Origin of the sequence: Nonomuraea deserti, from assembly GCF_004348685.1 — a bacterium.
In the GTDB taxonomy this organism is placed as follows: Bacteria; Actinomycetota; Actinomycetes; order Streptosporangiales; family Streptosporangiaceae; genus Nonomuraea; species Nonomuraea deserti.
Genome location: NZ_SMKO01000004.1, coordinates 1 through 54,561, shown reverse-complemented (window position 1 = coordinate 54,561; position 54,561 = coordinate 1). Strand labels below are relative to the sequence as shown.

The window sequence follows — 54,561 nt, the reverse complement described above, 5'->3', positions numbered from 1 at the left end:
GAGGCCGCCCGTGCGGTGGTGTGTCTCCATGCCACCGATCCGCCGAGCGTGCACCTGTCCTGCTGGGCGCGGGTCGACGCGCTTGACATCGACGACGTCGAACGGGCGCTCTACGACACACGCCCCCTCATGCGGCAGCAGTCGATGCGCGAGACCCTGTTCGTGTTCCCCGCGATCTTGTGCCGGCGGTGAGGGGAAGTGCCTCGGCCCGGGTGGCTGCGGTCCATCGCCATCGGCTGGTCAAGGATCTCCAACGCTGGGGGCCGGCCGCTGAGGGGCAGGGAGCCGCATGGCTCGCGGCTGCGGAGGAGGCGGTGCTGGGATGCCTGGCCGACGGCGTGCCGCGGCCGTCGAAGCGGATACGCGAGGAAGTGCCCGAGGCCGCCGGTGTCATCGAGCAGGCTCCTAGCAAGTCGTGGGGAGGACGGGTCTCGATCGCTCCGCGAGTTGGTGGCTGGGCGCCACCAAGTCCGCAGTTCGCACCGCGCTGGACGACATCGGCGCGCAGCGGGTGTCCCTGGAGGACGGCTCGGTCGGGTGGCTGCGCAAGGACGATCTCGACCCGGTGGTCTCCGCCGAGCCGTGGGTCGCGCTCCTGCCGTTGCTCGATCCGACCGTGATGGGCTGGAAGGCGCGCGCCTTCTACCTCGGTGCGCACGCACCCCGGTTGTTCGACAGTGCGGGCAACGCCGGGACCACCGCCTGGGTCGATGGACGCGTCGTCGGTGCATGGGTGCAGGATCCCGGCGGTGTGGTCGAGCTGCGCCTGCTTGATGACGATGTCTCCCCGCAGGCCAGCGAGGCGTTGGCGGCCGAAGCGCGGCGGCTCAGCGGGTGGCTCGACGGCCAGCGGGTGTTCACCGTCTACCCCTCACCGGCCATGCAGCCCGGCTCTTGGGTGCCGGCGGTGAGGCGTCGTCCCCAGGCGCGCATGTAGGCGATGGCTTCCGGTGGGCCGTGGACCACAACGGGGACGTCGAGCGCTCCGATGCAGAAGGTGGCCCAGTCCAGGGAGTCGGTGGCGATCTCCACCCGGCACGAGGTGTCGTCGATGGGTTCCACCGTCCCGTAGTGCGCGATCTCCTCCCGTACCCGTTCGGCGGGGGCCGCGACCGTGGCGCGGACGGGATACCTGGCGGGCATCGCCCTGATCCGGGCGCGCACGTACTCGATGGGATCGTCGGCGGGGAGGGGGCGGGGGGCGAACGTCGTGCCGGTGCGGCTCGCGTCACCGATGCGGTCGACGCGGAAGGTGCGCCAGTCGGCCCGGTCGAGGTCCCAGGCGATGAGGTACAGGCGGTTCTCGACGCGGACGATGTGGTGCGGGTGGACTGTCCTGGCCGCGGTCTGACCGGTGCGGGTGCGGTAGGCGAACTGCACCGTCTCGGTGTCGCGGCAGGCCAGGGCGAGGGTCGTCAACGAGGCGACATCGGTGACGCCCGCGCGTGCCTCGGGGGTGGGCGCCGGGACGGCGACGGCGCGGAGGCTGTCGATGCGGCGTCGGATCCGCACGGGAAGCACCTGGACGATCTTGGCCATGGCGCTCAGCGCGGCGTCGGCTGACGTCGGGTAGGGGCCGGAGGTGATCTCTTGGAGCCCCATGACGATGGCGGCGGCCTCGTCCTCGCTGAGTACCAGGGGCGGGAGCGAGGCGCCGGGGCTGAGTTGGTAGCCGCCACCGGTGCCCCGTGTGGCGGTGATCGGATATCCGAGCTCCTGGAGGCTGTCGATGTCGCGGCGGAGCGTGCGCTGGCTGACGCTGAGGCGGCGCGCGAGCTCGTGGCTGGGCCAATGTCGCCGGTTCTGCAGCAGTCCGAGGAGTTCGAGGACGCGGGTGCCGGTCGACATGAACCCACTCTAGGCCGCACTTGTGGACATATACCGGCCACAAGCCCAGTGATGATGGGGACCGCCACCGAAGCGGAACGGAGCGTACGCCGACACATGGTCAGCACAGCCAATCTGTCCCGGAGTTCTCGGGCTCCCGACGGCGACGAGGTCCGCGCCGTCCGGGGCATCGACCCCTCCGGCGCGAGCGCATCGGGTACGTCGGCCAGGGCAACGGCGCCGGGCACACCCAACGGGCCCTGGACGAGGTCGCCACCCAGGGCCGCATCTACGGCCTCGACCGGGCCGCGGCCCGCGCCCGAGCCGTGGATCTGTTCTCGGCGCTCGGTTTGGAACAGTTGGCGCGCCGCAAGACGCAGGCGATGAGCGGCGGCCAGCGGCGGCGCCCCGACCTGGGATCAGGCTGGTGCACCTCCCGCGCCGCCGGCACGACCGCCGTCCTCGGCTTCGCGCCCTGCGCGCCGGCACCGCCTGACAACACCCGCACGAAAGGACCACGAACATGCGCATCCTCGTCACCGGAGCGACCGGCCAGGTCGGGCGGCACCTCGTCGCGCAACTCCACGAAGCCGGACACGACGTCCGCGCACTCTCCCGCACCCCCGCCAAAGCCGACCTCCCGACCGGGGTCGAGGTGGTGGCGGGCGACCTCACCGATGCCGCCACGCTCGGAGCAGCCTTCCAAGGGGTCGACGCGATCCACCTGATCACCTTCGGCGGCGACGACGACCTGACCAACGGCCCCGAGATCATCGACCTCGCCGCACGCCACGGCATCACTCGGGCCACGGTCCTCGGCGGCTGGTCGCCCACCAGTATCGAAAGCGCCCTGGAGTCCAGTGCGATCCGCTGGACCCTGCTGCAGCCGGCGGAGTTCATGTGCAACGCTCTCGAATGGGCCGATGAGATCAGCTCCCAGGGCACTGTGTCCATGCTCGCCACCTTCCCCAGCGCGATGGTGCATGAGGCCGACATCGCCGCCGTGGCCGCCACCGCGCTCACCCGCGGGGGCCACGAGGGTCGGAGCTACCCGATCACCGGGCCCGAAGCCCTTACCCCGGCGGAGCGCACCCGGATCATCGCCGAGGCCACCGGGCAGGAGATAGCCTTCGTGCAGCTCCTGAGCGAGGACGCGGAGCGCGCCCGGCTGCGCGGCTACGGATACGACGAGGACTACGTGGAGTTCGGAATCCAACTGGCCACGAACCCGTCCGAGGCCAGCGGTGTGGTCCTGTCCACCGTCGAGGACGTCACCGGCACGCCCGCGCGAACCTTCGCCCAGTGGGCGCGGGAACACGCTGAACGGTTCCGCACCGCGCCCTGACCCGCACGGGCCGAACCCGGGGGCGCCGCACAGCGGAGATATGAGCAGCATGCGAAGGAAAAGTCGCGTCAGCGGGCCGGGTGGAAGCGGCTTGGCGTGACAATCCGTTCCGGACTCATCTGGACGATGCGTTCTTCGAGGGTGCAGGCAAGAACGACACCGTACCCACGAGTTGGGCGGATCTTGTTCTCAGAGATGAGGGGATCGTGGTGCGGCGGCGCCATTCCTTGGAGCCGACGACGAACACGCCTGTCGGGCCGATCACCCGGAGGTCGAGGTGTGGCACAGTCCCCCGCCCTCCATTGCCGTCCCTGATCACGTGGCTTGTCGTGTGGATGGTCCGTCCGGAAGGGCGACATTGGGCTCCTGGAGCCGTACCGGGCCGGGGCCCCGGCCCTCGAGGGCGTCGTCGGGGTTGAGGAGCAGGCATGCTTTCAACGACAGACAGCCACAACCGATGCAGCCGGTGAGCTCCTGTTCGAGGGTCTCGATGGCCCGGCGGCGTTCCTCAAGTTGCCTTTTCCAGATACGGGAGACCCGCTGCCAGTCCTTATGGGTGGGTGCCCGATCGGTGGGCAGGGTGGTGAAAACCTCGGCCACGTGTGACAGCGGGATGTTGAGGCGCTTGGCCACGATGATCAAAGAGATTCGGCGAATCATGTGCCGGGAGAAGATCCGCTGGTTGCCGCTGCCGCGTTCGCTGAAGATCAGGCCCTTGCGTTCGTAGAAGTGCAGGGCGGAGGCGGGCACGCCGGTCCGGCGGATGATCTCACCGATCGTGAGGTGGTCGTCCGGACTGGCGCGCACGGCATCTCTCCTTCGTCGTGATCGGGACGGCTGCGTGGTCAGGCAGTGCCTCGGGACGTCGCGGCGCGGCCACGGATCAGGGTGACCACCACGACCGACAGCACGAGGCAGAGTAGCCCGACACCGAGTTGGGTCAGGTGCCAGGACCAGGTGAACGCGTCGAGTTCCTCGGCCTCGACCCCGCTGGTGAGGCGTCCGGCACCGACCGCGGCGGCACGACCCGTGTCGCCGAGCTTCGCGGCGAGGAGACCGACGAGGGAGGCGCTGAACGCGGCGATCACGAGGGCCTCGGCCGCGCCCCGCAGGGTGTTGAGGAATCCGGCCGCCATGCCTACGGCGTCTGGCGGGACCAGAGCCATGGCTTGGCCGTCGGTGATGCCGAAGGAGGCGCCCATGCCGACGCCGATCATCACCAGCGGGGCCGCGACGGCCGTGACCGCTTGGTCGGCGTTCAGCGCCGTCAGCCACAGGTTCCCGGCCACGACCAGCGCCAGCGCGATCACGATCAGCAGGCGAGCCGACACGCCCTTGTTCACCAGAGTCACGGCGACCATGGGTGCGACCAGTACAGGCGCGGTCAGCAGCAGCATCGCCACCCCTGCGGCCGAGGGGGACAGCCCTGCCGCCTGCAGGTAGGTGGGCAGGAAGACCAGAACGCCGAGAAATCCGATCGACGTGGTCAGGGTCGCGAGACTCCAGCCCACGAAGCCCCGGTTGGCGACCAAGTCAGGGGCCAGCACCGGAGCGGGGCTGCGCCGCTGCACGACGCCGAACAGCACCAGGGCGATCAGGCCGACGATCCCGGTGACCAGGATGCCCGGGTGGAGCCAGCCGAGCGCGGACGCCTCCAGGAGCGCGAACATGAGCAGGGACAGTGCGGCGACGAACAAGGCGCTGCCCGCCCAGTCGATCGGGTGGCTGACGCTCGCTCGGGACTCGCGGGCCCGGGTGGCGCCCAGGGCCACCAGCAAGCTGACGACGGTGAAGACCGCGAAACCGCCCCGCCATCCCGTGGCGTCGATCAGCAGTCCCGACAGGGTGGGGCCGATGGCGATGCCGATTCCGGCCATGGTGCCCATCAGGGCGAAGGCCCGGTTGCGGGCCGCGCCGTCGTAGCTGGAGGCGAGCATGGCGCCGCCGGCCGCCATGATCCCAGCACCGCCGGCGCCGGAGATGAGGCGGGCGATGTCGATGACGATGATCGACGGGCTAAGCGCCGTCGCGAGAAATCCGGCCGCGAAGACCAGCGCCGCAGCGATGAACACCCGCCGACGGCCGATCCGGTCGGCGGCCGATCCCGCGATGAGAGTCATGGCCGCGAAGGCCAGGTTGTATCCGGCGACGACCCAGCTCAGCGGGCTTCCCGAGGTATCCAGATCGCGGCCGATGCTCGGCAGCGCGACCGCGGTCCCGGAGATGGACATCGCCACGAGGACGACGCCGACCAGGACCACCGGGAGCGTCAGCGGAGGCGGCCGGTCGGCGGTGGGCGGGGACTGGGACGTACTTGTGGTGATGTCCATCCTGATCGCTTTCTCTGGCCCTCGAACTCTGGCGAGCAGCCCATCAGCTCAACTGTGGTTGAGGTCAAATGCGCTGGTCAGCATGGAGGCAGAGGGGTTGTGACGGCCTGCCCCGGCGTCGTCGATCTGGGTGGAGCGGATACGTTCATCGGGCCTGCTCATCCATCTCCAGATCTTCGATGTCGTGTTCGTCGTGTTGTCGGGCATCGCCGACGAACAGAAAGCCGCCGAGCAGGCCAAGGTTGGCGCCGACGCCGACGCCGAGCATGCTCGCGCCGAGCTGGTCCGAGCCCGCGAGCAACGCGCTGGCGAGGCCGACCGGCTGCGCCAGGACCTCGCCGCCGCCGGGCAGCAGCTCGGCGACGTGCGTGCTCAGCTCACGGTTGCCCAGGCGGCATCGCCGACCGCCGAAGAGCAGGCGCAGGCCGCCGAGACCCAGGCAGCCGACCTGCTGCGGACGCTCCGAAACCAGCGCACCTGACCAGGGTGGCCTCCCGCTGGCCCGGCTTCTCCGCGACGGCAACGGCAAAGCCCTCCCCGAGGTCGTCATCAGGCTGGACCTCGGCGACGACGCCATCACGCCCGAGGCCACGATGCAGGTGATCGAGCCGGCGGCCGTCCTCCTGCCACGTGGTGGGGGCCTGCCTGGTTGCCTGACGTGACTGCACGACCTTCAGCGGCTGACCGGCTCGTTCGTTTGAGCACCCAGCTAACGACGGCATAGAAGAAGCGGCCGGCCCCACAGCCCCCTCCAGACCTGCGAAGCTGGCCGCTTCTCTCCCACTACCGTTGCCGACAGCGCGCTGAGCTGGAAGATCTAGTTGTTCCCCGGAACGTGATTCCCAGGAAGTTTGACCAGCTGGATGCCATCATTGGCCGACATGGACAGCCCGGGTAGCCCGTCTCTCGCTTCATCGAAAGGAGTGCTGGCCGAATTCCTGACCGCCCGGCGCGCCGCCGTCACCGCAGCCGAGCACGGCCTGCCCGAACCGGCCTACCCTCGCCGGGTCCCCGGCCTGCGCCGCGAAGAGGTCGCCCAGCTCGCCGGAATCAGCACCGACTACTACACCCGGCTGGAGCAAGGCCGCGCCCGCACCGCCTCCCGCTCGGTGCTGGCCGCCATCGGCCGGGCCCTGCTGCTCAATGATGACCAGCAGCAGCACCTGTTCCACCTCGCCGACCCCGCCATGCCGGAGCCGCCGGACGAAGCCGAACAGCAGGTCAGCGCGCAAACGCTGCGGCTGCTGGCGAACCTCGTCGACACCGCAGCCCTGGTCCTCGGGCGCTACCTGGACATCCTGGCCTGGAACCAGCTCGGCGCCGCCCTGCTCGGCGACCTCTCCGCCCTGCCACCGAAGCACCGCAACTACGTCCGCATGATCTTCATCGACCCGCACGTCCGTGCCATGCAAGCCGACTGGCCGGCCCGCGCCCGCGAAGCCGTCTCCAGCCTGCGCATGGCCGCCGACGCCTACCCCAACCAGTCCCGCCTGCAAGAACTCGTCGGCGAACTGTCCCTCCACGACCACGACTTCCGCACCTGGTGGAGCCAGCACCTCGTCACAGTGCACCCCTTCGGCCACAGCCAGGTCGACCACCCCATCGTCGGACCGTTCAACCTCGACTGGCAGGCGCTGACCAGCGTCGACGACCGGGAACAGGTCATCGTGCTCATCACCGCACCCCCGGGCAGCCCTGACCACGCCGCCATCCGCAGACTCGCCTCATGGGCTCGCAGGCGATGCCTACAACCGAGCCATCCAGCCAGCTGTTGAGAAGATCGCCGCCATCCTGCTGATCCCAGCCATCAAGATGGCCCGCCACAACTGACATCAGCGGCGCGCTACCGCGGCTGCCTACTCGCCTGACAGGCCGTCAAGGGGGGCAGACCAAGTACGGGAGAAAGGGATAGTGGGGTGCTGAGCTGCTGGACAGAGTGGGTGTTCCTCGGGTGATGTGACCCTCCGCCGGGGTTTGATCGCGGCTTGGTGAACCGGTCATCCGGTGGAGTTGATCGTCGTTACGGTTGCGGTGTCTGGACGCCGGGATCGAGGCGAGGGACGGCCTGGGATGATGTGGATCGAGCGGACCGCCTATCCGCAGTTCGAGCGGCTGACGTCGGCGCGGGTGCTGCGCGTGTTCTCCACGCCGTCGCCGGAAGAGGTGGACCGGGCCGAAGAACGACGAGTCGCCGGCGAGCGCGCCCCCTTCACCGCGGTCGGTTCGCCGGCCCCAAGCCTGCCAACGCGGCGTCGACAGTAAAGCTCAGGGAGCAAGTCCATTGGCTGACCTCGTGTCGTATTACGTGGAAACCACGTCCGCACCGGGGCCTGGTTCGCTGTACCGGCGCTCGCTGACGGAAGGATATGGCGGCCGGGTCGATGCGTGTTTCGTCCCTGGCAAGGGGACCTGGCGCATCCATGGCGGCCCGGTGAAGGACGAGGACGGGCGAGCGGACAACGACTTCTACGGTGTCCACCCGGACGAGGCCGAACGGGTGATCGCCTGGCTGCGGCGCGCTTCCGAGGTCGGCAGGCGGCACGCGGGCCCGCCGCCCGTGCTCGGTGAGTGGAGCGTCGGTCGCGCGTGGGTGGTCGAATTGAAAGGTTCGCTGTCCGAGCAGGCCGTGGCCACGATTCTCAGCCGTCTTGGCATGACCCGGCGGGCCCACGCCGACCCACGCGAACGAGATTTCGGCCTGCGTGTGCTGCACAGCGACATGGAATACCGCTGGAACTTCGACCTTTACCACGCCCACAACGAACGCTGGTTCCTCCGGTTGCTGTACCTGCGCCGCACACCGGACGAGCGCGTGATCCAGAGGCTGCGCGACCAGGTGCACCCACTGGCCGTCGAGCTCGGGCTGGAGATTGTCCAGGAACAGGTGGCGACCCAGAAGTCCTGGCCGTTGTCGGATCGGGCCCGAAGGGAGATACGCGGCGACGAGGAATGGCTGCTCGTCATGTGGTTCCACGGTCAGATGACCGAGGTCATGCTCCGTACGTTGCACAGGCGGTTGAACCTCGAGGCGGAGTGGGGTGCTGATCTCGACGAGATCTGGAAGCTGGAATGGGGCATCGGGTATCTGCCCAACGACACCCGCTTCCGGGCGCAACTGCGGCTGCGCCGCGGGTTCAACGACGAGAACGCATGGCGCTTCGAGATCGGGCTTGAGGGGGTCCGCCCGCCAGACAGCGACATCGATCGATGGCGGGACGAGATCATGGCGGCATCGAGGGAGGTTGGCCTGGTCTACGAACGCGACTGGCTGGCGCCCAGGCCGATGCCGAATCGCCGGACACCACCCGCTACCCGGCCGGTACGCACGTCGGCCCAGGTGTACGTGCTGTACCAGGCATATCTGGACGGTCAGTTCACCGCCGCGACGCTGGACGAGTTCCGGGACGCGCTGGGGATCCACAGGCGCGGGCGGATCGACAACGACGCTGAACAGTTCTACGGCGACCGTGTCCTGCGCGACGAGGACCATCGCCTGGTCCGGCTGATGCTGGCGCGGACGTTCGACGGGGATTGGTACCTGAGTCTGTCCTACCAGGACATGCCGCCCGACCAGGACACCGTAGATCAGATGGCACGGGACATCCACGCGGCGGCGGCGCGCGGCGGGCTGACCGTAGGGCGGGAACAACACTTCCCACCGGGGAGGTGACTCGGCATCGGCGGCACGGCCCCGCTGCTGTGCCGTTCAGAGCCGCAGACGTCAGGAGAGGGTCACCGAGGTCCGTGGGATCGAGGTCTTCTTATACCTAGCCGAAGAGCTGCACTTCGGTCGTACGGCTACGCGCCTGTATCTGTCCCCATCCAGAGTCAGCCAGCTGATCCAAGGGCTGGAGCGGCGGCTCGGCGCGAAGGTTGTCGAGCGGGCGAGCCGGGCCGTACGGCCGACGCCGATCGGCGAACGGTTTCTTCGGGACGCCGGTTCCGCATACCGAGGGCTGGAGAAGGCCATCGCGGATGCGCAGATCGCCGCCAGACGACAGTCGATGTGCTGCGGCTGGGCGTGCTCCAGCCGATCCGAAGTGGTCTGGCAAGCGACTTGTGCACGGCCTTCGAGACCGCCCGTCCAGATGCTCACGTGCAGATGGTCGCTCAGGCAACCGCCGATCTTCACGAACCGCTGCGCCGTGGCGAGGTCCGCGGTTCAAGCAGCGCTTCCCCGACGTCGAGGTGATGTCGACGACGCTGGTACGGCCATCCGGTGCGCACCGATGGCCCGCTGTCGACCTGGGACCCCCGCCACTGGAACGACGTCGCGGGCGACGGATCGCTGTTCTTTCCCGGCCGCGAAGGACCGCTGCCGTCGATCAGGATCGAGAACTCCCGCGACGGCATGGGGGACCACAACGTGCTCGCGGCGCTCAGCCAGGCGCCCGCCGCCCCTCCTCGCATCAACCGATCGGTTGATGCCGGAATCCACCATCCCGCTCCCCGCGCGGACGATCCGCCACCCCCGCCTCCGCGCGATTCTCAAGGCATGCCAACACACCGGGAGCCCGCCCTCCGCACCACCGGACTCCGCAAAGCCTTCGGCGACCACTTGGCCGTCGACGACATCCACCTCACCGTCCCCGCCGGCTCCTTCTACGGCCTGGTCGGCCCCAACGGCGCCGGCAAGACCACCACCCTGGCCATGGCCGTCGGCCTGCTCAGCCCCGACGCCGGCAGCGCCGAGATCTTCGGGGTGGACGTCTGGCGCGACACCGTCCAGGCCAAGGGAATGATCGGCGTGCTGCCCGACGGCAACGCCATGCCGGAACGGCTCACTGGTCGCGAGGTCCTCACCTACCTCGGCCTGCTGCGCGGCCTGCCCCCCGTCGTCGTCGCCGAGCGCACCGACGAACTCCTCCGGATCCTGGAACTCGACTCTGCTGAGCGGACGCTGGTCATCGAATACTCCACTGGCATGCGCAAGAAGATCGGCCTGGCCGTCGCCCTCCTGCACGCGCCCCGCCTGCTTGTTCTGGACGAGCCCTTCGAGGCCGTCGACCCCGTCTCCGCTGCCACGATCAGGACCATCCTGCGCAGATTCGTTGGCAACGGCGGCTCCGTGATCATCTCCAGCCACGTCATGACCCTCGTCGAGCAGCTCTGCGACCACGTGGGCGTCATCTCCGACGGCCGTGTCGTAGCCGCCGGGCCCCTGGACGACGTACGCGGCGCCGGAACCCTTGAGGACGCCTTCGTCAACCTCGTCGGCGCCCGCACCGGAGCAACGGAGGGGCTGGCATGGCTCACCTTCTGACCCCCGGCCCGGCCGTCTTGGCACAGCACATGATCCGCATGCGGCTGGCACTTATGCGCAACTCCCTGCGCGGCGACAACGCCTCCTCCTTCTACACCGGCGTCTCGTTCGGGCTGATCCTGGCCTTCGGAACAATCGCTGTCGCCGTCATGTGGCCCGCCCACCTGCCCCTCTGCCTGGCCGTGTGGCTCTCCGGCTGGATCTTCGGCCCCATCTTCATCGGGGGTGGCAACGAGGCCCTCCGCCCCGAATACTTCTCCATGCTCCCGGCCACGCCAGGCCGGATCGCGGCGGCACTGCTCGCCGGAGCTTTCGCGGGCCCCGCACCTGCGATCAACCTCATCGCCTTGCTCTCCCTGCCCGTGTACGGCTGGCGCTTCGGCCCCGCCGGGGTGCTCATCGGCCTGGCAGCAGCCGTCACCACGCTCATCACCATGGTGATGATCTCCCGCGTCATCGTGGCGATCATCGGGCTGCTGGTCAGATCCCGCGCCACCGCGGCGACCGTCGGCATCGTGACCGGTACCGCCATCGCCCTGTGCAGCAACGGCTGGGCGCCCGTCGCAGCTCTCGGCGGCACCGACAGCGCCGCCTGGACCCATGGCCTCGTTCGCGTCCTGCCCTCCGGATGGGGCGTGGCAGCCGTCGAAGCCCCCTGGTTCCTCGCCCTGGCCATCCTCGTCGCCAACGCCGGCGTGATCACTCTGCTCCTGGCCGCCTGGGCCGGCCTGCTGTCGCGGCGCGTCGTCTCGACCGCACGCGGCGGTGTGCCGCCCCGCCGCGGCACGCCCCGCCCCTTCCCCATCACCAGCGGCGCCCGCATCGCCGCAGCCAAGGAACTGCGCGCCTGGTGGCGCGACCTCGTCCGCATCCAGCTCCTCGCCACCGCCTTCTCTTATGCCATCGTCACCCCCCTCCTGCTCGTCACCATCGACGCCTGGATCATGGTCCCCTTTGCGGGACTCATCGCGATCGTGATGGCCGCCGCGTCCTCGGCCAACCTCTACGGCGCCGACGGGACCGCCCTATGGCTCACTCTCATGACCCCCGGCGCGGAACGCGCCGACGTACGCGGCCGCCAACTGGCCTGGCTCCTCATCGTCGGCCCAGCCGCCGTCGTTCTCTCCGTTGCCGGCACGCTGGTCAGCGGCCAGGCCTGGGCCTGGCCGTGGGTACTCGGCCTGCTGCCCGCCCTCCTGGGCGGCGGCGCCGGGGTCATCGTCCTGCTCGCCGTCACCTCGCTCGTCCCCGGCACCGACCCCCACAAGCGCGGCGGCAACCCGCTCAGCACCGGTGCCGACGAAACCGCCGAGACCAGCCTCGCCTGGCTCGTGCTCGTCACGGTCCCCGCAACCGCCCTTCCCACGGCCGGCGCCATCCTCCTTCACCCCTGGGCCGGCATCGCCACCGGTGTGCTGACCGGCACCCTCAGCGCCTGGGGACTCGGCAAGATCGCCTACCGCAGGCTCGAGAATCACGGGATCGACCTCCTCAACCTCATGAAGCACGGCACGGCACCCCGGGCCGACAAACCCACCAGCGCCGATCTCCCCATCCGCCACCGCATCGGCGTCACGATCTGCCACACCATCGCCTGGCTTCCCCTGTTCCCTCAGGGACTCGTGCCCATGGCCATGAAGATCTTCGGGATCGAGGGCTCCCTATGGTTCCTCGCCCTTCATCTTCCGCCCATCTGGCAATGGCCGACCATTATCTTCATGATCGCCCTAGGGCTCCTCATGTACGGATACGCGTTCCTGATCCCCATGCGCCTAAGCTCGTCTTCGTCGGCCACCACCAGGTGAAACCCATCCGTACCCGAGAGGAGGGGAACCCCCGGATGAAGGACCCCTTCCCGCCCTCCACCTGGGAACGACGATTCTTAGGCGTCGTCGAGATCGTCCCCTACATCACCCTCACCGCTTCGCTCGCCATCAGCCTCGCCTCACCCGACCAGCCCGAAGGCGGGATCCTCCGCACCCTCGCGCTCACCGGCCTGGCCCTCGCCTGGAATCTCGGCGCCCGTACCCTCCTCCCCGCCGCCGTGCGCAGACGGAGGGCCGCCGTCACCGTTCACTTCGCCGGCCTGCTGGCCACCGCCGCGCTGCTGACCTTCCACGACCCCATCTTCATCATCTACTCCATCTCCGGCTTCTTTCTCGCCGCCAACTTCGCTCCCTCCAAGTGGACCTTCGTCGCCGTCGCCGCCACCTCCGTCGTCGTGTACCAATCGACGATCGACTGGGCCCACGCCACCATCCAGCTCATCGCCTTCCACCTGGCGATCATCGCCGTGCAGACCATCGCCATCGGTGGCGGCCACATCGCCGGCATCAGGATCGAGGACCGGCAGCGTAAATACCGGAAGGCAGTCAGTGACCTTCAGACCGCCCTGGAGGAGAACGCCGACCTCCACGCCCAGCTTCTCACCCAAGCCCATCAGGCCGGCACCCTCGACGAACGCCAGCGCATGGCCCGCGAAATCCACGACACCCTCGCCCAAGGCCTCACCGGCATCATCACCCAGCTACGTGCCGCCCAACGCGTCGAGGACTCCGACACCCACCTCCGACTCGCGCTCAACCTCGCTCAGGACAGCCTCACCGAAGCCCGCCGCTCCGTCGCCGCCCTCCAGCCACACCAGCTCGAGGACGCCCACCTCCCCGAAGCCATGACCGTCCTGGCCCGCAACTGGGCCCACACCACCGGTGTCGACCTCCACGTCGAAGTGACCGGCGACCGCGTCCCTCTCAGCCCCGCCATCGAGGTCACCCTCTTCCGTGTCGCGCAGGAAGCCCTCGCCAACGTCGCCAAACACGCGGACGCCACCCGCGCCGGCCTCACCCTGTCCTACACCGGCGCCGTCGTTCTCCTCGACATCCGCGACAACGGCACCGGTTTCCACAACCCCGACAGCAAAGGATTCGGCCTCAGCAGCATGAGACAACGCCTACGCGGCGTTGGCGGCTCCTTCGAGATCGAGAGCACGCCCGGCGAGGGCACCGCCGTCAGCGCCACCGTCCCCGCGCTCCAAGGAAACCCCCGGTGATCCGCCTCCTCATCGTCGACGACCATCCCATCGTCCGCGACGGCCTGCGCGCCGCGTTCGAAGCCGAACCCGACATCCACGTCGCCGGCGAAGCCGCCAACGGCCGCGAAGCCATCGACCGCGCCGCCGCACTCGAGGTCGACATCGTCCTCATGGACCTACGCATGCCCGAGATGGACGGTGTCACTGCCATCACCGCCCTGCGCCACTCCCACCCCCACATCAGGATCCTCGTACTGACCACCTTCGACGGCGACTCCGACGTCCTGCCCGCGATCGAAGCCGGCGCCACCGGCTACCTCCTCAAAGACGCCCCCACCGACGAGCTCCTGCGCGCCGTCCGCGCCGCGGCCGCCGGCGAGCCGGTCCTGTCCCCCTCCGTCGCCGGCCGCCTGATGGGCCAGGTTCGCAAACCGGTCAAAGCTGCCCTCACCGACCGCGAACTCCAAGTCCTCGCCCTCGTCGCCGACGGCGCTTCCAATCGCCAGGCGGCCACCAAGCTCTTCATCAGCGAGGCCAGCATCAAGACCCACCTGCTGCACATCTACGACAAACTCGGCGTCCGCGACCGCGCCGCCGCCGTCGGCGAGGGTTATCGACGAGGTTTACTCAGTTAGCCGACCAACGGGCCGCCTATGCCGCGCCCGCCACCTTCGTCGACGGGCCACTGCCGCACCTCACGCCCGGCACCGCCGGCCCGCCCGGCATGGTCGCACCGGCTCGGCGCTCATTCTCCGTCCTGATCATCTCGGCCGGGGCCCGGACGTCCGCGGCGATCGCCAGCACCGGCGCCGGGGCGTGTCAACGTTGTCTAGACAGGCCCCCGGCCGACAGTGGAGGGGATTTCCGGGGGATGAGCGATGGAGCGTGCTGGTGATGGCCGGTGGCGTGGCGCGGGTGTTGTTGATCGGGGACGATTCCGCGGCACCTGTGCATGTGCAGACGGTGCAGGGGTTCGGGTATCGGTTCGGGCCGGTGTGAGCCGCCGGTGGTGTCTGGGCCGAGTGTCGGGTTGCGGACCCGGTTGTCGTTTGCCTTTGCGTTGTTGTGCGTGGTGACCGCGGCGGCGGTGGCCGGGGGGACGTACGTGCAGGCGCGCACCGACAGACCCGGCCCGGCCGCCGGGCGTCGCAAGGTGAAGGGCAGAGCATCGGCCGCCGGCGCTGCCGGGGGCCACCTGACCTCTGCTTGAGAGATGGCCCTGTGAGGTAGACCGGGGCGTGCGGCGCGCTGTCAGAGGCCCAGCGTCGCGAGGCGGCGGGACGGGCTGCTCCAGCACGGTGACATCGGCGAGCGTGGCCGTGCCCTGGCCTTGCGGGCCGTTCACGGTGAAGGTGAAGCTCCACGGCCCGGCCGTGGGCAGGGCGTGGAGCGGGACAGCGGGCTCGTCCTGCGCATCCCCTGCTTCATGCCGGGGCCGGTCATGCTGAGGGTGCCGGACTTGCCGGTCAGCCCTCCGTCGGGGACGAGGGTGAAGTCCAGCGACTGCATGGCGCGCAGCGGCCAGGTGGAGAAGCCAACGATCAGGTGGTAGGGGCCGGCCTGCACCCGCTCGGTGTGGACGACCTCGACCGGCGCGTACGCCTGCTCCGGCTCGGGCTCGGCTTGAGCGGCCGGGGAGGCGAGGAGCACGACCGCGCCGATGACGCAGGGCGCGAGGAGCGTTCTGGGACGCATCGGTTCAGCGTCCTTCCTGGTCGGCGGCGGGGGCGTTGAGGCGCAGCAGGACCGCGAAGCGGGCGGCGAGGAACCCGGCCAGCGCGCCGGGTGCCAGCCCGAGGAGCACGTTGGCCACCACCGAGGTCACGGAGGTGGCGGGCCGGCCCATCGGCCCTCCCGCGCGCAGCAGCGACGTCTGCACGAGCATCGACAGGCTCACCACCAGGCCGCCGGCCGCGCCGGTGAGCTGGGGCAGCCAGCGGGCCGGCCGGCCGCGCGCGCGTCCGAGCCGGAGCAGCCCTTCGATCACCAGGGCCGCGGCGAGCAGGAACATCGGGATGCCCGAGGGCAACTGCGGCGGCACGTCCAGGAGATTGTCGTGCCGTCGCCGGGTCGCACGACCGTGGTGCGTCGAGCTGGCCGGCCGGCAGGTACTGCTTCATGGGCTCACTCATGGAAGGGTCAGGCGGGCAGGCGGCGGGCGATGACCGGGACAACGATCGCGGCGGCGACCACGTGCGTCAACATCAGCAGCGCCTTCGTGGCCGGGGACGCGTCCACGAGCACATCGGGCAGCAGGGACAACGCGGTGAGCACCATCGTGGTACGTACGAACGCCACGCGCGGACGGCGGGTCGTGCGGGCCAGTATCAGGGCCAGCACCAGACCCAGTGCGGAGAAGACGGCGGTCAGCGTGGCGAACCCGGACACCGGGATCGGCGCACCGCCGACAGCGAGGCTGATCCCGGCGAGTTCACCCGCGGCGGCGACGCCCGCGGTCGCGGCGGCGGCGACGGCCGTGGCGGTCAGGCCGCCGATGATCAGGTTCTTCGTGGAAGCAGTGGTGGCGGTGGTGGTGGTGACGGACATTGCTGACCTCCGGTACGGGGGCCGGCTCTTGGCCGGCCTCTCACTTTGGCTACGAACCGGCTCGACGCCATTCGACATCGGCCGCGGAAAGGATGGGGCAGTTGTCGGGATCGTTGTCACTGACCGGCCCTGGCGGGGACAAGCTCGGCCAGGTGGTGCAGCGAGTTGGCCAGATGATCAGGGCCGAAGGGCGGGAACTGGAGATACTCCCGGATGCTCTGCGGCACCGCCGACCAGTCGTAGGTGAGCGTGACCGCGGTCTCGGACGGGCCGAGCGGCGCCAGGTCGTAACGCCAGATCCAGCCGCCGAACTCCAGCCGACCGTCGTCCTTCTCGTATCCCGTCAGCCAGCCGATGGCGCGCTGCGGGTCGAGCACCTCGACCTGATTGACCGTCTCGTAGTCCCCGTCCGGATGGCCGGCGTGATGCATGGCCATCCGGAAGATCTGCCCCACCTCGGTCAGCGGCGCCTGGTCGGCGGCCTCCTGAACCCAGCCCGTGCCGTCGATGGCGGCATGGGTCGTCGGGTCGGCCAGCACCGCGAACACCCTCGCGGCGGGGGCGGCGAATGTCAGGGTGGCGCTCACGTTCTCCTGGCCGGTGGCCGGTGGCTTCGCCGGGACGGTGGTGGTGACGGACATGGTGGGCCTCCGGTGCGTGGCGACCGGCCGTTGCCGGTCTCTCACCTTGGCTACGAACGGGCTCAAGCCGAATCGACACGTCTGCCATCGATGTGCAGGTCGTGCGCTGCCGGAATTCAGGTGCTTGCCGCGAACCCGACCCCTATGGTGACGTCTCATGACACTCACTCATGATGTGGCCGGAAAGGGCCCGGCGGTGGTCCTGGTGCACGCCACCGCGTGCGACCGGCGGATGTGGGATCCACAGGTGCCGGCCCTGGTCGACGCCGGTTACCGGGTGCTGCGCTGCGACCTGCGCGGCTTCGGCCGGACTCCGATGCCGGACCGGCCCTACAACAACGCCCAGGACGTCGCCGACCTGATGGATGAGCTCGGGGCCGAGCAGGCGGCGCTGGTCGCCGCGTCCGGCGGTGGCCGGGTCGCGCTGGAGTTCGCCGCCCGCTGGCCGCGGCGGGTGACAGCGCTGGTACTGCTGTCCACCGCGTGGGCGGGACACGAGGCCGGCGCCGAGCTGAGGGAGTTCGGCCGGCGTGAGGACGAGCTGATCGAGGCTGGTGACCTCGCCGGAGCCACTGAACTCAACGTGCGGACCTGTCTGGGGCCGCAGGCCGACGACGCGGCCAGGGAGAAGGTACGGGTGATGCAGCGCAACGCGTTCGAGGTCCAGGTCGCCGCCTCCGAGGAGGTCGAGCCGATCAGGGTGGAGACCGAGGTCACCGAGATCACGGCCCCCTGCCTGCTCGTCTCCGGCCACCACGACCTGGCGGACTTCCGGCAGATCGCCGCCCGGCTGGCGGACCGGCTCGCCCACGCCCGTCATCTCGAGCTTGACTGGGCAGGTCACCTGCCGAGCCTGGAGCGTCCCGACCTGGTGAATCCGCTGTTGATCGGTTTCCTGCACGGGGCACACGCCACCATCTGAGCCAGGGCGGAGAGCGCCGTAGGCGGCCGAGCACCGCCGACGGCGCCCGGCCCGCCGCGAAGCGCCCACGTCGCGGCACCGGCTGAGATCAACGCACGGCTGGCATGGACTCATGACCCTCACTCCTTCTTCCCTCATCGGGGGCGGACCCTTTCGCCGTGTTGGGGGACCGCTCGGACCTGGCGCCGCTCGGCGACCGCGACGACGTGCTGCGTTTTCCCGGACCCGCCGCGGTCAGGACACGGACCTGACGGGCGCGCGTACCTCATCGCCCGCGGCCAGGGCCCAGCTCGGCCAGGCCGCCCGTGATCAGTAGGTCCTCGAGGTGCCAGTCGCCGGTGCGCGGGCAGGATGCGCCGGCCCCGCCCAGGGTGATCTGTCCGGTGGACGGCTCGCCGGACAGGGCGTGCCTGCCACGGCGGGCGCTTCGGGCACGTGGTGGGGAAAGTCGCTGCTCATGATGTCGAGCGCGACTGCCGGGCCCGCGTTCCGGAAGAAATGCGTGCCGGGATCACCGGTAGCTCCGGCGAATCCGCGCCGTCGATGGTCTCGTCGCAGCTTCCCCGCCCATCGGTTGCCGCGTCCGCACTGGTCGCTGGCCCGGCCACGAGGGGCCGGCAGTCAGTGCCGCGAGTCGTCCCTGTCTACTTCGGGTGATGGAATCTCGGCATTGGAGTAGTACGCGTTGGTGAACGGGAACGAGATGGCGATCCAGTGGCGGAGCGCCTGGTACAGCTTGATGTAGTGGCCGCCTGCGTAGGCGTCCGGGGTCACCCACCAGCTCACGTCCACGTCGTAGGCGAGCAGTCCCTCGGTCAGCGGGGTGCGTCGGCCCACGGGGTACAGGTAGCAGCAGCCGAGGTACCGGCCGGCGGTGTCGTACACGGCGTAGGTGAACGAGTCGCCCTCGCGGAACTCGCATTCGTGCCAGACGAGGTCGACGTAGTTGAAGTCCTCGGTGACCGGCTCGGTGGGCCAGCGTCCGCCGCGGGTTCGGCGGATGAGCTCGATGCTGGCGTTGATGCCCCGGACGTCGTCGTGGAGGTGGTCCCGGGTGAGCGCGCGGGCCTGGATGTCGTCGTAGACCAGTTCGGTCGGCGCCGTCCACCCGGCGGGTACCTTCAGTCGTTTGACGAGGTTCTGGTAGTTCAAGATCTGCCTCCTGTCAGCCTGCCGTGGCCGGTATGCGGCATGTCGCCGGCCTGCTGTTTGAGGTCGCGGATGGGGTGGGTCGGGTCGTGGTCGCTGACGGTCGGGTTGTGCCGCTTCAGCTCGGTAGGAGTGGCCGGCGCGACGTATTTGTGATCGTGTTCATGCGGTCGCCGGGCGGATCCCGGAGCCCGGGAAAGCACGTGGTTGGCGTTTGGGGTCCTGCGCATGGCGGATCTCCTGCCGGTTGGGCCTCTTACGGTTGGGCAGGGATGCCGGCCCGGCGATACGTCCTGAGGCTGAGGAGGAACAACCAGGTCCAGGCGAGCACGACCGCGGCCGTGAAGGCCAGAACGACGCCTCTGGTGGGCGAGCCGCCGGACGCGATGCCGACGAAGGCGGCGAGGAAGAGCACGCCGGTCAGGAGGGAGAACACGGCCCAGCCGCGGGCCTTGTCCTTCTGGAACTGGTGTGCGCGGACCAGACAGCCGATCACCAACCCGAGGAAGCCGAGGCCGCCGATGGCAAGGTGGAGCAGGCCGTGGACAGTCGGCGTCATGGTGGGACCGTCGGGCGTGCCGAGCGGGAAACCGTCGGCGGGGTCGGCGGTGAAGACCCCCGCACCGACCATGCCGACGCCGTACACGGCCAGGAACCAGCCGGCGGCGCCGGAGCGTCTCTCGCGGCGCAGCTGCCGGACGAAGCCGGCCGCAGCCGCCACGACCATCAGACCGGTCAGCGTGAGCACGATCGTGTGGATCCAGCCGACGCTGCCGTTGGCCAGCAGGCTCCAGCTGTGGCGAGTGAAATCGAAGCCGGGCCTGACTATGCCTTCGGTAACGGAGATCACTACGTATAAGGGGCCCACGAGCATGCCGTAACCCAGTAACGACTTGGTGATGCGAGTCTCGGGCGCGCAGTCGACGGGAGCGTTCGACCGTGATGGGGTATTCGTTCGCATGATGTCTCTTCCTTGGTGCCGGGAAGATGCGGATCTGCCGGCCGACCGCGGCGAGGCGGTCGCGGTCGGCCGGGCATCAGATGGTGCCCTGCTGGATCCCTGCCGCGATGAGGTCGAGCATGTCGTCGACGCCGCGCCGGGACGCGCTCTGGTCGATGGGTCCGGGCCAGGAGACGAACTCGTAGGTGAGGTCGACCCCGTCAGGGGCGTCGGACAGTGTCACGGTGACCAACTCTTGCGGCTCCTGGAACCGGAGCACCACCCGGCGCGGCGGGTCCACTTCGGCGTAGGTGAAGCCGAAGGGGATCTCCGAGCCGTTCGCGTCCGAGATCATGACTGCGTCGAGCCGCCCGCCCGGCCGGGCGTCGACGCGCATCCGGTCGGCGGGTGTGTGGTAGCCCGGCGCGACGAACCATTGTTCGAGCCTGCTGGGCTCGACGAAGGCCGCGAAGACCCGATCGGCGCCGGCGTGCAGGCGGCGATGCACGGTGAATCCGCCGCCCGCGTCCCGTGGGGGCCTTTCAGACATGTGGTGGTGCTCCTTTCGGCCGGGCTTTTCCCGGGATGGTCAGGCGTCGGGGTTGCGAAGGGTGAGGACGACGATCCCGGAGCTCAGCGTCCGGGTCGCGGTCAGTTCGAGCTTCTTGGTGAGGCCGGGGTGGAGGATCAGGTCGTCCGCGTCGCCGACTCCGGCCAGGTGCGGGTGTACCCACAGGTGGAGCTCGTCGAGGAGGTCCGCCTGCAGAAGGGCTTTGGCCACCGGGCCGTAGCCGTGCATCAGGATCGACGTGCCGTCCGTGGCGCGCAGCGCCCGGACCGCCTCGATCAGGTCGCCGTCGAGCACGCTGGTGTTGTGCCAGGCCGGCTCGCTGAGGGTGGTGGAGGCGACGTACTTGGGGAGGGCGTTGATCGCGTCCGCGTACTTGCCGTCCCGTTCCGGCCAGGCGCCGGCGTACACCTCGTAGGTCTTGCGGCCCATCAGCATCGCGTCCGCGGCCTGGAGCTGCTCCAGCGCCAGTTCACTGGCCTCGTCGTCGACGTAGTCGAAGTGCCACTTGTCCATGTGATTGACCACGCCGTCCAGGCTGACGAACGTGGAGTTGCTGATCGTTCCCATGTGAGTTCCTGTCTCGACACCGCGCCGAACAGACGCGGTTTCTTACGGCATCGTTCATCGGCGGGCCGGCCCGATCCGTGGCCAAGGCATCAGCCCGTCCGAAGGTGAATCTGAGACGCCCGATCGTCGTCCACGGGGTGGACGGAATGGGGGCGCGAATCTATACCACCGAGATGGGGCCCAGCCGGGCTGTCCACCGGCCATTCTCAGGCCACCGGCGGCAACCTGGGGGATGGCGTTGTGCGCGTTGAGCGGGCCGGCCGGTGGAAGCGGTGGTCAGCGGCTCTTTGCGGTGAACGTCAGGTGGGTGACGCCGCTGGGCGTGGAGACCGCCTCGATGTGGTACGCCTCCTCCAGCGACTCCAGGCCGTCCCAGAGCCGGACGCCGCGGCCGAGCAGGATCGGGACCTGGACGACGTGCATCTGATCGACCAGCCCCTCGGCGACGAAGTCGCGGATGACGGACGGCCCGCCGCCGAGGCGCACGTCCTGGCCGCCGGCCGCCTCCAAGGCGATCTTGAGCGCCTCGGCGGGTGCGGCGTCGAGGAAGTGGAACGTGGTGCCGCCCTTCATCTCGATCGATGGCCGCGGCCGGTGGGTGAGCACGAAGACCGGCGTGTGGAAGGGCGGGTTGGGCCCCCACGCGCCCTTGTAGTCGGGGTCGTCCTGCCAGCCGGGTGGGCCGAACTTGCCGGCGCCCATGATCTCGGCGCCGATGCCGGAGCCGTGCATCGTGGCGAACGCGTTGTCGGCGCCGACGCTCCCGCGCCGGCCGCCGCCCATTTCATGCCAGTACCGGGTGGCGAACATCCAGTCGTGGATGCGCTCGCCGGCGTGGCCGAACGGGGCGTCGGCGGCCTGGCCCTCGCCGGTGCCGAAGCCGTCCAGCGAGACGGCGAAGTTGTGGACGCGGAGCTTACCCATGATCGTTTCCTTCTTCAGTAGTTCAGGACGTTTCGGCTCGGCCGTGAATCCGTCCAGAGGCATCGCGACATCCGGCACAAATGTGCTGAGTTGTGACCCGGGGGAAACTGTATCCCTCAGACACTGTGTATAGTAGAGACAGTTCTGTGGGAATGGCAAGAGGGAGTGCGGCGATGCCAGTCAACGAGGATCCGAAAGCGGTGGCCGAGCTGCTGTGGGGTCTGCGGAAACCGTCCAGCAGAGGCCCCAGGCCTGCGTTCGACCTGGACCAGGTGGCCGACACCGCGGTGAAGGTGGCCGACACCGAGGGCCTGGAGGCGGTTTCCATGCAGCGCATCGCCGCCGAGCTCGGCTTCACCAAGATGGCTCTGTACCGCTACGTCAAGGACAAGGCCGAACTCATCGCCGTCATGATCGAGGCGGCGGTCGGCGAGGCCCCCGACCTGGGCAGGGTGGCCGGGTGGCGGGCCAAGCTGGAAGAGTACGCCCGCGAGCTCTCCGCGGCCTGGCGGCTACATCCCTGGCTGCCGTCCATCACCGCAGGCGACCGCGTGATGGGCCCACGCGAGACCGCATGGCCGGAAAGCGCCCTCAGCGCCCTGGCCGACACCCCCCTGACCGAACGCGAACGCCTGGACGCGATCATGCTGGTGTCCAACCACATCCGCGCCACCCACGCGGCCGCCACTCCCGGCACCCAGACCTGGACGGCCGGCAACGCCGCCCCGATCATGCGCGATCTGCTGCTCCTCAACGCCGATCGGTTCCCGCTGCTGGCCACCACTCATGCCATCCCCTCGGCCACCACGACCCAGGAGTTCGGCCTGCACGCCATCCTCGACGGACTCGAACACGCCATCACGCAACGCACCCCGAAGCGCTGACCTTCGAGCTTGCGGAGATGGAGCCGGGCGAGAACACCGACACCGGTTCACCGACATGAGGCTGTAGATCGTTAGGGGTCGTCGTGCGCTCGTCCGTCAGTACGTCTACTTCGTCATGAGAAGCGACATCCTCTCGGCCGTGGAGATGCCGGCGCGGATCGGCATGTGCACGTCTCCCTGATGGTTAGTGCAGGCCCCGCTTGCCCGGGGTCCAGAACGGCTTGGTCTTGATCGAGGCCCGTGGCCAGTTGCGCTCGCGTACCAGGAAGTCGCGTACCAGCTGGCAGGTTCTGGCCTCGCCTGCCACGTAGGCGGCGCCGGCGTTGCCCGGCATGTCGAGTTCCGCCACGGCCGCGAGCAGCACCCGGGAGGCGATGGCGGGGGCGCCGTGGCGGTGGACGCGGCGCAGCGGCGGTGCCCCGGGCATGGGCAGGTCGTGCTCGGGAGTCTCGCCCTCCAGGACGCCGAACACCTCGGCTGAGGCTCCCAGCGCCCTGATCATCGGGCCGAAGGCGGCGCTGGCGGTCTCCTCTCCGATGAACACGTGATAGGCCGCCTCGCGGGTGAAGAAGTCGCCTTGCGGCCACCAGAAGGTCACCCGTTCCCCGGGCCGGACCGCACGCGCCCACCTCAGGCCGATGCCGTCGCCCGCATACAGATGGACGCGCAGTTCGATCGCCGTCCTGCCGGGGTCGAGGCCCCAGATCGTGTAGGTGCGCAGCGTCTCGGACGGGCGCAGGATGCCCGACACCGACAGCGGGTCCTTCAGCTCGATCCTGATGTGCTGGCCGGGGGCGTAGGGGAAGGCGACGGGCTGGTCGGTTTCCAGCCGGATCCGGCGCATGGCGGGGGTGACCTGCTCAGCGACGGTGACGGTCGCCTCCACGGCGTACTTGCCGAACAAGCGGTCGCGCAGCGTGCGGGCCATGTCAGGACTCCTTGCTCCGCCGGACGTGGGCGGATCTGGACATCCGCCACCACACGGCCGCCACCAGCGCCACCACCGAGAGAAGGGTCCACAGAATCTCCACAGGCACCCCTTATGGGCTCTAGGTTTCTTAGAGCCATTAAGAAAACATAGATGCCTTAAGATGTCAACGGTGGCCGAGGGAACGCAGCGAGGGGTGACGATGTCCGCACACACCAGCAGACGGCAGAGCCTGCGCCAGGCCGATTCGGAGGAGATCCACACGGCCGCGCGCAAGCTGCTGGTCGAGCAGGGATCGGCTGCGGTGACCACCAACGCGGTCGCCCGGCAGGTCGGCATGAGCGGCGCGGCGCTCTACCACTACTACGCCAGCCACGACGAGCTGGTCGGCGCGGTGACCGCCGGCTTCTTCCGCGACCTGGCCGCCGCGATGGAACGGGCCCGCGACGCCCACGCCGGCGCGCCACGCGGCGGCATGACGCCCGTACCCCGGCCGCGTCGTACACCACCAGTTCCCGGGCGCCCCCAGGACGGCGGACTAACGCCACGGGCAGCGTGATCACGGCGAACACCCGGTCTCGGGGCTGGATTGGGATGGTATGTGGTTCCTCCATGACAAACACGAGCAGCACCGGATGTCCCCGCGTCGCCCGCCGCATGTCACCGTTCGTCGACGGCGGGCCACCGCCGCCGCGGCCGTGACACGACGATGACACGGCGCGAACGAGGCGGGGACACGGCCGGTCGACAGTGGATGGGGTTGACCGGCGGGCGGGTTACGGAGCGTGCTGTCGATACTCGGCGGCGCGCCGCGCGTGTTGTTGACCGAGGCTGACCCGGCCGTGCGGAAGGGCCTTGAGCCGGTCCCGGCCCGCATCGTCCGTCGTGGTGTGCGGCCGGGTGGCCCCGGCACCTGCGGTGTCGTCCTCATCAGGCAGGGCGGGACGAGCCGGCCTGAGCTGCTGTGACCGTCCGTTGTACAGAGGCCACGGCGAAGATGATCAGGAAAAAGAAGGAGAAGGTCTTGGTTCATGACGGAGAGTGGGACCGGCGTTCGGTGTTGCGCGGCGCCGCCGTGCTGGCCGGTGCCGCCGCCACCGCGCCGCTGCTGGGCGGGGCGGCCACGGCGCGAGTCCGCGGCGCTGACGCGGACGCGCTGTTCAAGGCCGGGGAGTTCGACCAGGCCGCCCGCGCGTACGAGGAGATCCTCAAGACAGACCCCTCGAATCTGAACGCGGCCCGCCGGCGCGGCTTTGTCGCGCTGCTGTCCAACCGGTTCGCGGCCGCCGAGAAATACCTCACGATGGCGCTCAAGCTGGCGCCCGACGACAAGCAGGCCAACCAGTACCTGGCCGACTGCTACATCCGGCAGGACAGATTCGCCTTCTCGGTACCGCACTGGAAGGCGGCCGGCAACGAACTGAACGCCGCCTGGTTCGGCGCGGTCCACGGCGAGCCGTATCAGGTCCACGGCGACACCACGCAGGTGCCCTGGCTGCAGATGGACCCGTTTCCGCTGGTCGAGGCCTCGGTCAACGGCGGATCGACGAAGCGCTTCCAGTTCTACACCGGCGCGCCGGCGCTGAGCTTGTCGGCATCGGTGGCCAAGGAAGCCGGGGTGAGCGCCGTGGCCAAGAAGCAGATCGATTACCTGGGCGGCATCGCATGGCGGAAGGTGGGGGTGCTGCAGTCATTCAAGGTGGGCGGCATGGAGCTGCGCAACCTCCCCGTGGCGTGGCTGGAGTCGGAGTCCGGCGAAGATGTCAACGCGCAGAGCGACGGCATGATCGGCATGTGGGTCTTCTACCACTTGCTGCCCACCTTCGACTACGCCTGCCGGTCGCTCATCCTGCGCCGCAAGACCCCCGCAACGGCCAGAAAGGTACGCGCCGCCGCGGCGCGGGCGGGCACCGAGCCTCTGCCGCTGTATCTGGCCCGTGAGCATCAGACGTTCAGCAGGGGCAGCATCGCCGACTCCGGTACCCGGGTGCTGGGCGTGGGTTTCGGCGGCGTCGGCGAGATCGCCGCCGGCCTGCACGGGGAAGCGGCCGAGCTGCTGGACGTCCGTGTCGACCACGACCGCCCGATCGAGACTTTCGCCCACAGCCAGCCGGCCGTCGCCTACCCCTGCTACCCGAAGGAGCTCCGCCTCGGCGACGCCGTCGCCAGGGACGTCTACTGCTACTCGGACCCGCACCTGTCGCTCAGCCCTCACGGCTTCGACGTGCTGGGCCACTTCGCCCACTGCTTCTACAAGCCCTACAACGTCACCACCGACTTCACCGACATGAACCTTTACATCACCCGCGGCAAGGCCGCCTGATCACCGCGACCGCAGGGGCGTCAGAGAAGCCACCTGCACTGGCCGGCTCCCACGGGCGACAGAGTAAGACGAACCTGACGCCCTTGCTCTGTCGCGCGGCGCGCTGCTGATGGGCGGCATCACCAAGCCCGTGGACCCGATCTCCTGCCAGGCCATCGACGCCTGGCAGGCCCGTCCGCCCGACCAGCCCTTCTTCATCGGCGCCGCACCGGTGAGCAGGTGGGACCGCCGCACGACGCTGGACAACCTGCAGCGCATGCTCGCCGCCGTCCCGCTCACCGATCGAAATGGGTCATGGGCTTCGTGCGGGCGAGACGGCCGGTCCCGGAGACAGCAGAGGTGATCAGGATCTTGGGACCGATGCCTTGTTCCTCCCGGGTCGACTCGTATCCCCCGGCCGACGGGGTGGCGATGTGCACCGGCAGTCTGGCCGGCCAGGTCGTCGATCGCCCGGACGGCCTGGCGTCGGCGAGACTGGCGACTTCACTGATTCGGCGACCACCTGGGGCTTTCTAGTGTGAGCGACGCACGTCCTCGACCGGTCCCGGAACGCTCTCGGCAGGCGCCCGGCGATCGTCGAGCCCGGAGTGTGCCGGATGGCCGCTTCCCGGAACTCACCGAAGGAACACGCTCATGTCGTCCGCAGATCCCGACCACGGCCGGCGCGCCGGTCTCCGACGATGGGCAGGGCCGGTCGTGCTGATCCTGCCCGCCATGTTGCTGTTCATGATGCTCGCGGGCGGGCTGCCGCTGCTGGTCGTGGGCTTCATGGTGCTGTGTCCCGCCGCGGCGCCGTCCATGGCGCTGACCGCCAACCCGGTCGTGGGCTCGGTGCCGCCGCGGAAGGCGTGGGCGGCCTCCGGACTGGCCACCACCTGCAACGACCCGGGCATCTCGCTCGGCATCGCGATCATCGGCAGCATAGGCGCCGTCGTCTACCGGGCCCAGGCCGGCACGGCGCTACCCGGCGGCCTGCCGCCCGAGGTGGCTGCGGCCGGCCGCGACAGCCTCAGCGGGGCGGTGCCGGCGGCACAGGGGCTTCCGGGCGAGCTGGCCACGGCGGTGCTCGGCCCCGCACCTGTGGCCTTCGCCGACGGACTCCACGTTGCAGCCGTCGTCGCGGCGGCGGGCGCCGCCGTCGTGGCGCTCCGCCACCTGCGTCAGATTCCTCCCACCGGCTGAGAAAGGAACTCATCATGGTGTCCATCCGTCGTGCGACCGCCGCTGACGCGGCGACCGTCCATGGCTTGATCTGTGAGATCGCCGAGCATCAGAACCAGCGATCCGCGATCACTTTGACCGTCGAACGGCTGAGAGAGCTGCTCACCCGCCCCGAGATCACCTATTTGATCGCGGAGAAGAACGGGCGTCCGGTCGGCTACGTGTCCTGGCTCGAAAGGATCAGCCTGTGGGCGGGCACGGACTATCTCGCGCTGGACGACCTCTACGTCCGCGCCGAACAGCGTGGCCAGGGGGTCGGGGAGCAGCTGATGCGGGCGGTCGCGGAGGTCGCGGACGGCATGGTCATCCGCTGGGAGGTCGCCGCGGCCAACGTGGGGGCACAGCGGTTCTACCAGCGCATCGGGGCCGACCTGTTCACCAAGGTGATCTGCCGGTGGCAGGTGGCGGTGCCGGTGCCTTCGGGGGCGTCCGAGAGCCCGCACCCGGCCGGCGAGGAGTGAGGTTGTGGAGCTGCGTCCGGCGAGAGATGAAGACGCGCCTGCGGTCGCCCGCATCTGGCACGAAGGGTGGGGCGACGGGCACCGGGGAAACGTGCCCGACGAACTCGCCGCGGTCCGGACCCCGAAGTCGTTCGGGGAACGCGCCGCGCGACGCGTCGGGGACACGGTGGTCGCGACCGTCGAGGGTGCCGTGGCCGGGTTCGTGATGGTGGTCGAGGACGAGGTGGAGCAGGTGTACGTGGCCAGGCGACACCGGGGCACCGAGGTGGCGACCGCGCTGCTGGCCGAGGCGGAACGCCGTGTCGCGGCGAACGGCCATCGGCGGGCCTGGCTGGCGGTGGTCGCCGGCAACGTCCGGGCCCGGAGGTTCTACGACCGCAAGGGATGGGTTGACGAGGGTCTGTTCGACCACCTCGCACCGAGCGCGGCCGGGCCCGTCACCGTCCCGGCGCATCGCTACGTGAAAGTCCTCGGCGGGCAAGGGGACGACCAGGCCAAGGGTTGAGTTCCGCAGCGTGTAGTTCTGGGTGTCGGCCCACATGAGCCCAAAACCCACATTAAGTGGATCTTGAGGGGTTGAGGCGGGCTGGTTGATGAATCTGTGATCTTCTTCGCCTGTTGTGCGTGTGTTCGTCTCGCTACGGTGTGCCTCGTCTGTTGAGCGGTGCCGGGCCGGGAGGCGTGTGCGGTGACGTCGGTGGAGCGGACCGCCTATCGGGTGTTCCGCGGTTGGTGATGGCGCGAGAGCTGTACATGTTCTTCTCTCCCTGGCAGGAGGAGACGGCGTGGGCGCGGGAGGAGACCGACACCGATGAGCATTGCTGGCGTTGACGCTCGCGCTGAAGTGCTTCAGCGGCTGGGCCGCTTCGCCAAGGCGCGCGAGGTGCCGGTTGTGGTGGTGGAGCACATGCGGCGCTGCCTGGAGCTGAACGACGACGTCGCGCCGGCCGATCGCAGCGTGCTGGACGCGCTGGAACACGCCCTCACCTACTGGGGCAAGACCCGCGACTTCATCCCCGCTCTTTGCTGGCCAACTGTCTGATCTTCCATACGGCGCTGGACATGATGGAGGTGATGCGCCGGCTGCTGGCCGAGGGCTGGGAGATCAGCGCCGAGGACGTCGCGCAGCTCTCGCCCGACTTGACCGCGCACATCAGCCGGGCACTTCGACACCATCCGAGATCCGGGGCGGGGCGCGCGTCAGCGAGTTTCGACACCGTATGCGTGACGTTCTGGTTCTCAGGGTTGTGTGACGGGCTGGTTTGCGATCGCAGAGGCTGCGCAGGAGGTGAGGTCCTCGCGTAGCCGACGCTGCCGCTCCTGCGACAACGGCGCGAAGATCTGCCGTTCGACGGCGCGCACGGCGACACTGGCCTCGCGCAGCGTCGATTGTCCGGCTCGGGTGAGCTCGGTTGGCAGAGCACGCCCATGAGCAGCGTAAGCAGGCCGGGTGAGCAGGCCCCGCTCTTGTAGCCGGCGAAGGACGACGTTCATCGACTGGCGCGTGACGAAGGCGCGGCGGGCGAGTTCGGAGTTGGACAGTCCCGGATGCTGGCCGAGCAACTCGAGGCATGCGTATTGGGCAACAGTGAGACCCAGTGGACGCAGCACTTCATCCATCGCGGTGTGCAGCGAGGCTTGCACCTGCTTGAGGACGTAGCCCACCGACTGGCCAAGGTCGCCAACGGCCTCTTCTTGCATCATGTCAGGAGTATGACATAGTTTTGCATGTCAGAAGGACTGACATCCAGAAGGGACAGGCTATGAGTGGACAGGTCACCTACTTTGAGCTGCCGAGCAGGGGCATCGAAGCAACCCAGCGGTTCTGGGGCTCGCTGTTCGGCTGGACGTTCCATGAGGGCAACTTCCCGGGTTACTCGATGATCCAAGGGGCCGTACCCATGGGCGGAGTGCCGCACGACGATGCCGCACGACACCCCCGCATCTTCTTCGCCGTCGACGACATCACCGCCGCCGTCGCGCGCGTACGCGAACTCGGTGGCACGGCGGAAGATCCGATCACCATCCCGTCCGGCGCCTACGCCCATTGCACCGATGACCAGGGCGTGGAGTTCAGCCTGTCCCAGCAGGCAGGTAACCAGGATTGAGCCGCACCCAGACCACCGGCTCCGCACCGAACGGATCCGGTCACCTCCTCAGACCGCTACTCCCGCTGGCGCTGGCCACCTTCGCAGTCGGCACCGACGCGTTCGTGATAGCCGGTCTCCTGCCGGCGATTGCCGCCGACCTTGAGGTAGGTATGGCGGCCGCCGGCCAGCTGGTGACCGTGTTCGCGTTGACGCTGGCTGTCGCTGCGCCGGTACTGAGTTGGCTGTTGAGCCCACTGGATCGTCGCACTGCATTGCAACTGGCACTGATCGTGTTCGTCGTCGGCAACGTCATGACCGCACTCAGCCCGACCTACCTGCTGACGTGGCTGGCCCGGATACTCACCGCAGCCGGGGCGGCCACCATCACGGCCACCGCGTCGAGCGCGGCTGTCGCGATCACGCCTGCCGAACGGCGGGGACGTGCCATGGCGCTGGTCATCGGTGGGCTGACCTTGTCAACCGCGCTGGGCATGCCGCTGGGCAATTTGATCGGCAGCGTCGACTGGCGCCTCACGCTCTGGGCCGTCGCGGCCCTGGGCGTCGTCGCCGCGATCGGCATCTCGGTAGCGTTGCCCAAGGTCATGCTCCCGACGACAAGCCTGACGGCCCGCCTGGCACCGCTGCGCCAGCCCAAGGTGCTTACCATTCTGGCCGTGACCCTGCTGGTGATGGCCGGACACTATACCGTCTACACCTACATCGGAGCCGCGATTGCGGGCACCACGACCGGATCCTTTCCCCAGGCCATCACCATGATCCTGTTCGTCTGGGGCGTCGGGGTGCTGGCCGGCAACGTCCTCGCCGGCCAGCTCGCTGACAACCGTCCGGGACGCCAGATCGCGATCGCGGCACTCGCCGGCGGCACTGTGCTGCTCGCGATCAGCCCACTCACGGTCAGCCACCTGGTTGTCGCGTGCGTATGGGCCGCGATCTGGGGCACAACCGACGGGATGGTCTCCGTCGTGCAGCAACACCGGCTGGTGAGCCTTGCGCCCGCCTCGGCACCTGTGCTCCTTGGCCTCAACTCCTCCGTGATCTACCTCGGAGTGGCGATGGGTGGTGGACTTGGCGGTCTGGCTCAGGACTGGCTGCCGGTCACCATGCTCGGGGTTCCCGCTGCCGTCCTGGCGCTGCTCGCCACCACCGCCACCCTCGCCGAGGGGAGAACCGACACGGCGAAGACCGCACTCAGGGCGGCCGAGAACCGTCGCTGACGCAGCCAATGGGCTGTCCAAAACTCGGCGGAGCCTGCCCTCATGTACGTGATAAGGGTCCATTATCACGTACATGAGCGATCACGAGACGGCGACGAGCAGGGCATCGGCCCGCCGGACCGCTGCGCGACTCCGGCACGTTATCCGGTACATCGCCGCGCCTGGTCTCGCACCGGCGCGGCGGCATGCGCTGGTCTCCTTCGAGTCGGTGCTGTCGCCTGTCTCATGAATGGCGAGGCGGAGCCTCCACATCGTCGAACCGGACGGTTCGCGTCGTGAGGTGAACCGGCGGCGGCTCGGCTCAGCGCCCCTGCTTTGCGTCCGTCGTATCGCGGTAGGCCTCCAGCAGGCGGAGCCACACCTCGCTGATCGACGGGAAGCAGGGGACCGCGTGCCAGAGGCGGCTGACAGGCACCTGCGCGGCGACGGCGACGGTGGCCGAGTGGACCAGTTCCTCGGTCGCGGGGCCGACCATGGTGACGCCGAGCAGCCGGTCGTGGTCCTCGTCGACGACCATGCGGGCGCGGCCGGTGTAGCCGTCCGCGTAGAGTCCCGCTCCGGCGACTTTCTGGCCGGTGTCGACGTCGACCACCCGGATCCGGTGCCCGGCGCGTTCGGCCTGGTCGGCGGTCAGGCCCACCGCGCCGACCTGCGGGTCGCAGAAGAAGACCTGCGGCACCGCGTGGTTGTCGGCGGTGGTGGCATGCGGGCCCCACGGGGCGGGGTCCACCGGCCGTCCGGCCGCGCGGGCGGCGATCACGGCGCCGGCGACGCGGGCCTGGTACTTGCCCTGGTGGGTGAGGAGGGCGCGGCCGTTGACGTCGCCGAGCGCGTACAGCCATTTGTCGCCGGCCACGGCGCGGACGGCACAGGCGTCGTCCACCTCCAGCCATGAGCCCGGTTCCAGGCCGACGGTCCGCAGGCCGATGTCGTAGGTCAGCGGCCTGCGCCCGATGGCGAGGAGCACCTCGTCGGCCTCCAACTCCTCTCCGCCCTCGAGAGACAGTGTGACCGGGCCGGTGGGGTCCGGGCGGCGCATGCCCTCGACGGTGACCCCGATCCGCACGTCGATCCCGCCCTCGGTGTAGGCGCGCGCGATCACCTCGCCGACGAAGGGTTCCAACTTCGGCAGCAGCCCTTCGGCCTGTGCCAGCAGGGTGACGGAGGACCCCAGGCCCTGCCAGGCGGTGGCCATCTCGACGCCCACCCCACCGCCGCCGATGACGGCGAGCCGCCGGGGGACGCTGTGGGAGTCGGTGGCCTCCCGGTTCGTCCAAGGCCGCACGTCGCCCAGGTCGGGAAGGTTCGGGCGGCTGCCGGTGCAGACGACCACCGCGTGGCGAGCGGTCAGGGAGACGGCGGAGCCGCCCGGGATTTCCACTGACACGCGCCGTGGGCCGTCCAGGCGCGCGTGGCCGCGGATCAGGTCGGCGCCGATGTTCTTCAGGAACAGGGCCTGCCCCCGGTCGTCCCAGCCGCTCACCCATGCGTCCCGCCGGGCGAGCACAGCCGTGGCGTCCGCCTTCCCGGTCACCGCTTCCCGGGCTCCGCCGACCCGGCGGGCGTCGGCGAGCGCCGTGACGGGCCGTAGCATCGCCTTGCTCGGAATGCACGCCCAGTACGAGCACTCCCCGCCGACCAGCTCTCTTTCCACGGCGGCCACGGTCAGCCCGGCCGAGCGGCCCCGCTCGGCGATCGTCTGCCCGACCGGCCCCGTGCCGATCACGATCACGTCGTAGGCTTCCCCGGCCTGGTGTGCGCTCACGGCCTGCTCCTCTTTCTCATTGCTGCGACTCGGGCTTCTCACCTGAGTTGGTACTCCGGCGTCGAAGGCCGCGGCATCCCGTCCTTGACGGTTTCGAAGGGCCCCCCGGAGAACGCCGGAAATAGCCGCCTTGACGATGTGGGCGCCGGGGCGGCCGGGCAACGGTGGGTTGCGACGAGGGCGCCGGCCACATGGTTCGCAGGCGCCGAAGCGGAAGGGAGTGCCGGATGAGCATGAACTGGCTCGACCGGATGGAGTCCATGCCGGTCTTCGCGGAGCGGAAACTCATCGTTGTCGGGGGCAGCAGCGGCATGGGACGCCAGACCGCTGCGGACGTGGTGGGGGCCGGGGGAGCGCCGTCATCATCGGGCGGAACCCCGCCAAGGTGGAAGCAACCGTCAAGGAACTGGGCGGTGACGGCCGCGCGCTCGGCGTCCTGCACGGCGATCAAGGCGACCAGGATCAGGCGGTCCACCGCCTGAAAGAGGCGCTCGACGGGTACCGGCAGGTCGGTGCCGACCGCGACCAGGCCCGCGTCCGGCGCCGGCTGCGCGAACTCGGCATCCGCCACCGCCACTGGACGTCCCTCCCCGGCAAGGCGGTCTCCGGATGGAACAGCCTCACCCGCACGGAGCGGGCTGTCGCCGAACTCGTCGCTCAGGGGCTGAACAACAAGCAGGTCGCCGGTCGCATGTACATCAGCCCCCACACCGTCGCCCACCACCTCCGCCAGGCGTTCCGCAAGCTCAGCATCGCCTCGCGCGTGGAACTCACTCGCATCGTCATCGAACGGACCGCACGCCGTCCATGACTCTCATGGCGCCCCCAATGCCCCCGGCATCTACGTCCAGCCCAGCGCCGAAGCCGTTGCGGCAGTCTTCCTCCTTCGCCGGCATCCGCCGCACTCATCGGCTACCGCAGAATCCGCGAACGAAGACGAACTCTTAGCCGAACGTGGCATCAAAATACCAGAATTGCCTTATATAAGTGGAAAACGGTATGCTTCCTGTTCGTGCACGCGTTCGACATCCTCGGCGACCCTCGACGCCGGAGCATTCTGGAGCTGCTCGCCGACGGTGAGCAGACCTCTGGCGCGATCACGGACGTGATCCGGGCCGAGTTCGAACTCTCCCAGCCGGCTGTCTCACAGCATCTGCGCGTGCTGCGTGACAGCGGGTTCGCGTCGGTGCGGGCTGAGGGCGCTCGCCGGTTCTACGCCGTCGAGCCAGCGCCGCTGAGCGAGGTTGGCGCGGTGGTTGGACCGGTTTCGCCGGTTCTGGGATCAATGCCTCGACGCTCTGGAAACCGAGCTGACCCGGGGCAGACGTGCAGCTCGGACTCCGGCTGGTGGGAGCCCACCCGACCGGCTGGGGCGGGCAAGACCGATCCACTAGCGAAGGGAATCTGACATGAAGGACGTATTGGACGAACTGACCGCTACGCACCGGGCGATGGGTAAGGGCAGCGTGCCCGCCGGCGAGGCGTACACCATCGAGTTGCGGCGTCGATACGAGGCGCAGATCGACGACGTCTGGGACGCAATCACCAGCCCCGAACGGTTGCGTCGCTGGTTGAGGCCGGTCACCGGGGATCTGCGGCTTGGCGGGAAGTTCGAGTTGGGCGGTGGTGAGCACGGCGAGATCCTCCGGTGCGAGCCGCCGCGTCTGCTCAAGGTGTCCTGGCTCTACGGGCCGGACGCCGACGCTTGGCCCGGCACGAGCGAGGTGGAGGTGCGCCTGGTCCCCGGCCCGACCGGCGACACCGAAGTCGAGCTGATCCACGCTGCGGTCGTCGGAGAGCCCCTTTTCCCGACGTACGGCCCCGGTGCCGGCGGAGTTGGCTGGGACCTGCATCTCCTCGCCCTCGCCCGGCTGTTGGCCGGTGGCGAGACCGCCGACCACGAGGCGGTCCAGAAGTCGCCTGAAGGGCGCGAGTTCATCCGTCGCAGCGCCGCGGCCTGGGGCGAGGCTCACCTGGCCGCCGGTGGCGAACCGGAGCACGTCGCGGCCGCAGTCGAGGCCACCACCAAGTTCTACGCACCCGACCCGACCTGACATCCCCGCTGCGGTGGGCTGACCGGCATCCTTGGCGCTCGAATCGCCGATGAGAATTGCCAATCGCGAGACGGATGTCAGACCCCTCCGTCGAGGAGCAGGACGAGCAGCACTACAGCAAGTTGTCCGACACCTGGAAGGAATGCACGCCATGAAGTACACCAACTCGATCGAGATCGCACTGCCGCGAGAGAAGGTGGCCCAGCTGCTCGCCGACCCGGCACACATACCGAAGTGGCTGCGGGGTCTGGTGCTGCACGAGCCGGTGAACGGGATACACGGGCAGCTCGGTACCAAGGCGCGGGTCGTGATGCAATCGGGGCAGCGGAAGATCGAGTGCACCGAAACGATCACACGCCGGGATCCGGCAGACCTGCACGGGATCCCGAAAGAGAGCGTCGTTCACTTCGACCGCGAGATCGTCGGCGCGGGCATGTGGAGCGTAGTGCGCGATCGGCTGACCGAAGCCAATCCGGAGACGACGCTCTGGGTGAGCGAGAGCGAATACCGGTTCAGCAGCCTGCTGATGCGGCTGGTGGGGCTTCTGATGCCCGGCTCATTCCACAAGCAGTCGCAACAGCACATGCAGGATTTCAAGGCGTTCGCCGAACAGGGGAAGGATGTCCGCGAAGGGAGGAACTGATCTGCCGCAAGCAGCAACGAGAATCTCCGACGGCGATCGGCCGCTGCTTAAAGCCCGGTCACGGGATCTTGGGCGTGATCGTTATCCGGCACTTGAGTTCCCACGTTCGGGTTCCTGGTGAGCGATCCCATCCGGGCGGGACGCGTCTGGACTGCATGATTGTTCAGCCGCCGAGGCGGTTCTGACGTCATGGCTGGCCATACACGTACGTCCCGTGTCGACCTGTACGCCGCGATACGTCGTGACGCGAAGGCGGGGTTGACGAAGCGGGCTCTACAGCGCAAACACGGCATCGGGTACCGCACCGTCGCCGCCGCGTTGCAGTCGGCGTGGCCCAAGCAACCGAAGCCACCACCGAAGCGGGGATCCCGGCTCGACGCCTACCGGGACGTGATCGACGGCTGGCTGCGCGATGATCTGGACGCTCCCAGGAAGAAACGGCATCCCGCGAAGCGGATCTTCGACCGACTCTTGGACGAGCACGACACCGGCGGGGTCGTGTCGTACGGGATGGCGCGCGACTACGCAGCCACCCGTCGCCGTGAGATTCGCGTCGACGACGGCCGCGAGCCTGCCACCACGTTCATCCCGCAAACCCATCTGCCCGGGCGTGAGGCCGAGGCCGACTTCGGCGAGGTCGTCGTCCGCCTTCGCGGCGAGCTCGTGACCTGCACCCTGTTCAGCCTGCGGCTGTCGTACTCCGGCAAGGCAGTCCACCGGATCGCCGCCTCGCGCGACCGGGCCACGGGATCACCACACGTCGACGTCCACGCCGATCGCGATGGTCCGCAGGGCGCTGAGCGCGACCCAGGCGCGGTCGTTGCTGCCCAGCCCGTAATTGCCGGATTCCTCCGTCCCGGGTAGCAGGTCGAGCACGGCGCTGACGTGGCCGCACTCCGCCGCATTCCGGGCCACGTTCGCGGACTCGCGCCGCTTCGTCGCCTTGGGGAGTTTCGCGAGCCCGGCGTGCTGGGCGGTGAGATCGATCAACTGGTCGTCGGTCGGGCCGGTGGGCCTGCCCTCGGCTGCGATCCGTTCGGCGACTGGCAGGTCGCGCCGCACCGTGGCCCAGTTGATGTCGCCCCACAGCCGGAGCAGATCCGGCTGCCCGTAGGCGGTCAGCGCGCGGGCTGCCGTCCAGTCGTCGAACCAGCGCACGCCGAAGGCGTGCGGCTTGTTCGGGTCATTCGGCTCGCTGCGCTCCCCGATCAGCTCGCGCACCAGCTCGGTCTCGCCCCGCCGCAGCAGGTACACCAGCCAGGGCACGCCGTGGTGCCGGCCCCCCGGCGTGCCCACGCCCTCGTCCAGCACGACGCGGGCCTGCTGTTCGCGGCCGCACTCGGTGAGCGCCCAGACCAGCGGCAGGCGAACTTCCCAGTTCGAACGGTGGGCGTCGGCGGCCTCGCGCGCGGAGGCGAACCACCGCTCGGAGCGTTCATGCCGCCCCAGGACCGCGCACGCCCCGGCGACCGCCGCCATGTCCGCCGCATCGCTCACGTCCCCGAGATCATCGTCGGCATAGGGGAAGACGGCGGCGGCTTCGGCGTCGAAACCGGCCGCGCCGAGCGCGAGCGCGATCCGCGCAAGCTGTCCGAGACGTCGCCGGTGTTCCGGGATCGCGAGGGCCAGCTCACGGGCATCTGCGGCATCGCCTCGCCGGACGCAGATCATCGCGAGCTGCTGGAGCGTGTCGACGGTCCACTCGCCGTAGACAAACGAGTCCGGCCGCGTCAGGTCGACGAGCGTGCCCCGGACCACCGTGATCAGATCGGCGACGGTGGCGGTATCGGGTGGCGGCCACGCCCCCGTCGTCTCCGCCGTCCTGCCGCGTCCCCTGAACGGCGCCAACAGCCGCTCGGTCTCGGGTGAGGCCGCCCCTACTCCCGCGTGGGCGGGGTCGGGGAAGATGCTCTGCTCTCCCCAGCGGAACGGCCAGGCGAAGCGGCGGGCGATGGACCAGCAGAGCCGGCCGTCGAGATCGTCGTCCCGGCCGGGCGGCGCGATGACCGTGCCATCCTCGAACGCCACCGTCCAGGTGTCCTCGTCCAGCGCGAACGTCGGGTTGAGCCGGAGCTGGTCACCGAGGTCACGGCTGGCGAACCAGAGCGGGCGATGGGCGGCCGGGGCGTGGTGGAAGGGGTGGTCGGCCACGATCTCGCCGGTCTCGGGGCGCAGGAAGCGCACCACGTGCGAGCCGATCGCGATGAGCACGTCGTCGGCGGGCCATTCCAAGCCGAACCCGTGATCCCACTGGCCGATGGTGCTCCGGATACCGTCCAGGAGGCGCAGCCGCTCGGGGCGTTCACCGAGCGACCAGATCTCGATCTGCCCCTCGCCGGTGACACAGGCCGCCTGCTCGCCGTCCGGCGACCAGGCCCACGGCCGGGCGTCCCGGCCGCGCGAGTTGGACGTGTCCGCCGGAACGTTCAACTCGTACCGGTGCTCGCCGGTCGTCCCGTCGATGATCCCGACGGTCCCGCCCGTCGGGTCCAGCACCGCCAGCCGACCGCCCGGCCCCCAGGCCAGGACATCGGCGCCCGGGTAACCCGCAAGCTCCACCGCCATATCACCCGTCAACGCGTCGGCGATGATGAGCTTTCCGCCACGCTGGTAGGCCAGAAGCCGTTCATCCAAGCTCCACTCGGGCGGAGCCGCACCCTGATCCTGTTCCAGGCCCAGAATCCAGGAGACCTGCCGTTTCTCCACGTCGAGCGAGATCGCCGCGTACTCGTCCTCCGCCTGTCCGTAGACACGGGAGCCGTCGCGCGACCAGAACGCCCGGCCGAGGATCAGCTCGGGCTCGTCGCCCCAGGTTTCCCGGAACTCCTCCGGCAACGGTCCGCTGAACTCGATCGGCTCCGTTCCCTCCGGATGGGCGTCCGGTGGTCCGGCGACCGAGCCCTCGTGCATCGCCACGATGACGTTGCGCAGGAAGCCCGACCCGCCTCCGAAGACGAACGCGCGCCTGCCGTCGGGGGCGAAGGCCATGCCCGACGGCCTGCCGGAGGCGAGGAAGAAGGCGTCGGCCATCGGCTCGCGGGCGGTGCCGAACGGGTCCCACACCCCGGTCGCGTTGGTGTTGTACTCCAGCGCGATCCGCGTGCCATCCGCCGACCACTGGAGGCTGCGCGCGTAGCCCGGGAAGCCGATGCCGCCCATGATGCCGTCGATCGCGTGGACGCAGCGGCCGGTGGCAACCTCGAAGACCTGCAGGACACCGCCCTGGTCGTAGTCGTCGCCGGTGTGGCTTCCGACCGCGAGGTGGTGACCGTCCGGGCTGAGCGCGTGACCGGTCACCTCGCCGCGATGCACGTCGGAGTGGCGCACCAGCGCACCTGCCTCGCGAAGTCTGGCGGTCGCGAGGCGATGCGCGTCGGTGACCCCGTGAGCGCGCTCCAGAGCCTGGAGGGCGTCCCGCAGCGGCACGGTGTCGCGCTCCGCGCAGAACGCGGACCAGTCGGCGTTCTTGAGGGTGTCGAGGGCCTCGTCGGGTCCCATCTGCTCGTCCGGGACGCCGGTGAACAGTGGGGATGGTGGCGCAGTGCCGGGCTCCCTGCCTTCGAGCACGGCCACCAGCGCGTCCTCGTCGTAGATCGGGACACCGCGCACCGCCGCCGGACCAGCCTTGGCCCCCGACTTCGCCCCGGCAAAGACCAGGTCCGTCTTCGCCGAGACCGACGCGGTCACCCTCGCGCCCAACGCCTCCAGACCGCGCTTGGCCTCATCCTTCGAAAGCCGCCCGAACCGCCCGGCCAGCACGACCGTACTGCCATTGATGATCACGCGAAGAGACCGTAGCGGAGGTGACCGACGATTCACCTCCTTTCCGGCGATCAGCTGGTCTTTGGAGTTCCGGTTCTCGCGTCCGGTGTGTTCGGTGCGAACCGGCTGCGCCTTGGACGTTGCGAACAGCGGCGCGGGAGAGCAAGGCTGAACGCAAGATGCGGGACACGTTGGCCGAGCGAGGCAAGGCCGGGGAGGACCGACAGGCGCTGCTGGACGACCTGCTGGACATCATCTTCGACCTGGGACTCGACGACGAGCAGATCGGTGGCCTGATCCGGGGCGAGCGGATCGGCTGGCCGCGCCTGCGGTCGGCACGGGAGCAGGGCAAGCCCCGGCTGCCGCGTGATCACGGGCACCTCGCGGCTCTAGACGGCTCGTACGGATATCTGCGCCAGTTCACCCCGCAGGTGCTCACCGAGGTGCGGTTCGCCGGCGGTACCGCGGCGACCGGGTTGCTGGAGGCGGTGGAGATCCTGCGCGAGCTCAACGCCACCGGCGCTCGCCGCGTCCGCGTCCCCGCCGATGCCCCGGACGGCTTCGTGCCCACGAAGTGGCGCGGCTACCTGGAGACCGCCGCGAAGTCCGGCAACGCCAGCGCTTATCGGCACTACTGGGAGCTGGGTACGCTGCTGGCGCTGCGGGACGGGCTGCGATCCGGAGACGTGTTCGTGCCGGGTTCGCATCGTTACTGCGACCCGACCGCCTATCTGCTGACCTCGGACAAGTGGGCCGACCAGCGTGCGGAGTTCTGCCAGCTGGTCGGCAGGCCTGCCGACCCCGCCCGCGCGCTCGCCGCGGCGGAGGACGAGCTGGGCGAGGCACTCGGCGAGCTGGAAGAGGTCCTGGCCGCCGGGGGCGGCCCGGTGCGCCTCGATGAGGCCGGTGACCTGGTGATCTCGCCGCTGACTGCCGAGGACGTCCCGGCCGAGGCAACGGCGCTGAAGGCCGAGCTGACCGAGATGCTGCCGTTCGCGCCGATCGTGTCGCTGCTGATCGAGCTGGACAAGCGCACGCCTGCGGGATCTCCTACGACGTGCTGGCCTGGACCGCCGAGTGGTACGTGCGGGAGGAGACGCTGCGCGCGGCTAACTGGCCATCATCGGCTATCACCAGCGGCTGCCGCTGACCCCGGTGTTCGGCACTGGGACTCTGTCCTCATCGGACGGTCAACGCTTCCCGACTCGCGGCAAGTCGATCACGGCTAGGGCTCTGAGCAGGTATTTCGCGAACGAAGGCTTGAGTACGTACACGCACGTGACCGATCAGGCAGAACGCGCCGGCGGCGGCACTGAAGGAGTACGGGGCGCTGCGGAGAACGATCTACGCCGCACGGTATTTGGCTGACCCGGCGTACCGGCGGAAGATCTCGCGACAGCTGTACAAAGGCGAGTCTCCATCGCGGGTCGCGCAACAGCGTTCCCGGGCCAGTGCGGGCCAGCAGGTCGGCCTGCCGTCCGCTGCGGCTGTCGCTGATCACCGGCATCCGGGCCACCACCCCGTCGGCAAGCTCGGCCGGACCGGACAGCATCCGGTGGGCGGCGAGCAGCTCGTCGACCTCGCCGCTGATCTGGACCTGGCCGCGGTTGAGCACCACCAGCCAGTCGCAAGCGTTAGTCAGGTCGGACACCACATGGGAGGACAGCACGACGGTCATCTGCGTCTCGGCCACGGCCGCCATCAGGGAGCGCATGACGTCGTGCCCGCCGCGCCCGCCTTGTCCAGGAGCGCGAGGCCGATCGCGGGGCTAATCAGCTGGTCAGCGTGGTGTGATGGGTGTTCAGGTTCACTCGGTCGGCCGCTGCCTGCTCGGCGTGGTGCTTCTCCTCGTACTCGATCGGGCTGAGGTAGCCGAGGCGCTTTTGGATGCGGTGGGGGTTGTAGAACCCGTCGATGTACTGAAACAGCGCTTAGTCGTCGCCTCAGTGTCCGTCGCGGACCACCGCTAGCCCGCCGACCCGGGTCGTGATGCCTGCCGGCCCGCGTCGGGCCGAAGCGAGCACGCTGGCCGGTCGACCGAGGGTGTCACCCTGCTCCACCTCGATCGCGACCGTCTGCGCCCCTGTCGTGTCGAGCAGGTGGGCGGCCAGGCAGCCGGTGCTGTTGGCGTTGGCGACGTCCTCGTCGACACCGATCGCCGGCGCGAACATCCGCGCCGCACCCGGTCGGTCGCCCACCGGCGGTACGTACACGAAACAGCCGAGGAGCCCGTACCGCCGGCACGCCGCTGTCAGCCTGCCGAAATGTGGGCAGACTCGGAGCAGCGCCGACCGGTCGTGGACCGGTACGAGCATGCGTGGTGCGCCGGGCGCGGCGATCCGTGGCGCGTCGGTCGGATGCGGATCGTCCGCGGTGAGCCCGAGCGCGGCGACGATCGCGGCGCGCTCGTCCGGTGCCGGGTGACGCAGCGCGACGAGGCCCTGGTCGAACCACACCTCGATGCCGGCGGGGCGGCGGATCGCGACGGTGTCGAACGTGCGCCCGCCGGTGTGTTGGCGGTCGTTCAGCTCGCCCAGCGCGGTGCGGGTCAACCGGACGGCCTGCGCGGCAACGGTGCCGTGGCCGCAGCCGGACAGTTCGGCGGTGGCGGTGAAGAACCGGACCGGCCAGCCACCGTCCGGCGTCCGCCCCGGGCCGAGGAACGCCGCGTGCGAGGTGCCGGCCGCAGCAGCGACCGCACGCCGGTCCGCGTCCGTCATCGCCGGGTCGTCGTCGGTGACGGCTGTGGGGCTACCGCCCCGGCCGTCGCGCCGCACGCACGCATCAACCACCGTGACATCCCGCCAGGACATAGGCCCACCTTTGACGCTCAACGAACCGGCAACCGCGAACGGCGTCCGCCGATAGCCGGGCCCGGCCGCACCGGCCGACCGAACACGTCCCGGAGCGTACCGGCCTGCCCAAGCCGGTGCTGTCCTGCACCGGATAGTGGATGATGACCGCACCGCCGGTGGCGTAGCCCATCGATGATCCCCAACATCGACACCGCCGGTGTTGGACAACGACTCCCGCCAGGCCCGACCGACCACGCCTTCACTACTTGCCTAACTTGCCCTAACTTCATCCAAGCCGCTGACCTGCGCAAACACTTCACAACCCAAGATAACGGCGAGAGTCGTCGTTCGGCACCGTGTGCGTATCAGGTGACGGAGCACCGGGCATTTGTGAGGACGTGCTGATACGGCCCGGCGGCTGCCGGTTCGCGTCCCGGCGAAGTTTCCTCAGCGCTGCGGGGCTGGGGCACGGCGTTCGGGGCGAGAGATGCATAAATAATTCATATAAACCTTGTATGCTTCTCGCATGAGCCGTCAAGACGCCACTCGTGGCGCTTCCACTGCGATCGGGTCGGCCCTCTACGCGCTGGCCACCAGGGCTGTGAGACGCCTTCCGCGCGATATGAGCATCACGTCCGCCGCCACCCTCGCCACCCTGCACAGGTCCGGCCCGCGACGGATCACCGATCTGGCCGTGATCGAGGGTGTCACCCAGCCCGCGATGACCGTGCTGGTCCGGGTGATGGAGGAGTCCGGACTGGTCGAGAGGAGGGGCGACGCGTCCGACAAGCGGGTCACGCTCGTGTGTCTGACCGAGGCCGGCGCGTCGTACGTTCAGACGCGGCGCCAGGCGGGCATCGATGCGTTCGCGCGGCTGATCGACGAACTCGCCGACGACGAGATCGAGGCCTTGGTGGCGGCGCTTCCGGCGCTGGCGCACCTGGCAGAGCTCGAAAGCCAGGACCGCGAAGGGCCGAAGCGGTGACGGGGCGCACCCCGGAGCGGTCCGAGGCGCGGCTGCTGGTCCCCGCCCTGATGTTCATCGCCCTGGTCGTGGCGGCGGTCGCCAGCCTCGGGACGCCGCTGATCACCAGTGTGGCGACCACGTTCCACGTCTCGCTCGACAGCGCGCAGTGGACGCTGACCGTCGCGCTGCTGAGCGGCGCTGTCGCCACGCCCGTCCTCGGCCGGCTCGGAGCCGGCCCGCACCGACGGGCCACGATCCTCGTCACGCTGGCGGTCGTCGTCGTCGGCAGTGCGCTGACCGTGCTGCCGCTGCCGTTCGCGGGGCTGCTCATCGGCAGGGCGGCCCAAGGCGTCGGGGTCGGTCTGACGGCGCTGATGATGGGCGTGGCCCGGGACCATCTTCCCGAGGAGCGCAGCACGGCGACGATCGCCCTGATCTCGGTGGTCTCGATCATCGGCGCCGGCGTCGGCTACCCGCTCACCGCGCTGCTCGCCGAGATCGGCGGCGTACGGGCCGCCTACGGCTTCGGTCTGTTCGTCACCGCTGTCGCCTTCCTGGCCGCGTGGCGTTCCATACCCGCGGCTCCCGAAGGCCGCTCCGCTCACGTGACCGTGGCGGGCGCGCTCGTCCTCGCGGGCGGACTGTTCCTCGTCCTGTTCCTGGCCGGCCAGCGGAGCCTGTGGAGCCGTCACCTCGCCGTGGCGGTGATCCTCGCCGTCGTCGCCGTGCTCCTGCTGTGCGTCTGGACCGCCTCCGAGCTGCGCAGCAAGGCGCCCCTGGTCGATGTCCGGGCGGTACGGCACCCGGCGGTCGCCGGAGCGAACCTCGCCATGTTCGTCGGCGGGATCGGCATGTACCTCCTGCTCACGCTCATCACCCGGTACGCGCAGACCCCGCACAGCGCCGGCTACGGCTTCGGGCTGACCACCTTCGCCGCAGGGCTGGTCCTCGTCCCATTCTCGGTGCTGGGGTTCGTCGCCGGCAAACTCACGCCCCGGGTTCGGACGCTGATCAACGCACCCGTGCTCCTGGCCGGCAGCGCCGTCATCGTCGGCGGCGGGTTCGTCCTCTTCGCCGCGGCCCGGTCAAACCTGGCCGAACTCCTCGTCGCGATGGGTGTGCTGGGCTTCGGCGTCGGCGGCTTCTCAGCCGCAATGCCCGGCGTCATCCTGGCCGTCACACCCAAGAGCGAGACGTCGAGCGCGATGAGCTTCAACTACGTCGTCCGCAGCGTCGGGTACTCCCTGGGCAGCGCGATAGGCGGCCTGGTCCTGGCTACCGGCACCGACACCGGTCATCTCTTCCCGAACGACCACGCCTACACCACCGCAGCGCTGGTCGGCATCGCCGCGATGGCGGTCACGACGCTGGCCGGCCTCGCTCTCGCCCGCCTGCGCCCGCCCGAGATCAACCCCACCGCGGCCACGGTCAGCGTGCCGGGTCAGGGCCGGTCGAGCCGATGACCGGCTCGCCGGAAGGGAGGCGGCCCCGTCGCCCTGGTCGGCACCGAGGAGCCTATTGACGATCGCCAGCGCCAATGGCCTGCTGAGACGAGAGAAGCAGGTGGGCCACGACTCGGCCGGCAGCATGCGCGGCCTTGCCTCGACCACACCCGGGCTCTCACAAACGATCCATTTTGAGATCAAGATCGACAAGGCGTCAACAGGGAACGACGGAGGCTCGATTCATCTCAGAGGGCGGTTTGAAGTTGATGACCGCTATGTCGTAGCGTGATCAGCTGGATTTGTAGCGTTACCGCCGGTCGACGGGCTCAGCTGTGCTGGGATGGCCGGGTGAGCGAGCGCGCAAGCGGTACCCCAGCGACTTATCCGACGAACGCTGGGCATTGATCGAGCCGGTGATCACGGCATGGAAGGCCGCGCATCCGTCGGTCAGCGGCCACCAGGGCAATACGAGATGCGCGAGATCGTCAACGCGCTTCTCTACCAGAGCAGAACAGGCTGCCAGTGGGACTTCCTGCCGCACGACCTGCCGCCGCGCAGCGCGGTCTTCTACTACTTCGCCCGATGGCGTGATGACGGCACCGACCAGGCCATCCATGACCTGCTGCGCTGGCAGACCCGGGAGAAGAAGGGGCGATTAGCCGACCCCAGCCTGGCCGTGCTCGACACCCAACGCGTGCACGCCGCCGCCGGGGTGCCGGCCGACACGACCGGTAAGGACGCGGGTAAGAAGGTGCCCGGCCGCAAGCGGGGCCTGGCCGTGGACGTGCTCGGTCCAGTCATCGCGGTGGTGGTGCTGGCCGCCTCGGCGCACGAGAACATCGCCGGCACCGCGCTGCTGGACCGCCTGGCCATCCAGGCTCCCACGGTGCACAAAGTCCTGGTCGACCAGGGATGCAAGAGTTCGGTCGTCACCCACGGGGCCCGGCTCGGTATGGACGTGGAGATCGTCGCACGCAACCCCGCCGACCGGGGGTTCGTCCCCCAGCCCAAGCGGTGGGTGGCCGAGCAGACCTTGGGTGGCCGAGCAGACCTACGGCATCCTCATGCTGCACCGCCGGCTGGTACGCGACTACGAACACCGCCCGGCCAGTTCCGAATCGCGGGTGTACTGGGCGATGAGCGATGTGATGACCAGACGCCTGACCGGCACCGCAACCCCGACCTGGCGCGGCGCATGACCACCAGTCCGGACCCGGGCACCTGGCTGCTCGTCAAGATCGACGCACGCGAGGCGGCCCTGACCAGCCAGGCCGAGCACACCCGCGCATTGATCAGCGACCTCACCGCCAAGCTGCGCGACCTCGACGAACTCTCGATCATCTACGGATAACGCGCAAGACCCTGCTCTCCCTCGCCGATGAGCCCGACACCACCACGGCCGCGCCGTCGTCGCCGGCTCCCGAACTGCTTGATCGTTTACGCTTGCGTTCCTGGATTGTCATGCCACGGTGGACGCGTTATCGAACTGTACCGGGGTGAGCATGCCCAGGCTGCTGTGCCGTCGTTGCCGATTGCGCCAGATCTCCAGGTACTCGAAGATCGCGTTGGTCAGCTCGAGGCGGGCTCGGGGGCCACGTGCCGGCAGGCTCTTTATCGCCGCAGATGATGAGGCTAGCTGGGATTGCGCGTTTCCGCCTGTTCGCTGAGCGTCTTGACTGGTGGATGAACAGACGGCGCAGCTTGCGTCGCTGTCATCGTGAGGGGGTCGTCATGGCCCTGGACGCGCAAGGGACGAAGGTGACCGACCGCGCGGGCCTGAACGGTCAGGCCCCGCGCTGCGATCACATCGACCAGCTCCCGACGGTGGAGCCCGGGCTACCCGAATGCAAGGAATGTCTGGGCCTGGGCCGGACCTGGGCGCAGTTGTTGGTGTGCCTGACCTGCGGGTGGGTGGCCTGTTCCGACGATTCACGCGGCGGTCACTCCCGCGCCCACTACGAGGAGACCGACCATCCGGTCGTCGCCACCCTGGCATCGAAATCGACCTGGCGCTGGTGCTACGTGCACCGCCGCACCGTGTAGACGAGACGAAAGAGACCCATGACTATTTCCGAACAGGCGGTGGAACGCCGTCAGGACTACGACGGCGCATCGCCCTTCCCCGGGGCATAAGAGCACGTTCCGGCAGGAAGGCTCCAGGCAGGACTGACAGCGGCGATCGTGGTGCTGCCGTTCGTCGCGCTCGGCGTCGCGATCTTCCTGGCGTGGGGGCAGGGAGTCACGCTCACCGATCTCCTGCTCGCCGTGGTGCTCTATGGGTTGACCGGCCTGGGGGTGACGGTCGGTTTCCATCGGCTGCTCACACATGCTTCCTTCACGGCCCGGCCATGGTTGCGCGTGGCGCTGGCGGTCGCCGGGTCGATGGGCTTTCAGGGGAACGTGATCGACTGGGTGGCGGTGCATCGCCGTCATCACGCCTTCACCCTGCCGTTCCTGGCCGGCTGGGCGATCACCGGAACCCTGTACGGCGGCTTGACCGCCTTCCTGTGGGCCGGGGTGATCCGCGTCGCGCTCCTCCAGCACGTCACCTGGAGCGTCAACTCGCTCTGCCACGTCATCGGCGACAGGCCCTTCAAGACCCGGCGTCATGACCGCTCGAGTAACGTGTGGCCGCTGGCCCTGCTGTCCTTCGGCGAAAGTTGGCACAACGGCCACCACAGCGAGCCGTCCTGCGCCCGTCACGGTCTGGATCGCGGCCAGCTCGATCCGTCCGCCGCCTTGATCGGCCTGTTCGAACGGCTCGGCTGGGCGAGCAGCGTGCACTGGCCCGACCAGGAGCGCTTCGAACGCCGCCGCGTCGGCCCGGGGAAACAGGCCCGCGCCCCGGCCGGACACTGACCGACGCCCCTTTCGGCCTCGCTACCGGCAGGGCCGCTCACCGGTGCCGCGATGGTCGTCACCGACGATACGGCGTTCCGCTACCGCCCCGAGGCATCGATTCCAGCGATAACCGGAACGGTGATTGCTCGTTTCCGCGGAGTAAGCCGGGAAACACAGCCGCCCGATGGGAGAGCCAAGGACGCCCCCCAGCCACCTCGGTAGCGAGCCCGGCGGCCCCTGTGCCGCCTGGGCAGGCATGCGGAGTTCGCTTTCCGGGCACTCCGACTCAGCGAGCGTGCCGGCCCTTGCTCCACGGGCCCACACCGCCACGTGGGACTTACAGTGGGGGAGATGGCCCGGATAGGCGCCGCCCGGCCGGGAAGGGGTGGTGGGCATGGAGTTGCGTCAGCTGCGCTATTTCGTGACGCTGGCCGAGGAGTTGCATTACGGCAGGGCCGCTGTCCGCGAACACATCGTGCAGTCCGCGCTGAGCCAGCAGATCCAACGGCTGGAACGCGAGTTGGGCGTGCGGCTGCTGGACCGCAGCACCCACCACGTCGATCTGACTCCGGCGGGCGCCGCCTTCCTGATCGAGGCGCGTCAGATCCTCGACCACGTGAGCCGGGCGGGGCAGGCCGCCCGCAACGCCGCCACGTCCGCGCCCACGCTGCGCGTCGGCATCATCGACGCCGGCTACGACACCATGCCGCAGATCCTGCGCGAACTGCAGCGGACCCATCCCGACATCGCTATCCATCAGGTCGAGGCGGGCACTCCCGAGCAGTATCGGCAACTGGCCGACGGCCGCCTGGACATCGCCATCGGACATGCCTCGCAGGCTCCGGCCGAGGTGACCTCCAAGCTGATCAGGCTCGATCCGCTCGGCGTGCTGGTGCCCGACGGGCACCGCTTCGCCGAGTCCGACGGCGTACCCGTGGCCGCTCTGGCCGACGAACTCCTGCTCCTCGGCGAGGAGTCACAGACCCCGGAGCTCAATCAGTTCGTCATCACGCTGTGCCGCTCGGCCGGGTTCGCCCCCACCCTCTACGAGGGCACCGTGCAGAGCAGCCGCGCCGCAGCCGACCTCGTACTCCAGCACCGCTGCGTGCACTGCGTCCCCTCCTCCTTCCGCACCTCCAACCGGCCGGGCACCACCTGGCGGTGCCTGATCGAGCCCGCCAGGCACTACCCCTGGTCACTGCTGTGGCACGACGCCAACCCCTCCCCGCACATCGCCGCCGTCATCGACAGCGCCCGGCACCTGGCCGGGCGGCTCGGCTGGCTTGAACCCATCAGCCCCTCTACCGGGCCCGCACCCGTCGAAGGCGCTCCGAGCGCCGCCAGCAGCCCCACAGATGGTCCTGTCTGATGCCGTCTCATGCTGCCTGCGTCACGTAGCACGGTGAGCGGTGTCGGGATCCGCCCACTGCGGAGATCGAGCGTTCGACATCGCTCACCTTGCCGTCCTTGAGCTCTGAGCATGCCCGACCCCGTCGGGCCGGCTGCTCGATCGGCTGGTCTCTGGCCTGCGGGGCTGGTGTTCAGCGTGGCTTCAGCGGCGTCGAAACCGCCGTCACCCATCCGCCAGAGGTGCTCACGACCGGTGTGGCTCGCAGTCTTGGGGACACGATGCTATGCCGACCTCGTTACCCGAGGCTCCGGTTATCAGCTCAGGAGATGAGCTGTGTATGAATTGCCCGTTTCCTCCGGCTGCCTGCTCCTGTGCGCTGAAGGGGACAGCGCGGATCTCAACCTCTACCGGCCGCCTGATCGGTGACCTGGCAGGAGAAACCCATGAACGAGAGCACAGATACCAAGTGTCCCATCGTCCTCATTCATGGGCTGTGGCTGACCCCGCGTGCCTGGGAACACTGGATAGAGCGCTACACAGGGTTCGGCCACCAGGTGTCCGCTCCGGCCTGGCCGGGCATGGAGATCGAGGTCGAAGCCCTGCGCAAGCATCCGGACGTCATGAACGGCCTGGGCGTCACCGAAGTGGCTGATTTCTACGAGAAGGTCGTTCGCGAGCAGGCGCGGCCGCCCATCATCGTCGGCCATTCCTTCGGCGGCCTGATCACGCAGATCCTGCTGGATCGCGGTCTCGGCGTCGCCGGCGTCGCGATCCACCCTGCCCCGATCAAGGGCGTGCTGCGGTTGCCGCTCAGCAGTCTGCGTTCGGCCTTGCCGGTCCTGTCCAACCCCCGCAACCGTTCCAGGACCGTGGCGTTGAACGCCAAGCAGTTTCATCACGCGTTCACCAATACCCTGACCGCGCAGGAGTCGGAGTTGATCTACCAGCGCTACCACGTGCCCGCCCCCGGCCGGCCGCTGTTCCAGGCCGCCACCGCCAACCTGCGACGGCACGCCGCCACCCAAGTCGACGTGCACAACGACACCCGTGCTCCGCTACTCCTGATCGCCGGTGGCGCCGACCACACCGTCCCTGTCCCGCTGGTACGGGCGATCTACCAGCGCTACCGCAAGTCCCGTGCGGTCACCGACTTCCAGGAGTTCGCCCGCATGCCGCACTTCTCCCTCGGCGCCCCCCAATGGGAGAGAGTCGCCGACCACGTCGTCTACTGGGCGCAGCGGCACATCACGAGACAGGCCAGAAAGGACGGCAGAGAAACACGACCGGCCGGATGAGCTCCCACCGTTCGTCGTACAGACCGTCCTGCCCGCCCACGAAAATCAGTGCTGATGCTGACGGGTTCTTACGCGACCAGTGCTTCACGACGGCGTGGTTCGGTTGATGGCCTTCGTGTGGTTCGGCTGGGCTCAAGAGAACCCGGCCCGGCGCCGGCGGATCTGGCTGGGTGCCGGGCCGGCCCGGAGGTCGCGGTCGCTGTGGCTTTCGGGGTGTTGACCGCTGCTAACTGAGAGCAGCCGAGCGCCCTGGAGGGGAACTACGCCTGGTTCGGCGTCCTGGTCGTGGCAGAGGTCGTCGCCGCTGGAGCCGGGTGCCTCCTGCTGGCCAGGCGTGGCGCGTCCCGGTGGATAGCGTGGTGGGTCGCGATCGTCGTGGCGGCGCATTTCCCGTCCCTGGCGCTGTTGCTGAACGACATCGCAGACGGCCGCGCTGGTCGGTGACCAGCAGGCCGACGGCGTCCACGTCGAGCAGGTCCACACACCGCTCGGCCAGACCCTTCGCACTCGGCGTCGGTGTGAATGCCCGGCTGCCGGGGGACGCTGCAACGCCAACAGGACCCCATGCATGAGGGGCGGCATAAAAAAAATCGCCCGCGCCATGACGCGAGAATATTCTCACACGCCACAGCACAGGTTGAGCTTTCGCGATGTTCAGCTGGTGATCAGCTCTTGTCGCGAATCACATCGTAGTTGGAGAACTCGATCGGGCCCTCGCACAGTTTGGCCATGCGGGCGTTGAACCGGTCGGTTTCCGGCAGCTTGCTGTTGCGCTGAGCCTCCTCGTAGGAGGAGAATTCCACGACGGCCACGTAATGATCGGGGCGATCGCGGTGCTTCGCCATGACCTCGCGTCTAACATAGCGCGTGCCCTCGGTCTGCGTCCGCCACTCGTTCATGAGCGACTCGACTTCTCCGGCGCGTTTGGTGTTGAATTCCAGAATCTGTACGAAGCTCATAAGAGCCTCCCCTTTTTCCTTGCTTGCATTCCTTATTTAATACCCTTTCGAAATAAATAGCAAGGAGATATGTGCAAATTAGTGAATTCCACTCTCGGCATAATTTATTGGGGACGGACATGACCACGCGCTACATGGTCCGGATTCGCTCGCCGCTTCGGCCGACGAGGTCGCCGCCACGGGGATGTGCAGGACGGCATCCGCTGCCGGCTCGTCCTTCAGCGGCCATAGATCCGCCACGTGCCGGAGTTGCTCGCTCGCGCCGACTGCGTCCAGCCGCGTGGCAGGGTTCTTGTCGAGCAGGCCGGCAAGCACGGACGCCAGCGGTCCAGCCCGTTGGAAGGGATCGGGCGGGTCGGCCAGCACGGCGACGAGCGTATGAATCGCCGTGTCACGGCAGAAGGGGGGCCGCCCTTCGACGGCCATGAAAAGGGTGGCGCCCAGCGACCACAGGTCCGACTGCCGGCAGATATCGCCGGTGACCCGCTCGGGAGCCAGGAAGGCCATGGTGCCGGTCAGCGTTCCGGTCTGGGTGAGGGAGGCATCGCCGTCCATCACGGCGATACCGAAGTCCGTCAGGACCACGCGACCGTCATGAGCCAGCAGCACGTTGTCCGGCTTGACGTCCAGGTGCACTATCCCGGCCGCGTGAGCGGCGCACAACCCCCGCAGCAGCTCCAGCCCGATCTTCGCCACCGTGCGCGGAGACAGCGGCCCGTCATGGGCCAACCTTTGACCGAGCGTTCGAGAGCGCACCAATTCCAGCACGATCCAGGGCTGACCGGACACCTCGACGACGTCGTACACGCCCGCGACATTGGGATGGCTGATGCGGGCCGTGACGCGTGCCTCCTGACGTGTGCGCTCGGCCACGATCGTCCGTTCGGGCCCGGCAGGCAGCGCCACTTCCTTGATCGCGACCTCGCGGGTCAGGAGCTCATCATGACCGTGCCAGACCGTTCCCATGCCGCCCCGCGCGAGAGGTTGGAGCAGGCGGTAGCGGTCGGCGAGAAGCGAGGTGTCCAACGGTGCATCGAGTCCGCGATAGTCACCTGCCGCATCGACCCCATGCTTGGGCGCGAGGTCGAGGGCAGGCCCCTGATGGTCGGGGGCGCTGACACTCCCCTTAAGCGCCGTCCGATCGTGATCGCCGGTCGGTAGCGGCCTGGTCTCTGGCGCCTGGCCAGTCCTCGCCATGGCCACCTTCCTGTCCGCTGGCCGGCGCTCGGGCGTCGATGCTGACGCACGCCGCCCTAAGACGGGCAGCCAGACAGTCCTAGCCAATACCGTTGACCGGCAGACGTGCCACCGGCGTTCCGAGCAAAGCTCATCACCGTAGCTGATCACCGCTCAGATCCCTCCGGCAGGCCGACCCCGACGACGCCGGACGGAGCCGACCGATCCGGGCCGCCTGCCGCAGCACCGCCAGACGGGCCTCGACGCCCGTGCTGCGCCCCGGTGATCGGCTGCGGTGATGAACTCTTCCGGGATTGGCTGTGTCCGTACCGCACGCGGGGATGTTGGCTCGAGGAGAACGAGTTCGACAGCTGGCCCCGGCGAGTCCGCGGGCGGCCGGTCCGCTGCTTCGACCGGTCCGGAAGACCGATCCCGCGCAGCCATGGATTCGCCGCACCAGAGCTCGGTCATGGGCGTCTTCGCCTGGATCATCCACCCGACCCTGCACGGAGACCTCAGGAGAGCTGAGCGCATGAACAGCCGCGACGACGAAAAGCGTCTCGACCCCGCCACCGACGTACCGCCACCTCAGCCCGCGCCGGCTGGAGAGCCCGACACGCTGCCGGCCCTCACCTCTGACAAGCTCGCCTTCGACCCGGCGGCCGAACCCGCGCCACCGCAACACGGCTCGTTGCTCGGCAGCGACCCGAGCGGTGTCCTGGAGCGCTGGCACGATCTGCAAGCGCTTTTCGTGGACGACCCGCGCGAAGCCGTCCAGCGAGCCGACTTGCTCATCGAGGAAGTGATGACCGCCATCCGCGAGACGCTGGAACGTCGCCTGGGTGAGCTCCGGGAGCCCTGGAAGAACATCGACCAGGACGACACGGAGACCGAGCGGCTGAGGATGGCCCTGCGCGCCTACCGTAACGTCTTGCACAAGCTGATGCCGCTCGCCGACGACCATGCGACGCGGTGAGGTCCCCGTCGCGGCCATCGTCTTCGCGATCGGGTCTGCTGCTCGGCCGGTCCATCGCCACCTGTGATCGTGGATCCCACCAAGGTGCCCGATCTGGACCTGCGCCGGGCTGAGGTGACCGCTGAGCTGGCCAAGCACGACTGGGCCGGAACCGCTGTGGTTCGAGACCACGATCGAGGACAGCGGGCACGGCCTGGCCCGGCAGGCTGTGCACGAACAGGTCGACCTGGTTTCGCCTGCGGAGACGACGGTACCGTACGAGCGGTCATTCACGGGCTGGTCGGCAGTGGGGTGCCAGTGGCGATACTCTCTGTCGGCACGAGCAACCTGCCGGCCCAGAATCTCGCCCTGGGCACATCCCTGGCCGAGGGCGGCGCGTTGTCGAGGCTGCGTGATCGGCCCATCCAGGTCACCCTGCGCCTGGACGATGGCTCGCCCTTCCGCTGGCGGGTCAGGATGGTGCTGGTCGGCGACGTTGGCCGGGTGCAGGGTGGGTTGTACCTGTTCCCCGCCGCCGAACCCGACGACGGCCGCCTCGACGTCCACCCGGACGATCCGGTGGACACGTCGCCCGCACGCTGGGGGAGGGCGTCGAACTCAGGGATCAAAGCATCGGAAGCCTCTCGTTCGAGTTCGTCCGTCGGGAGAACGAAGTGGTCTGCTTCTACCGAGGCAAGGACTGGGGAGGGACGGCTACGGCTACGTCTGGAGCTCCGCGAGCCGGGCAGGCGATGCCCGGCGGGTGAAGGGGTTTCGGTATGAGTTCCGGACGACGTGCACAGTGAGCCGTTTCCATCCTCAGGCGGCCTGTGCGACGCGGTGGTTCTGAAGGACGGCAATGGCTTTGCAGAGGTGGTCGGCCTTGGAAGGGCCGAGGATGACAATGCCTCAGTGATGGGTCAGTCCGGTGGAGGGGCGTTCGCCCACGAATTCGGTGGCCACCGGCACATCTGGATACGCACCAAGCGCAGATGGCCGTTACCGTCCCGCCACGCAGGGCGGCCTCACGCAGAGCGAGGCCGAATGCCGCCTTGCCACGGGAGAGCCGGCGACGCCGACGATGATCCGTGAACTGGGTAAATCGATCGGCTCGGCTGCTGGGCGTACGACCACGACCGGCAGGGTACTGTGCGCGGGCACCTGCACGGCCGCTGACCCCACCCTCAGGTCCTCGAATCCGTCCACTCCTCGGGAGCCCAGAGCCACGAGCTGGGCTTCCTCCGCGGCCTCCAGCAACACCGCCGAGACCGGACCCTTGGTCAGTAGCGGTGACGTCCGAAGTGCCCTTCGAACAGCAGGCACGGCGCCCGCTCGTCCCCGTAGGGGGATCGGG

Annotated in this window: 62 protein-coding genes and 1 pseudogene (1 of these 63 only partly in view); 42 read left to right on the top strand and 21 right to left on the bottom strand. The window is 69.0% G+C overall.

Annotation, left to right across the window (positions count from 1 at the left end):
• Together E1292_RS53385 and E1292_RS53380 are read left to right on the top strand one after the other, a co-directional pair.
• Positions 1-192, top strand: the 3' portion of a protein-coding gene (locus tag E1292_RS53385; protein WP_246089884.1) for a DNA glycosylase AlkZ-like family protein. The gene continues 87 nt to the left of window position 1, outside the view; the window shows 192 of its 279 coding nt (coding positions 88-279); the start codon falls outside the window, past its left edge; the stop codon is at positions 190-192.
• 223 nt (positions 193-415) lie between these two features.
• Positions 416-937, top strand: a complete 522-nt coding sequence (locus E1292_RS53380) for a DNA glycosylase AlkZ-like family protein (protein ID WP_246089883.1) — start codon at positions 416-418, stop codon at positions 935-937.
• Here E1292_RS53380 and E1292_RS02855 read toward each other — a convergent pair.
• The gene (locus tag E1292_RS02855; RefSeq protein WP_132591678.1) at positions 865-1,848 is read right to left on the bottom strand and encodes a helix-turn-helix transcriptional regulator; all 984 of its coding nucleotides are present in this window, start codon (positions 1,846-1,848) and stop codon (positions 865-867) included. The genes E1292_RS53380 and E1292_RS02855 overlap by 73 nt on opposite strands.
• A 502-nt stretch (positions 1,849-2,350) precedes the next feature.
• On the opposite strand from E1292_RS02855, the gene E1292_RS02845 reads away from it, so the two are divergent.
• Positions 2,351-3,172 (top strand): SDR family oxidoreductase, encoded by an 822-nt coding sequence (locus E1292_RS02845; RefSeq protein ID WP_132591676.1) that lies wholly within the window; start codon positions 2,351-2,353, stop codon positions 3,170-3,172.
• 315 nt (positions 3,173-3,487) lie between these two features.
• Here the strand turns inward: E1292_RS02845 and soxR are convergent, their stop codons facing one another.
• Positions 3,488-3,979, bottom strand: a complete 492-nt coding sequence (gene soxR, locus E1292_RS02840; protein WP_132591674.1) for a redox-sensitive transcriptional activator SoxR — start codon at positions 3,977-3,979, stop codon at positions 3,488-3,490.
• A 38-nt stretch (positions 3,980-4,017) separates the two neighbouring features.
• Positions 4,018-5,502 (bottom strand): MFS transporter, encoded by a 1,485-nt coding sequence (locus E1292_RS02835; RefSeq protein ID WP_220446628.1) that lies wholly within the window; start codon positions 5,500-5,502, stop codon positions 4,018-4,020.
• 130 nt (positions 5,503-5,632) lie between these two features.
• Here E1292_RS02835 and E1292_RS02830 point away from each other — a divergent pair, with 130 nt between their 5' ends.
• The 9 genes and pseudogenes from E1292_RS02830 to E1292_RS02790 all read left to right on the top strand — a co-directional run bounded on the left by E1292_RS02830 (position 5,633) and on the right by E1292_RS02790 (position 14,431).
• Positions 5,633-5,983 carry a hypothetical protein gene (locus E1292_RS02830; RefSeq protein WP_132591672.1) on the top strand — a complete coding sequence of 117 codons (351 nt, stop codon included), beginning with the start codon at positions 5,633-5,635 and terminating at the stop codon, positions 5,981-5,983.
• Positions 5,984-6,383: 400 nt separating this feature from the next.
• Positions 6,384-7,277 carry a helix-turn-helix domain-containing protein gene (locus tag E1292_RS02825; protein WP_132591670.1) on the top strand — a complete coding sequence of 298 codons (894 nt, stop codon included), beginning with the start codon at positions 6,384-6,386 and terminating at the stop codon, positions 7,275-7,277.
• A 295-nt stretch (positions 7,278-7,572) separates the two neighbouring features.
• Positions 7,573-7,764 carry a hypothetical protein gene (locus E1292_RS02820; protein ID WP_132591668.1) on the top strand — a complete coding sequence of 64 codons (192 nt, stop codon included), beginning with the start codon at positions 7,573-7,575 and terminating at the stop codon, positions 7,762-7,764.
• A 19-nt stretch (positions 7,765-7,783) separates the two neighbouring features.
• Complete coding sequence (locus E1292_RS02815) at positions 7,784-9,172, top strand: hypothetical protein (protein ID WP_132591666.1); 1,389 nt, start codon at positions 7,784-7,786, stop codon at positions 9,170-9,172.
• A 79-nt stretch (positions 9,173-9,251) separates the two neighbouring features.
• Positions 9,252-9,410: pseudogene (locus E1292_RS54765) on the top strand (helix-turn-helix domain-containing protein); the annotation flags it as partial.
• 587 nt (positions 9,411-9,997) lie between these two features.
• Positions 9,998-10,765, top strand: a complete 768-nt coding sequence (locus tag E1292_RS02805; protein ID WP_246089891.1) for an ABC transporter ATP-binding protein — start codon at positions 9,998-10,000, stop codon at positions 10,763-10,765.
• Positions 10,750-12,570, top strand: a complete 1,821-nt coding sequence (locus E1292_RS02800) for a hypothetical protein (protein WP_132591662.1) — start codon at positions 10,750-10,752, stop codon at positions 12,568-12,570. The genes E1292_RS02805 and E1292_RS02800 overlap by 16 nt, the downstream gene beginning before the upstream one ends.
• 35 nt (positions 12,571-12,605) lie before the next feature.
• Entirely contained in the window at positions 12,606-13,814 is a 1,209-nt protein-coding gene (locus E1292_RS02795) for a sensor histidine kinase (RefSeq protein WP_132591660.1), read from the top strand.
• The gene (locus tag E1292_RS02790) at positions 13,811-14,431 is read left to right on the top strand and encodes a response regulator (protein WP_132591658.1); all 621 of its coding nucleotides are present in this window, start codon (positions 13,811-13,813) and stop codon (positions 14,429-14,431) included. Before E1292_RS02795 ends, E1292_RS02790 begins: the two co-directional genes overlap by 4 nt.
• 706 nt (positions 14,432-15,137) lie before the next feature.
• On the opposite strand, the gene E1292_RS52490 is transcribed toward E1292_RS02790, so the two are convergent.
• From E1292_RS52490 to E1292_RS02760, 4 genes are all read right to left on the bottom strand, one after another.
• Positions 15,138-15,491 (bottom strand): hypothetical protein, encoded by a 354-nt coding sequence (locus tag E1292_RS52490; protein WP_220446627.1) that lies wholly within the window; start codon positions 15,489-15,491, stop codon positions 15,138-15,140.
• A 4-nt stretch (positions 15,492-15,495) separates the two neighbouring features.
• Positions 15,496-15,837 carry a hypothetical protein gene (locus tag E1292_RS02770; protein ID WP_132591654.1) on the bottom strand — a complete coding sequence of 114 codons (342 nt, stop codon included), beginning with the start codon at positions 15,835-15,837 and terminating at the stop codon, positions 15,496-15,498.
• A gap of 98 nt (positions 15,838-15,935) precedes the next feature.
• Entirely contained in the window at positions 15,936-16,343 is a 408-nt protein-coding gene (locus tag E1292_RS02765) for a DUF6069 family protein (protein ID WP_132591652.1), read from the bottom strand.
• A gap of 116 nt (positions 16,344-16,459) precedes the next feature.
• Positions 16,460-16,984 (bottom strand): SRPBCC family protein, encoded by a 525-nt coding sequence (locus E1292_RS02760; RefSeq protein WP_132591650.1) that lies wholly within the window; start codon positions 16,982-16,984, stop codon positions 16,460-16,462.
• Positions 16,985-17,141: 157 nt separating this feature from the next.
• Between E1292_RS02760 and E1292_RS02755 the strand changes: the two genes are divergently transcribed.
• Complete coding sequence (locus E1292_RS02755; RefSeq protein ID WP_132591648.1) at positions 17,142-17,906, top strand: alpha/beta fold hydrolase; 765 nt, start codon at positions 17,142-17,144, stop codon at positions 17,904-17,906.
• A 621-nt stretch (positions 17,907-18,527) separates the two neighbouring features.
• Here E1292_RS02755 and E1292_RS02750 read toward each other — a convergent pair.
• From E1292_RS02750 to E1292_RS02730, 5 genes are all read right to left on the bottom strand, one after another.
• Positions 18,528-19,058: a GNAT family N-acetyltransferase gene (locus tag E1292_RS02750; RefSeq protein ID WP_132591646.1), complete on the bottom strand. Its 531-nt coding sequence runs from the start codon at positions 19,056-19,058 to the stop codon at positions 18,528-18,530.
• A 253-nt stretch (positions 19,059-19,311) separates the two neighbouring features.
• Complete coding sequence (locus tag E1292_RS02745) at positions 19,312-20,016, bottom strand: DUF998 domain-containing protein (RefSeq protein WP_132591644.1); 705 nt, start codon at positions 20,014-20,016, stop codon at positions 19,312-19,314.
• Between the two features lie 76 nt (positions 20,017-20,092).
• Positions 20,093-20,545 carry an SRPBCC family protein gene (locus E1292_RS02740; RefSeq protein WP_132591642.1) on the bottom strand — a complete coding sequence of 151 codons (453 nt, stop codon included), beginning with the start codon at positions 20,543-20,545 and terminating at the stop codon, positions 20,093-20,095.
• Positions 20,546-20,584: 39 nt separating this feature from the next.
• On the bottom strand, positions 20,585-21,133 hold the full coding sequence (locus tag E1292_RS02735) for a dihydrofolate reductase family protein (RefSeq protein WP_132591640.1): 549 nt from the start codon (positions 21,131-21,133) through the stop codon (positions 20,585-20,587).
• A gap of 276 nt (positions 21,134-21,409) precedes the next feature.
• The gene (locus E1292_RS02730; RefSeq protein ID WP_132591638.1) at positions 21,410-22,057 is read right to left on the bottom strand and encodes a dihydrofolate reductase family protein; all 648 of its coding nucleotides are present in this window, start codon (positions 22,055-22,057) and stop codon (positions 21,410-21,412) included.
• Positions 22,058-22,230: 173 nt separating this feature from the next.
• Between E1292_RS02730 and E1292_RS02725 the strand changes: the two genes are divergently transcribed.
• Positions 22,231-22,941, top strand: a complete 711-nt coding sequence (locus E1292_RS02725; protein WP_132591636.1) for a TetR/AcrR family transcriptional regulator — start codon at positions 22,231-22,233, stop codon at positions 22,939-22,941.
• Between the two features lie 184 nt (positions 22,942-23,125).
• Here the strand turns inward: E1292_RS02725 and E1292_RS02720 are convergent, their stop codons facing one another.
• Positions 23,126-23,869 carry a siderophore-interacting protein gene (locus E1292_RS02720; protein ID WP_132591634.1) on the bottom strand — a complete coding sequence of 248 codons (744 nt, stop codon included), beginning with the start codon at positions 23,867-23,869 and terminating at the stop codon, positions 23,126-23,128.
• A gap of 202 nt (positions 23,870-24,071) precedes the next feature.
• Here E1292_RS02720 and E1292_RS02715 point away from each other — a divergent pair, with 202 nt between their 5' ends.
• The 8 genes from E1292_RS02715 (at position 24,072) to E1292_RS55640 (ending at position 29,179) form a co-directional block, all read left to right on the top strand.
• Entirely contained in the window at positions 24,072-24,428 is a 357-nt protein-coding gene (locus tag E1292_RS02715; protein WP_132591632.1) for a TetR/AcrR family transcriptional regulator, read from the top strand.
• A 465-nt stretch (positions 24,429-24,893) separates the two neighbouring features.
• Positions 24,894-26,192 (top strand): tetratricopeptide repeat protein, encoded by a 1,299-nt coding sequence (locus tag E1292_RS02710; RefSeq protein WP_165974334.1) that lies wholly within the window; start codon positions 24,894-24,896, stop codon positions 26,190-26,192.
• A gap of 109 nt (positions 26,193-26,301) precedes the next feature.
• A complete protein-coding gene (locus tag E1292_RS02705; protein WP_132591628.1) occupies positions 26,302-26,535 on the top strand; it encodes a hypothetical protein in 234 nt (77 codons plus the stop codon).
• A gap of 290 nt (positions 26,536-26,825) precedes the next feature.
• On the top strand, positions 26,826-27,374 hold the full coding sequence (locus E1292_RS02700; protein WP_181958174.1) for an MFS transporter: 549 nt from the start codon (positions 26,826-26,828) through the stop codon (positions 27,372-27,374).
• A 65-nt stretch (positions 27,375-27,439) separates the two neighbouring features.
• Positions 27,440-27,874, top strand: a complete 435-nt coding sequence (locus E1292_RS02695; RefSeq protein ID WP_165974333.1) for a GNAT family N-acetyltransferase — start codon at positions 27,440-27,442, stop codon at positions 27,872-27,874.
• A gap of 4 nt (positions 27,875-27,878) precedes the next feature.
• Positions 27,879-28,379, top strand: coding sequence for a GNAT family N-acetyltransferase (locus E1292_RS02690; protein ID WP_132591624.1), 501 nt, complete (start codon positions 27,879-27,881; stop codon positions 28,377-28,379).
• 306 nt (positions 28,380-28,685) lie between these two features.
• Entirely contained in the window at positions 28,686-28,916 is a 231-nt protein-coding gene (locus E1292_RS50790) for a hypothetical protein (RefSeq protein ID WP_165974332.1), read from the top strand.
• The gene (locus E1292_RS55640; protein ID WP_165974331.1) at positions 28,898-29,179 is read left to right on the top strand and encodes a Tn3 family transposase; all 282 of its coding nucleotides are present in this window, start codon (positions 28,898-28,900) and stop codon (positions 29,177-29,179) included. Before E1292_RS50790 ends, E1292_RS55640 begins: the two co-directional genes overlap by 19 nt.
• On the opposite strand, the gene E1292_RS02680 is transcribed toward E1292_RS55640, so the two are convergent.
• Positions 29,114-29,578, bottom strand: coding sequence for a MarR family winged helix-turn-helix transcriptional regulator (locus tag E1292_RS02680; protein ID WP_132591622.1), 465 nt, complete (start codon positions 29,576-29,578; stop codon positions 29,114-29,116). The genes E1292_RS55640 and E1292_RS02680 overlap by 66 nt on opposite strands.
• A 59-nt stretch (positions 29,579-29,637) precedes the next feature.
• Here E1292_RS02680 and E1292_RS02675 point away from each other — a divergent pair, with 59 nt between their 5' ends.
• Positions 29,638-29,982 (top strand): VOC family protein, encoded by a 345-nt coding sequence (locus tag E1292_RS02675; RefSeq protein ID WP_132591620.1) that lies wholly within the window; start codon positions 29,638-29,640, stop codon positions 29,980-29,982.
• Positions 29,979-31,199: an MFS transporter gene (locus E1292_RS02670; protein WP_132591618.1), complete on the top strand. Its 1,221-nt coding sequence runs from the start codon at positions 29,979-29,981 to the stop codon at positions 31,197-31,199. Before E1292_RS02675 ends, E1292_RS02670 begins: the two co-directional genes overlap by 4 nt.
• Before the next feature lie 301 nt (positions 31,200-31,500).
• Here the strand turns inward: E1292_RS02670 and E1292_RS02665 are convergent, their stop codons facing one another.
• Positions 31,501-32,964, bottom strand: a complete 1,464-nt coding sequence (locus E1292_RS02665) for a dihydrolipoyl dehydrogenase family protein (RefSeq protein ID WP_181958173.1) — start codon at positions 32,962-32,964, stop codon at positions 31,501-31,503.
• 385 nt (positions 32,965-33,349) lie between these two features.
• Between E1292_RS02665 and E1292_RS02660 the strand changes: the two genes are divergently transcribed.
• The 5 genes from E1292_RS02660 (at position 33,350) to E1292_RS02640 (ending at position 36,525) form a co-directional block, all read left to right on the top strand.
• Entirely contained in the window at positions 33,350-33,775 is a 426-nt protein-coding gene (locus tag E1292_RS02660; protein ID WP_165974330.1) for a helix-turn-helix transcriptional regulator, read from the top strand.
• Between the two features lie 201 nt (positions 33,776-33,976).
• Positions 33,977-34,372: an ArsR/SmtB family transcription factor gene (locus E1292_RS02655; RefSeq protein WP_342775596.1), complete on the top strand. Its 396-nt coding sequence runs from the start codon at positions 33,977-33,979 to the stop codon at positions 34,370-34,372.
• Between the two features lie 13 nt (positions 34,373-34,385).
• On the top strand, positions 34,386-35,018 hold the full coding sequence (locus E1292_RS02650) for an SRPBCC domain-containing protein (RefSeq protein WP_132591614.1): 633 nt from the start codon (positions 34,386-34,388) through the stop codon (positions 35,016-35,018).
• Positions 35,019-35,169: 151 nt separating this feature from the next.
• A complete protein-coding gene (locus tag E1292_RS02645) occupies positions 35,170-35,661 on the top strand; it encodes an SRPBCC family protein (RefSeq protein WP_132591612.1) in 492 nt (163 codons plus the stop codon).
• Positions 35,662-35,850: 189 nt separating this feature from the next.
• Positions 35,851-36,525 (top strand): hypothetical protein, encoded by a 675-nt coding sequence (locus E1292_RS02640; protein ID WP_220446625.1) that lies wholly within the window; start codon positions 35,851-35,853, stop codon positions 36,523-36,525.
• Here E1292_RS02640 and E1292_RS02635 read toward each other — a convergent pair.
• Positions 36,412-39,444, bottom strand: a complete 3,033-nt coding sequence (locus tag E1292_RS02635; protein WP_132591610.1) for a WD40 repeat domain-containing protein — start codon at positions 39,442-39,444, stop codon at positions 36,412-36,414. The two genes, E1292_RS02640 and E1292_RS02635, sit on opposite strands and share 114 nt — an antisense overlap.
• A 158-nt stretch (positions 39,445-39,602) precedes the next feature.
• Here E1292_RS02635 and E1292_RS02630 point away from each other — a divergent pair, with 158 nt between their 5' ends.
• Genes E1292_RS02630 through E1292_RS55630 form a run of 3 tightly spaced genes read left to right on the top strand, consistent with a single transcriptional unit; the run spans position 39,603 to position 41,290 of the window.
• Positions 39,603-40,652 (top strand): hypothetical protein, encoded by a 1,050-nt coding sequence (locus E1292_RS02630; RefSeq protein ID WP_220446624.1) that lies wholly within the window; start codon positions 39,603-39,605, stop codon positions 40,650-40,652.
• Entirely contained in the window at positions 40,579-40,791 is a 213-nt protein-coding gene (locus tag E1292_RS55635) for a Tn3 family transposase (protein ID WP_220446623.1), read from the top strand. The genes E1292_RS02630 and E1292_RS55635 overlap by 74 nt, the downstream gene beginning before the upstream one ends.
• Positions 40,709-41,290, top strand: a complete 582-nt coding sequence (locus E1292_RS55630) for a Tn3 family transposase (RefSeq protein ID WP_369334332.1) — start codon at positions 40,709-40,711, stop codon at positions 41,288-41,290. Before E1292_RS55635 ends, E1292_RS55630 begins: the two co-directional genes overlap by 83 nt.
• Before the next feature lie 76 nt (positions 41,291-41,366).
• Here E1292_RS55630 and E1292_RS02625 read toward each other — a convergent pair whose 3' ends face one another.
• The gene (locus E1292_RS02625) at positions 41,367-42,236 is read right to left on the bottom strand and encodes a PhzF family phenazine biosynthesis protein (protein WP_132591608.1); all 870 of its coding nucleotides are present in this window, start codon (positions 42,234-42,236) and stop codon (positions 41,367-41,369) included.
• Positions 42,237-42,744: 508 nt separating this feature from the next.
• Between E1292_RS02625 and E1292_RS02620 the strand changes: the two genes are divergently transcribed.
• The 4 genes from E1292_RS02620 to E1292_RS02605 all read left to right on the top strand — a co-directional run bounded on the left by E1292_RS02620 (position 42,745) and on the right by E1292_RS02605 (position 45,981).
• A complete protein-coding gene (locus E1292_RS02620) occupies positions 42,745-43,203 on the top strand; it encodes a MarR family winged helix-turn-helix transcriptional regulator (RefSeq protein WP_246089880.1) in 459 nt (152 codons plus the stop codon).
• Positions 43,200-44,648: an MFS transporter gene (locus E1292_RS02615; protein ID WP_220446622.1), complete on the top strand. Its 1,449-nt coding sequence runs from the start codon at positions 43,200-43,202 to the stop codon at positions 44,646-44,648. The genes E1292_RS02620 and E1292_RS02615 overlap by 4 nt, the downstream gene beginning before the upstream one ends.
• Before the next feature lie 55 nt (positions 44,649-44,703).
• Positions 44,704-44,919: a hypothetical protein gene (locus E1292_RS02610; RefSeq protein ID WP_132591606.1), complete on the top strand. Its 216-nt coding sequence runs from the start codon at positions 44,704-44,706 to the stop codon at positions 44,917-44,919.
• 135 nt (positions 44,920-45,054) lie between these two features.
• The gene (locus E1292_RS02605) at positions 45,055-45,981 is read left to right on the top strand and encodes an IS5 family transposase (RefSeq protein WP_281283998.1); all 927 of its coding nucleotides are present in this window, start codon (positions 45,055-45,057) and stop codon (positions 45,979-45,981) included.
• A 108-nt stretch (positions 45,982-46,089) separates the two neighbouring features.
• Here the strand turns inward: E1292_RS02605 and E1292_RS55620 are convergent, their stop codons facing one another.
• Positions 46,090-46,203: an IS3 family transposase gene (locus E1292_RS55620; protein ID WP_369334331.1), complete on the bottom strand. Its 114-nt coding sequence runs from the start codon at positions 46,201-46,203 to the stop codon at positions 46,090-46,092.
• A 158-nt stretch (positions 46,204-46,361) separates the two neighbouring features.
• Here E1292_RS55620 and E1292_RS02595 point away from each other — a divergent pair, with 158 nt between their 5' ends.
• The 4 genes from E1292_RS02595 (at position 46,362) to E1292_RS02580 (ending at position 50,117) form a co-directional block, all read left to right on the top strand.
• Complete coding sequence (locus E1292_RS02595; RefSeq protein WP_132591604.1) at positions 46,362-46,673, top strand: UBP-type zinc finger domain-containing protein; 312 nt, start codon at positions 46,362-46,364, stop codon at positions 46,671-46,673.
• 138 nt (positions 46,674-46,811) lie between these two features.
• Positions 46,812-47,489, top strand: coding sequence for an acyl-CoA desaturase (locus E1292_RS02590; RefSeq protein ID WP_246089878.1), 678 nt, complete (start codon positions 46,812-46,814; stop codon positions 47,487-47,489).
• Positions 47,490-47,865: 376 nt separating this feature from the next.
• On the top strand, positions 47,866-48,840 hold the full coding sequence (locus E1292_RS02585; RefSeq protein ID WP_132591600.1) for a LysR family transcriptional regulator: 975 nt from the start codon (positions 47,866-47,868) through the stop codon (positions 48,838-48,840).
• 425 nt (positions 48,841-49,265) lie between these two features.
• Positions 49,266-50,117 (top strand): alpha/beta hydrolase, encoded by an 852-nt coding sequence (locus tag E1292_RS02580; RefSeq protein ID WP_132591598.1) that lies wholly within the window; start codon positions 49,266-49,268, stop codon positions 50,115-50,117.
• 665 nt (positions 50,118-50,782) lie between these two features.
• Here E1292_RS02580 and E1292_RS02570 read toward each other — a convergent pair.
• Entirely contained in the window at positions 50,783-51,076 is a 294-nt protein-coding gene (locus tag E1292_RS02570) for a hypothetical protein (RefSeq protein ID WP_132591596.1), read from the bottom strand.
• 78 nt (positions 51,077-51,154) lie between these two features.
• The gene (locus tag E1292_RS02565) at positions 51,155-52,273 is read right to left on the bottom strand and encodes a serine/threonine-protein kinase (protein ID WP_132591594.1); all 1,119 of its coding nucleotides are present in this window, start codon (positions 52,271-52,273) and stop codon (positions 51,155-51,157) included.
• 448 nt (positions 52,274-52,721) lie between these two features.
• Here E1292_RS02565 and E1292_RS02560 point away from each other — a divergent pair, with 448 nt between their 5' ends.
• Entirely contained in the window at positions 52,722-53,228 is a 507-nt protein-coding gene (locus E1292_RS02560; protein ID WP_132591592.1) for a hypothetical protein, read from the top strand.
• A gap of 63 nt (positions 53,229-53,291) precedes the next feature.
• Positions 53,292-53,990, top strand: coding sequence for a diacylglycerol/lipid kinase family protein (locus tag E1292_RS55615; protein WP_132591590.1), 699 nt, complete (start codon positions 53,292-53,294; stop codon positions 53,988-53,990).
• A gap of 216 nt (positions 53,991-54,206) precedes the next feature.
• Here the strand turns inward: E1292_RS55615 and E1292_RS53360 are convergent, their stop codons facing one another.
• Entirely contained in the window at positions 54,207-54,434 is a 228-nt protein-coding gene (locus tag E1292_RS53360) for a hypothetical protein (RefSeq protein WP_246089890.1), read from the bottom strand.
• Positions 54,435-54,561: the final 127 nt, after the last annotated feature.

What these genes read in the sequence shown, in the direction of transcription:
- E1292_RS02855 (WP_132591678.1), bottom strand. Translation starts at nt 1,848, where the DNA reads ATGTCGACCGGCACCCGCGTCCTCGAACTCCTCGGACTGCTGCAGAAC.
- E1292_RS02845 (WP_132591676.1), top strand. Translation starts at nt 2,351, where the DNA reads ATGCGCATCCTCGTCACCGGAGCGACCGGCCAGGTCGGGCGGCACCTC.
- E1292_RS02835 (WP_220446628.1), bottom strand. Translation starts at nt 5,502, where the DNA reads ATGGACATCACCACAAGTACGTCCCAGTCCCCGCCCACCGCCGACCGG.
- E1292_RS02825 (WP_132591670.1), top strand. Translation starts at nt 6,384, where the DNA reads ATGGACAGCCCGGGTAGCCCGTCTCTCGCTTCATCGAAAGGAGTGCTG.
- E1292_RS02820 (WP_132591668.1), top strand. Translation starts at nt 7,573, where the DNA reads ATGATGTGGATCGAGCGGACCGCCTATCCGCAGTTCGAGCGGCTGACG.
- E1292_RS02805 (WP_246089891.1), top strand. Translation starts at nt 9,998, where the DNA reads ATGCCAACACACCGGGAGCCCGCCCTCCGCACCACCGGACTCCGCAAA.
- E1292_RS02800 (WP_132591662.1), top strand. Translation starts at nt 10,750, where the DNA reads ATGGCTCACCTTCTGACCCCCGGCCCGGCCGTCTTGGCACAGCACATG.
- E1292_RS02795 (WP_132591660.1), top strand. Translation starts at nt 12,606, where the DNA reads ATGAAGGACCCCTTCCCGCCCTCCACCTGGGAACGACGATTCTTAGGC.
- E1292_RS52490 (WP_220446627.1), bottom strand. Translation starts at nt 15,491, where the DNA reads ATGCGTCCCAGAACGCTCCTCGCGCCCTGCGTCATCGGCGCGGTCGTG.
- E1292_RS02765 (WP_132591652.1), bottom strand. Translation starts at nt 16,343, where the DNA reads ATGTCCGTCACCACCACCACCGCCACCACTGCTTCCACGAAGAACCTG.
- E1292_RS02760 (WP_132591650.1), bottom strand. Translation starts at nt 16,984, where the DNA reads ATGTCCGTCACCACCACCGTCCCGGCGAAGCCACCGGCCACCGGCCAG.
- E1292_RS02755 (WP_132591648.1), top strand. Translation starts at nt 17,142, where the DNA reads ATGACACTCACTCATGATGTGGCCGGAAAGGGCCCGGCGGTGGTCCTG.
- E1292_RS02745 (WP_132591644.1), bottom strand. Translation starts at nt 20,016, where the DNA reads ATGCGAACGAATACCCCATCACGGTCGAACGCTCCCGTCGACTGCGCG.
- E1292_RS02740 (WP_132591642.1), bottom strand. Translation starts at nt 20,545, where the DNA reads ATGTCTGAAAGGCCCCCACGGGACGCGGGCGGCGGATTCACCGTGCAT.
- E1292_RS02735 (WP_132591640.1), bottom strand. Translation starts at nt 21,133, where the DNA reads ATGGGAACGATCAGCAACTCCACGTTCGTCAGCCTGGACGGCGTGGTC.
- E1292_RS02730 (WP_132591638.1), bottom strand. Translation starts at nt 22,057, where the DNA reads ATGGGTAAGCTCCGCGTCCACAACTTCGCCGTCTCGCTGGACGGCTTC.
- E1292_RS02725 (WP_132591636.1), top strand. Translation starts at nt 22,231, where the DNA reads ATGCCAGTCAACGAGGATCCGAAAGCGGTGGCCGAGCTGCTGTGGGGT.
- E1292_RS02720 (WP_132591634.1), bottom strand. Translation starts at nt 23,869, where the DNA reads ATGGCCCGCACGCTGCGCGACCGCTTGTTCGGCAAGTACGCCGTGGAG.
- E1292_RS02715 (WP_132591632.1), top strand. Translation starts at nt 24,072, where the DNA reads ATGTCCGCACACACCAGCAGACGGCAGAGCCTGCGCCAGGCCGATTCG.
- E1292_RS02705 (WP_132591628.1), top strand. Translation starts at nt 26,302, where the DNA reads ATGGGCGGCATCACCAAGCCCGTGGACCCGATCTCCTGCCAGGCCATC.
- E1292_RS02700 (WP_181958174.1), top strand. Translation starts at nt 26,826, where the DNA reads ATGTCGTCCGCAGATCCCGACCACGGCCGGCGCGCCGGTCTCCGACGA.
- E1292_RS50790 (WP_165974332.1), top strand. Translation starts at nt 28,686, where the DNA reads ATGAGCATTGCTGGCGTTGACGCTCGCGCTGAAGTGCTTCAGCGGCTG.
- E1292_RS02680 (WP_132591622.1), bottom strand. Translation starts at nt 29,578, where the DNA reads ATGATGCAAGAAGAGGCCGTTGGCGACCTTGGCCAGTCGGTGGGCTAC.
- E1292_RS02675 (WP_132591620.1), top strand. Translation starts at nt 29,638, where the DNA reads ATGAGTGGACAGGTCACCTACTTTGAGCTGCCGAGCAGGGGCATCGAA.
- E1292_RS02645 (WP_132591612.1), top strand. Translation starts at nt 35,170, where the DNA reads ATGAAGTACACCAACTCGATCGAGATCGCACTGCCGCGAGAGAAGGTG.
- E1292_RS02640 (WP_220446625.1), top strand. Translation starts at nt 35,851, where the DNA reads ATGGCTGGCCATACACGTACGTCCCGTGTCGACCTGTACGCCGCGATA.
- E1292_RS02630 (WP_220446624.1), top strand. Translation starts at nt 39,603, where the DNA reads ATGCGGGACACGTTGGCCGAGCGAGGCAAGGCCGGGGAGGACCGACAG.
- E1292_RS02625 (WP_132591608.1), bottom strand. Translation starts at nt 42,236, where the DNA reads ATGTCCTGGCGGGATGTCACGGTGGTTGATGCGTGCGTGCGGCGCGAC.
- E1292_RS02620 (WP_246089880.1), top strand. Translation starts at nt 42,745, where the DNA reads ATGAGCCGTCAAGACGCCACTCGTGGCGCTTCCACTGCGATCGGGTCG.
- E1292_RS02605 (WP_281283998.1), top strand. Translation starts at nt 45,055, where the DNA reads ATGGAAGGCCGCGCATCCGTCGGTCAGCGGCCACCAGGGCAATACGAG.
- E1292_RS02595 (WP_132591604.1), top strand. Translation starts at nt 46,362, where the DNA reads ATGGCCCTGGACGCGCAAGGGACGAAGGTGACCGACCGCGCGGGCCTG.
- E1292_RS02585 (WP_132591600.1), top strand. Translation starts at nt 47,866, where the DNA reads ATGGAGTTGCGTCAGCTGCGCTATTTCGTGACGCTGGCCGAGGAGTTG.
- E1292_RS02580 (WP_132591598.1), top strand. Translation starts at nt 49,266, where the DNA reads ATGAACGAGAGCACAGATACCAAGTGTCCCATCGTCCTCATTCATGGG.
- E1292_RS02570 (WP_132591596.1), bottom strand. Translation starts at nt 51,076, where the DNA reads ATGAGCTTCGTACAGATTCTGGAATTCAACACCAAACGCGCCGGAGAA.
- E1292_RS02565 (WP_132591594.1), bottom strand. Translation starts at nt 52,273, where the DNA reads ATGGCGAGGACTGGCCAGGCGCCAGAGACCAGGCCGCTACCGACCGGC.
- E1292_RS02560 (WP_132591592.1), top strand. Translation starts at nt 52,722, where the DNA reads ATGGGCGTCTTCGCCTGGATCATCCACCCGACCCTGCACGGAGACCTC.